Raw genomic sequence first — 57325 nt, 5'->3', positions numbered from 1 at the left:
CCACACCGTGCCGTCGGCGAGCACGACTTCGAGGCCGAGCACGTTTTCGCGGGTGTTGCCGTAGCGCAGCACGCTCGTGCCGCCCGCATTGGTCGAGAGCGTGCCGCCGATTTGGCACGACCCTTCCGCGCCGAGACTCACCGGATACAGACGGCCTACATCGGCCGCCGTGTCTTGCACGGTTTTCAGAATGCACCCGGCTTCGACGACCATCGAGCCATTGGCGGCATCCACTTGGCGGATGTGACGCATGCGCGCCAGATTGACGATGACCGGCGCGCGGCCATCGTTCGACGGCACAGAGCCGCCGCACAGGCTGGTGTTGCCGCCCTGCGGCAGGATGGGCACGCCAGCGGCCGCGCACAACTTCACGACGGCGCTGACCTGCTCCGTCGACGAGGGCAACACGACGCACAGCGCTTCGCCGTGATAACGGCCGCGCCAGTCTTCGGTATAGCCGTCGGTGTCGGCCGCGCCGGTGAGCACTGCCGTCGTGCCCAGCGTGGCCTGCAACTGCTCAATCAGCGATTCATGCGTTACAGCGTCGTTCATTGCCCACCTGCTCCTGAATGACGGAGATAGCCCGTCTGGCGATCCGATGTAATCAAGGATAGGCGAGAAAAAATTGCAATAAAATCTCTTTAATTGCATTGCAATCGATTTAGGTGTTTATGCGGATGTGACTCATACGACGGTCAACGCTCTCGTGAGTTAAGTGATAATGGTCGACGTCATCCGAAATCATCCGATCGTCCAACCCGACGCGAGGTGCGCTCGACATGCCTGAAGCTACACACTTCATCGGCAACCAATGGGTCGCGCCGGCTAAAAGCCCGGCGATTCCCGTTGTTGATCCGTCCGATGGTCAGCCGTTCACCCATATCGCCCGAGGCGATGCCGAAGATATCGACCGCGCGGTGAAAGCCGCCCGCGCGGCGTTCGATGGCGAATGGGGACACTTCTCCGCCGCCGAGCGGGGCCGCGTGCTCTACGCGGTAGCCAACACCCTCGCCAAACACCACGAAGCCCTCGCGCAGCTCGAAGCGCGCGATACCGGCAAGCCGCTCAAGCAAGCGCGTGCCGACGCTGCCGCGATCGTGCGCTACTTCGAGTTCTATGCGGGAGCCGCCGACAAGCTGCACGGCGAAACCATTCCGTATCAGCAAGGCTTCACCGTGTTCACCGTGCGCGAGCCGCATGGCGTGACCGGCCACATCATTCCTTGGAACTACCCGCTACAGATTTTCGGACGCAGCGTTGCTGCCGCGCTGGCGACGGGAAACGCGTGCGTGGTCAAGCCCGCTGAAGATGCCTGCCTGTCGCTGCTGCGCGTGGCCGAACTGGCCGCCGATGCGGGGCTGCCGCCCGGCGCGCTCAATCTAGTCACCGGTTATGGCGCCGAAGCGGGCGCGGCACTCGCCAAACATCCTGGCATCGATCACATCTCGTTCACCGGATCACCCGCCACCGGCACGCTGATCTCGCAGATGGCCGCCGAGAATCACACCCCGGTCACGCTGGAGCTAGGCGGCAAGTCGCCGCAGATCGTGTTTGCCGATGCCGACATGGACGCCGTTCTGCCGGTGGTCGTGAACGCCATCGTGCAGAACGCCGGGCAAACGTGTTCCGCTGGCAGTCGCCTGCTTGTCGAGCGCGACGCCTATGAGCCGGTGCTGGCGCATCTGGCCGAAGCGTTTGCGAAGCTGCGCGTGGGCCGTGCCAGTGACGATCTCGATCTCGGGCCGCTCATCAACGCGCGCCAACAACAGCGCGTTTGGGACTTTCTGTCGGAAGCGCAGCACGATGGCATTGCCTTGATGTCGCAAGGCGAAGTCGTCGGCAGCGCGCCGGAAAGCGGCTTCTATCAAGCGCCGGCGTTGCTGCGCGATGTGCCCGCCGAACACCGGCTCGCACGTGAGGAAGTCTTCGGCCCAGTGCTGGCTGCGATGCCCTTCAACGATGAGGCGGACGCGGTTCGGCTGGCCAACGGCACTCTATACGGACTTGCCGCAGGCGTTTGGACACGCGACGGCGGACGGCAGATGCGCCTTGCCCGTTCGATTCGCGCGGGCCAAGTGTTCATCAACAATTACGGCGCAGGCGGTGGCGTGGAGCTGCCCTTCGGCGGCATGAAGCACTCCGGCCACGGACGCGAGAAAGGTTTCGAAGCGCTATACGGTTTCACCACGCTCAAGACCGTTGCCATCAGGCACGGCTAAATCACACGAATTCACGTCGAACGGCAAGCACTCACGGGGGAGACAACCCATGCGTTTGCAAGACAAAGTGGCCATCGTCACAGGGGCCGGTTCGGGCTTCGGTGAAGGCATCGCCAAGACATTCGCACGCGAAGGCGCGGCGGTCATCGTCAACGATCTGAACCGCGAGGCCGGTGAGCGGGTGGCGAACGAAATCGCCGAAACAGGCGGACGCGCGGCGTTCGTCTATGGGGACGTGTCGCGCGAAGGCGATCACGTCACCCTGCTCGACGAAGCCGTTACGCGCTTTGGCAAACTCGACATCGTGGTGAACAACGCGGGCACCACGCATCGCAACAAGCCGCTGCTGGAAGTGACGGAAGCCGAGTTCGATCGCGTGTATGCAGTCAACGTGAAAAGCATCTTTTGGAGCGCGCGGGCGATGGTGCCCTACTTCCTGCAACGCGGCGGCGGCGTGATGATCAACATCGCGTCCACCGCAGGCGTGCGTCCACGCCCGGGGCTGGTTTGGTACAACGGCAGCAAAGGCGCTGTCATCACCGCCAGCAAGGCCATGGCCGCCGAGTTCGGGCCGAACAACATTCGCGTGAACTGCGTGAATCCGGTCATCGGCGACACGGGACTCACCGCCGACTTCATGGGCGTGCCCAACACGCCCGAGAATCGCGCCAAATTCCTCGCGGGTATTCCGCTCGGGCGCTTCTCCACCCCACAAGACATTGCCAACGCCTGCCTCTATCTGGCCAGCGACGACGCCGCGTTCATCACCGGCGTTTGCCTCGAAGTGGATGGCGGACGCTGCATCTGACATCCGGCATCCGGCATCTGGAATTCGGCACCATTTCTGCTTTTGTTTTTGCAGTTGCAGTGGGTTGCACCGTAGCACCGTAGTTGTCACACATCAAAACGACAGACAACAAACGTCATGCAGGAGGAGATCCGTATGAACAGTATTCCGACGCCCCCCACGCCGATGGCCGACACGCTACCGGCAGGCTTCGAAGAAGCGACCTACCGCAAGGTGGGCTGGCGGCTGATTCCGTTTTTGCTGCTGTGCTACGTGGTCGCGTACCTCGACCGCGTGAATGTGGGCTTCGCCAAGTTGCAGATGGTCGGCGACCTGCAATTCTCCGAGACGGTGTTCGGCCTTGGCGCTGGCATCTTCTTCATCGGTTACTTCATTTTTGAAGTGCCGAGCAACGTGATTCTGCATCGCGTGGGCGCACGCGTGTGGATCGCCCGCATCATGATTTCGTGGGGCATCATCTCGGGCGCGACGATGTTCGTCACCACGCCGTCGATGTTCTACGTCATGCGCTTCTTGCTGGGGGTGGCCGAGGCAGGCTTCTTCCCCGGCATCATTCTGTACATCACCTACTGGTATCCGGCCTCGCGGCGCGGACGCATGACGGCGTGGTTCATGACGGCCGTCGCGCTCTCAGGGCTGATCGGCGGACCGATCTCGGGCTGGATTCTCAAGGACATGACCGGTGTCTCCGGCCTTGCGGGCTGGCAGTGGATGTTCCTGCTCGAAGCGATTCCGTCGGTCATCATCGGCATCGTCGTGCTGTTCGTGCTCGACGACCGCATTCGCGATGCCAAGTGGTTGAGTGAAGCAGAGAAGTCGATGCTCGAGCGCAATATCGCGAGCGATGTGCTGACCAAGGAGGACCTGCCGCTGCGTCAGGTGTTCTCCAGCCCGCGCGTATGGATGATGAGCCTGATCTACTTCTCGTTCGTGATCGGTCTGTACGGCGTGGGCTTCTGGCTGCCGACGATCATCAAGGGCACGGGCGTGACCGATCCGCTGCAAATCGGGTTGCTCACCGCCATTCCGTACTTCTTTGCGGTGATCGCGATGGTGCTGGTGGGGCGCCGCTCCGACGTGCGCGGCGAGCGGCGTTGGCACATCGCCATCCCGGCGTTCATCGGTGCGATCGGGCTGTTCCTGTCGACGACGTGGAGCCACAACACGCAAATGGCGATGGTGGCGCTCACGTTCGGCACGATGGGCATCATGATCGTGCTGCCGTTGTTCTGGAGCCTGCCGACCGCGTTCCTTGGTGGCACGGCAGCCGCAGCGGGCATCGCAATGATCAACTCGCTGGGTAATCTCGCGGGCTTCGTCGGGCCGTATCTGATCGGCTTCCTCAAAGACACCACGCAAAGCACCAACAGCGGCATGTTTCTGCTCACCGCCTTCATGATTCTCGGCGGGCTGCTCACGCTTGCCGTCCCCGCGCGACTGGTCAACAAGTAAAACGGCGAGCGGTTGTAGTCGAGTCACCGCCTTGGGAGTAACATGCATCAGGCCATCCGCTCCGGGATGGCCTGTTTTTTTCCCCGAAACCGCATGCCCGCCAACGACTCACAGACGATGCCGGCCGGCGTCTCGCTCACCCCCGCCGAGGTCAAATCGATCCTCTCCGGCCTGCTGCTCATCATGTTTCTCGGCTCGCTCGACCAGACCATCGTCGCGCCCGCGCTGCCGACGATCGCGCGCGATCTGGGCAGCTTCGACGCCGTGTCGTGGGTGGTCACCGCCTACTTGCTCTCCTCGACCGCGATTACCCCCATCGTCGGCAAACTCTCCGATCTATTCGGGCGTCGCGGCATCATCGCGCTGAGCGTGGCCGTGTTTCTGGTCGGCTCGATCCTTTGCGCACTTGCCCCGACGATGCTCACGCTCATCATTGCGCGCGGCGTGCAAGGGCTGGGCGGTGGCGGGTTGATTGCGCTATCCAATACCGTCATTGCCGACATCGTTTCGCCACGCGAGCGCGGGCGTTATCAGGGCTACATCTCGGGGATGTTTGCGGTCTCGGGCGTGGCCGGGCCAGTGACGGGCGGCGTATTCGCGCAGTACCTCAACTGGACGCTTATCTTCTGGATCAACATCCCGCTCGGTCTGCTCGCCATTTATCTGAGCGACCGCGCATTGCGCCGCCTGCCGCGCCGCGTGGGTAAGCCGAGCATCGATTATCTGGGCTCGCTGCTGTTGATCGTGGCCACCGTCGCGTTGCTGCTCGCGCTCACGTGGGGCGGTCATCGCTATGCGTGGGTGTCGAAGGAGATCGTCGGACTGGTCGTCGTCACGGTCGTGGTCGGCGCCGCGTTTTTGCGCCATCAACGCAGGACGGTGGAGCCGCTGCTACCGCTCACTTTGCTGGCCAATCCGGTGTTCCGCGTCACGTCGACGATGGCGGTGCTGGTGATGATGGTGAACATCAGCATCGGCATCTACGTGCCGCTTTATCTGCAATTGCAGCGCGGTCAGTCGGCGAGTAGCTCGGGCTTGATGTTGATTCTGCCGTTGCTCGGCATTGTGGTCGGTGCGTTGTCGTCGGGGCATTACATGCGCACGACGGGGCATTACAAGCGCCCGCCGCAGATCGGATTGCCTGCGGCGTTGCTTGGGTTAGCCGTGATTGCGCTTGGCGTGGAATCGCTGCCGCTCGTCGCCATCGGTGCCTGTCTGGGGCTGGTGGGCATCGGCTTCGGCTCGGCCATGCCGGTAATGACAGTCGCCACGCAGAACGCCGTGGCGCCCCGCGACATCGGTATCGCGACCGCCGCACATGCGTTCTTCCGCGCACTGGGCGGCATGATCGGCGTGGCGCTGTTCGGGGCCATCATCGTGGGCCTGCTGGTGATGGGCGGAGACGGCACCGCACCGCACGAACTCACCGACTTCCTGCGCCCCGGTGGCGCACCGGCAGGCATGGAGGATCATTTGCGCCTCGCATTCGGCGCGTTCTTCGGTGGTAGTGCCTTCGTGGCAGCGCTCGCCATCGTGGCACTCAGCCGGTTGCCGGAAATTCCGTTGCGTCAGAGCTCCGCGAACGAGGCGGTGGCGGCGATCGATTGATGTCAGTGAGTTGGTGGCGTTTCGTGCAAGCGTTTCGAATGAGCACTGCCTGAAAGCGGTAAGACGAGGGCGACGCGCACGATAGCGCCATTGCCCTTCGTCATGGAGTCTGCCGTGCTCCCCATCAACGCCAATCGCGTCACGCCACCGCGCACTTCGGCGGATTCGACATCCGACGCGCAACCGTCGCCGGACGTCGAGAACGCGCCTGCCGATCACACCTCAGCCGACGACGCACTGGTCGATGACGTGACGATGGATTCGCGCGCTCCATCCCCCGCGCCGACTGGCGAGTGCGACGAAGCCATGCGGGCAGACGCGCAGACGTCACGCAATGTGGCATTGTCGAGAATCGTGCCAATCGCAAGCGTAGACACGATGCCGCACGCTCGCGTTGCGGACTTGGCGAGTCTTCCCGATGCCGTGCTCGATGCCACGCTCCAAGCCAGCCCCCACGACCCTGACAGCCTGCAATTTCAGGCGCTCCGAGAGAGTCTCAAGCACGCGCCGCTTGCCGACGCACAACGTCTCTTTGGTCGTCTCGCGGGACGATTAGCAGCGTCCCCTCTCTCACTCACGCACTGGGGGACGGCATTCGAACAACTGGCGTCGCTGCGCCCTGTACTGTGTGACCGTTTATCCGACGCCATCTTGGCGCTCCTCCCCAACCGCGAGGATGACCGGCATGGGCATGCATTTTGTTTGGCAACCGAATCGGTCGAGGCAGTGCTCGATGCCGCGTTCTTGCGTCGCGCCCATGCCATGGAGTCCAGCGCAGCGTTGCCGATTCCCCCCCGCTTATGGGACAGCACGCTCGCGAGCCTGCGGTGCACCGACAACTACTGCGAGCCCTGGCGGTTGACGCGGCTCGCGCGAGCCATCCCTTCGCTGCCGGAAGCGCACAGAACGGCCGCTGTGTTGAGCACACTTAAGGCCGCTCAGGAATACGAAGGCAATGATGGCGCTAGCGGGTGGGGAGACCTGACCAGGGTGCTCATCGACGTGACACCGGCGCGCGACCGCCTTTCGGTCGCACGCGATCTCCTTGCCTGCGCTGCCGCCTCGAATCCGAGTGAAACCATGGACGTGTTCAACGCCGTGGCAAGCGCGATCGCGCGCTTCCCGGAAGATCATGCGGGCCCCATGCTCGCTTCGCTAGCGAACTTCGCCACGATGCGGTTCGAATACGGACAGCTCGATATCTTCACGAACGAGCAATCGCTTGATGCCCTAAAAACCTTGCAGAACGCCACCGCGCTCGACCCAATACGACGTTATCCCCGCCCCGATTTCGATGCGCTGCTGGGCGACACGCTCGAAGCGCTCGCCGAGCGTGTCTACACGCAGTAAGCGGGTCGATGCCGTGGACACCTATCGCGGGATAGGTTGTCGGCGGTCGGAAAACAAAAATGCGCCGGTGCCTCGCATGGCAATTTGGCGCCCCCCTTTTCATTGAATGGAGATCGACTTGTTCCCTATCGGCACGCCCGGCCCCTCGACGCAACCGCAACTTCGTTTGCTTCTCACCGGTGAACCACCGGCAAAACGCCCTTGTATGGAGTCGAGCTTTGGCATCGATCTCGCCAGTGCATCGGCCACGAACCTGAGCTCGCGCCCTCCCTTTGCCTTCATCACCTCGACGCCCAAGCCGCCCCTACCCGCGTCGCTAACACCCGACCTCGAGGTCGATGTCCTCCTGCCTGAAGCCCTCAATACCAGCACGTTATCGAAGATCGGCAGCGACCCGAAAAGTCTCACCGCGCTGGCAACGCTTGCCCATATGGCGACGGCAACGATCCCGGAAGCGAAGCGACTTTATGAGCGTTTGCTCGATGCTTTGCGCGCGATGCCGCAGTTCGAAAACTGGGATCTGGCGTTCGCGAATCTACTGACGATGCGCGACACGCTGGAGCGTCGAACGGCGCAAGCGATGGTGGAACTGCTTGTCGATGCGCCCGGCGAGCAACGCACAGACGTCGTCAAGGCGTTGGTACACACCGCCAGCAACGCACGCTTCGACGGCGTTCTGCAAAGCCGCCTCGATGCCATCGCACAAATGCCGCCGGGAAAGCGACTGGCCGCGTGGCGTAGCACGTTCGCGAGTTGTCAGCGCAGCGACGGCTACTACGACACATCGAGAGCGAATCGGTTAGCCGCCGGTATCGCCCATTTACCCCAGGGCGAGCAACGCGCAGCGACATCGGCCCTCCTCGCGAATGCCGGAAATCCGATCCGCGGTACCGGTTGGGGCGAGTTGGTGGAAACCTGCGCAAAGCAGGCCTCAAGCAACGGCACGATCACTCGCTGGGAAGTGTTAAAAGAGGCACTGGACGCGTCGTCAAACGCGGGGGACGCCGCGGTCAAGGAAGCCATTGCCGAGGCGATGCGTCATCTTGAACGCTGCCCGCCAGACGGCGCGCAAGCGTTGCTGGCCATGGCCGTGCAAATGACGACGCTGGAGGGGGATTACGAGCATCTGGGCTTCAACGATTTCGACGCAATCTCGCTCTTGCGCGATCTGCGCGATACCAGCAGTAGCGATAAGCGCGCGTACCCACGTCCGGATTTCGCGACGCTAATTCGGCAGCAACTTGAGTACGCTGCGGACTAACGCGAAACGACAGGTCAACAGGAAATGGGTATTGGCAGTTGAAATGGCGCCAGCCGCATGAGGCTGGCGCCATTTTTTACGTCTTAGGCCGTGGCACACGCCCGGTAGTGACGGTTGGCCTGCTCCATCTGGCCAAGCCCTTCGAAGAGTTGCGCGAGCGCGAGATGCACGCGCTGTTGCAAGTGACGGTCGTCGGTGTGGCGCAGTGCACCTTCGAGGAAGGTCTGTGCCTTGCCCCACAGGCGCTGATGCTGACACAGCTTGCCCAGCGCGTAGAGCAGATCGGGATCGTTCGGGTGGCGTTGCTGCCACGCTTCCGCTTTCTGAATGAGCGGCAGCGCATCGCCGCCAGCGCAGTCGGCATAGCGACGCAGCAAACGGGCATCCCAGTGCTCGGCGAGCGCCGCTTCGACGATGTCGCGCGCTTCACGCGGACGGTCGAGCGCAATCAGCAACTCGGCGGCCACATCGGCAATGCGCGACGACGTGCGTACGTCGGCGGGCAACTCATGCCAGCACTTAAGCAGTGCATCGGCATCGTGACGGTGATCGCGCAAGATCCCTTCGCTCGCTGTTTGCTTGAGCTTGGCTGCCAGCGCCGGATGCAGCGCTTCGCGCTTCTCCAACACCTTGAGCAAATTCAGCACTTCAGGCCAATGCTTCAGATGCTGATGCGCACGCAGCGCCACCAGTTGCGCCTGCATGCGTCGCGCACCTTGCGCACGCATTTCAGTGAGCGCTTCGAGGGCGCCTTCGGCATCGCGCGTGTCGACACGCAACTCGGCCGTCTGCAACAGACGCGCTTCTTCGAGATTCGCGCCCTGTGCTTCGGCAAGCCACGTGTCGCGACGCGCAAACTCACGCATGCGATGCGCCGCCCGCGCGCCGATGATCGCGGCGACGCCACGGTTATCGTCTTGCTCGGCAGCTTCACGTGCAGCCTTCTCCGCACGGGTATAGCGCCCCGCGAAGAGATTGGCCACGGCGTCGCGCAACGCGATGTTGGCGCGGCGGCTGCGTTGGCGATTGCGGTAAGCAGCCACGCGCTCCGGCATCTTGTAGATGTTGCGCAGGATACGAATGATGACGTACAGCGCCACGAACAGTGCCAGCAGCGCCAGCACGAACAGGTTCAGCGACACGTCCACACGGTACGGCGGCACCAACATCACCACCTGCCCGTGATTGAACGTGGCCAGCACGGCAAAGCCGGCCGCCACCGCGAACAGGAGCGTCAACCAGATCAGTCCTCTCATCCAGGGCTCCTTACGGCTTGTCCTTGACGTCCTTGACCTGACCGATGGCGGTCAGGCTGGCGTCAAGCGTGGGCAGTTCGATGGTGCGGGCACCGGAGTCGACCTGATCGAGCAACGTCTTGACGGCCCCGATGCGGCGCGACTTGGCGTCGAAATATTTGTCGAGCGCCGCTTGCGCCACTTGTACGTCGGTGTGCACCGCCGCCGCATTGCGCGCGAGCAGTGCCAGACGCGCGTTGAGCAGGCGCAGTTTCAGATTGGCCCGCAGGAATGCGCCTTGTTCCGGTGCGACAAGCATCACGTCCGGGTCGTCCAGACGGCGCACCTGCACCAGTTGCTTCAGACTGCCGAGCATCTCGCCCGACAAACGGTGCAGCGTCGCTTGCCAGCCAGTGTCGCCGGCGCCGCTCGCACCGGCGGCATCGGCCTTCGGCGCAGCACGTTGCTCTTCGGCCTGCAACGGCAGTGTGTCGATCATGGCGATGGCCTGATCGAGCTTGCCGGTGAGTTGCGGCAAATCGGCGGCAGGCACGGCCTTCAAACGATCGATATCTTTCTTGAGTGCGTCGCGCACGCCAGCCAGTTGCGGGGCGCCAGTGCGGGCAAGGCGAGCATCGGCGCCTTCGAGGGCGATCAGTGCGCCACGAACGTTGCCCGTGAGCTGCAACTGTTGGTTCGCACTCGTGACGATCTGCTCGGTCTCGGCCAGCACCCATTCGTCGCGGTTATGCGCGAGTTCCTGATAGAGCTGTTCGAGCGCCGCCTGCTGGCTGCGCGAATCGGCCACGCGGCCTTCGAGCGCCGTGAGGCGGTTTTGCAAATCACGTTGATTGTCGAGCGCTTGTGCCGTGCGCACCTGCGCCTGCATGACCTGTGCGTCGCCGGCCTGCGCGCGGCGGGCCATCTCTTGCTGCACGCGGTCGAGCTTCTGGTTGAGTGACCAGCCGCCGATGCCGGCCCCGGCCGACACCAGCACGAAGAGCAGCCACGGCAGGGCAGCCCCGCCGCCACGACGCTTTTGCGGCGGCTCGGGTGGCGTCCACGCGGGCGGAACACCCGGTGAGCCATAGGGCGCAGTCGAAGGACTCGACGCTGCCGGGCCGGTCGAAGCCGGCGTGTTTTGGGAAGACTCAGGAACGCGATTATCTGTCGTCATGCTTGACTTGAATGGGATCCGCCCATGTTTTGAGTGCCGCCAGCAAGTTCTCGTCACCGGCCGCGCACTGCGTAATCCTATCAAACCCCGCGGCCCGCGCGGCATCGGCGATGCGCGCATGCGACGTAAAGCACGGCGCAGCAAGGATTTGCGCCAGGATATGCGGGGTGCCGGGCGTGTGGATGCCCTGTTGTGTTCCGTACCGGGCCGCCAGCAGCGTCGCCAGATGACGCACGGCTTCGGAGCTGGTGAGTACCCAAGCGCTGCGTGCGTTTGACGCCAGTCGTGCCTCCAGCGCCGCCCAGGCGGCAGCGTCCGGTGCGGGCGCCCGTCGAGTGTACGCGCTCACGATGTCGACGTGGGCACCGGCGGCACGCAACGTGTCGGCGAGCAGTTCTCGACCGCCGTCGCCGCGCACGAGCAGGACGCGCTTTCCGGCCAGTGCCGACACGTCGAGTTGCGCGAGCAAGGCTTCGGAATCGAAGCGCGCGTCGGGGCCTCCTGGCGGCACGATCACTTGATGTTGCGGCGGCGCGATGTCCGCTTCGGCCAGCGCTTGCGCGCTACCCGGGCCAACTACCGCTACCGGCAACGATGGCGGCCAGTAGACGCTGGCGTTCGCAACATCGCCGGATGCCGCGCCCCCGCCAGATTTCAAATGCACGAGCCGGGCCAACGCATGCGACACGGCATTCGGCGAGACGAACACCGCCAACGCGTAAGCCGAAATATCGGCCAGTGCGGCGTCGAGCGCCGCCAAGGCCTCAGCGTCGGCTTGCGCCGCAATATGCAGTAACGGGAATGCGAGCGAATCGATACCTTCGGCGTGCAGGGCGGCAGCGAGTGCCCCGCTCTGCCCGTCGGGACGCGTCAGGATGACACAGCAAGAGGCGGACGCCGGCGCGCGCGGGCCCAAACCCATCAATCCTTCGGCTCGGACGGCGGCACCAAGGCCAGCCCGCCCGCGTCGATGAGTTCCTGCGCCACGCGTTGGCCAAGTGCCTCGGCGCCGGCGACGTCACCGTCTGCCACGCTTGCGACACCGTCGGCGCGCAGCACCGTGGCACCGTCCGTCGACGCGATAAACGCGCGCAACGACAGCGCGCCCTGCGCATCGAATTCGGCAAACGCGCCGAGCGGCACCTGACACGAACCACCCAACGCGCGCGAGACGGCACGCTCTGCGCTCACGGCCAGCGTCGTGCGAGCGTCGTGCAGCGGGGAGAGCCATTGCAAGATTTCGGGACGTCCGGCACGCACTTCGATGCCCAATGCGCCCTGCCCGGCTGCCGGGAGACTCGCTTCGGGTGGCAAAATGGCACGAATGCGATTGCCCATCCCAAGACGCTTCAAACCGGCCGCGGCGAGGATGATCGCCGAGAAGTCGCCCCGGTCGAGCTTGCCCAGACGGGTATCGAGATTGCCGCGCAACGGCGCGACGCTCAGATGCGGATATTTCGTGCGAAGGCTCACCTCGCGTCGCAGGCTCGACGTGCCGACGACAGCGCCCGCCGGCAACGCGTCGAGACTGTCGTAATCGTTACTGACGAAGGCATCGCACGGATCTTCGCGTTCGAGCACGGCGGCGAGCGTGAAGCCCTCGGGCAGTTGCATCGGCACGTCTTTCAGCGAGTGCACGGCCAGATCGGCGCGTCCGTCGGCGAGCGCGAGTTCGAGCTCTTTGACGAACAAGCCCTTCCCGCCAACCTTGGCGAGCGAGCGATCGAGGATCTGGTCACCGCGAGTGGTCATGCCGAGGATACTCACCTGGCACTGCGGATATAATTTGTGCAGCGCGTCACGCACGTGTTCGGCTTGCCACATGGCGAGCCGGCTCTCGCGTGAAGCGATCACCAGGGTTTCAGGAGCAGCGAAGTTCATTCAGCAACCGCGTGAAGACCAAAAGAAAAAATGGTATCACGCTTGGCCGGCGGCTCTGACTGCCGGCTTCGAGAGGAGCGACATGAAGAGCAGCGCAACGGCAGACGCCCCGCAAGAGGGCCTCGCCTCGTCGGTCAGCAACAACTCACCCGCGCAAGCAGCAACCGCGGCCGCATCCACTACCGGTGAGGCCGCGAGCGGCGCGCCCCCGGGTAAGGACAAAGCCCGCCGCTCTCGCGAGGATAAAGACGCCCCGCTACGCGAGGACATCCGCTTCCTCGGCCGTCTGCTGGGCGACGTGCTGCGCGAACAGCAAGGCAGCGCCGCCTTCGATCTGGTCGAAACCATCCGCCAGAACGCCGTGCGCTTTCACCGTGAAGACGACCGCAGCGCCGCCCAGGCGCTCGACACGCTGCTCAATGGCCTGTCGAACGAGCAGGCGATTCAGGTCGTGCGCGCCTTCAGCTACTTCTCCCATCTCGCCAATATCGCCGAAGACCGGCACCACAACCGGCGCCGCCGCGTGCACGCGCTGGCGGGCAGCAACGCGCAGCCGGGCAGTCTCGCCGCCGCATTGCAAAGTCTGAAAGACGCCGGTCTGGCCGATCCCGCCACGCTGCAAGCGTTCTTCGCCAGTGCGCTGATCGTGCCGGTACTCACCGCGCACCCGACCGAAGTGCAGCGCAAGAGCATTCTGGACGCCGAGCGCGAAATCGCCCGCCTGCTCGCCCATCGTGACGATGCGCTGACCGAACGTGAATCGGCACGCAACACCGAAGCCATGCGCGCCTACGTGACGACGCTCTGGCAAACACGCATGCTGCGTAGTTCGCGTTTGACCGTGGCCGATGAAATCGACAACGCGCTGTCGTATTACCGCAGTACGTTCCTGACCGAAATTCCCGGGCTGTACGCCGACGTGAGCGCTGAGCTGAGCGAAGCCGCACCCGACGTGCGTCCGCAGGCACTGGGCCGTTTCCTGCAAATGGGGAGCTGGATCGGTGGCGACCGCGACGGCAATCCGAATGTGACGGCGCAGACGCTGCAATTGGCGATCACGCGTCAGGCCACGGAAATCTTCGCGCACTACCTGGAACAGGTGCACTTGCTGGGCGCTGAGCTATCGGTTTCGCAACTACTGGCTGGCGCGAGCGACGCCTTGCTGACGCTCGCACGCCGCTCGCCTGACGATTCCCCGCACCGGACCGACGAGCCGTACCGGCGCGCGCTCATCGGCGTGTATGCACGCCTCGCTGCGACGGCCCATGAGTGGGTCGGACACGTGCCGCATCGCGGTGCAGTGGGCGAAGCGAGCCCGTATCTCGATGCCGCCGAATTCGTCTCCGATCTGAACACGGTCGTCGCATCGCTGATGACGCATCACGGCAGCGCGCTGATTTCGCAGCGCCTCGGGCCGCTGGTACGCGCCGCAGAAGTGTTCGGCTTCCATCTGGCCAGCATCGACTTGCGCCAAAGTTCGGATATCCACGAAGCGGTGATTGCCGAATTGTTCGCCAAGGCAGGTGTCGAGCCGAACTACGCGCAATTGTCTGAAGACGACAAGCTGGCGCTGCTGCTGCGCGAACTGCGTGAGCCGCGCCCGCTCTTCTCGCCGTATCTCGACTATTCGCAGCGCACGCGCGACGAACTCGCCGTGTTTGAAGCGGCGCGCGATATCCGGGCGCGTTTCGGTGCGCGCGCCGTGCGCAACTACATCATTTCGCACACGGAAACGGTGAGCGATCTGGTCGAAGTCATGCTGCTGCAAAAGGAAACGGGCCTGTTCCAAGGCGCGCTTGGCGGCACCGGTGCGCGGGACATCATCGGCGAAGATGGCGAGCCCGCACCGGCGATCAAGGTCGGTGCCATGGTCATCCCGCTGTTCGAGACCATCGCCGACTTGCGCAACGCGCCGGTCATCATGCGTGCGCTGTTCGACATCCCCGGCATGGCCGACGTGGTGACGCAGCAAGGCGGCGAGCAAGAAGTGATGCTGGGCTACTCGGACAGCAACAAGGACGGCGGTTTCCTCACGTCGAACTGGGAGCTGTACAAGGCCGAGCTGGCGTTGGTGCACCTGTTCGAGGAGAAAGGCATTCGTCTGCGGCTCTTCCACGGCCGAGGCGGCACCGTCGGACGTGGCGGCGGCCCGACCTATCAGGCCATCCTGTCGCAGCCGCCGGGCACGGTGAAGGGGCAGATTCGCCTCACCGAGCAGGGCGAAATCATTGCGAGCAAGTTTGCCAATCCCGAAATCGGGCGACGTAACCTCGAAACGATTGTTGCCGCCACGCTCGAAGCCACGCTGCTGCCCAGCCGCAACCAGCCGCCGCGCCTGACGGAGTACGAAGCCGTCATGCAGGCGCTCTCGGACACGGCGTTCGCCGCGTACCGCGATCTGGTCTACGAGACACCGGGCTTTACCGATTACTTCTTCTCGGCCACGCCCATTGCGGAAATTGCCGAGCTCAACATCGGCTCGCGTCCGGCATCGCGTAAGTTCTCCGATCCGAAGCAACGTCGCATCGAAGATCTGCGCGCCATTCCTTGGGGCTTCTCGTGGGGCCAATGCCGCCTGCTGATCACCGGCTGGTACGGCTTCGGCAGCGCAGTGGCCGCGTATCTCGATGCGGCGCAGGACGCTGCGGCACGCGACGAGCGGCTCGATACCCTGCGTCAGATGGTCAAGCGCTGGCCGTTCTTCGCGAACCTGCTCTCGAACATGGACATGGTGCTCGCCAAGACCGATCTGGGTGTGGCATCGCGCTACGCCGAGTTGGTGCCCGACGCCGATCTGCGCACCCGCGTGTTCGGTCGCATCAAGGCGGAATGGGAGAGCACGTCGCAGGCGCTCGCCCTGATTACCGGGCACGAAGAACGGCTGGCCGACAACCCGATGCTCGCCCGTTCGATCAAGAACCGCTTCCCGTACCTCGATCCGCTCAATCACTTGCAGGTCGAACTGCTACGCAGACACCGTGCGGGGGAATCGGACGAACGTGCGCGACGCGGCATCCATCTGTCGATCAACGGCATCGCCGCCGGCCTGCGCAATACGGGCTGATGACGGGCTGATCATGGGCTGATGACGTGTTGATTTAGGCGTCAAGGGCCTGCCGGGCATGGCGTCGATGCGGCTTTCACAGCGTCGACGCCACCCGGTTCCTTGGGATTCTCCCCAACGACAAGCGGGTCGATAGAGCGGTATATTGCGACGCATTCGATTCGATTGTTGCCGGGGGGCCAATCCATCATGCATGCCAATCTGTTTTTGCGACGTGCCAGACCGTGTGCGAGACCTATTGCAGCCGGTCTCGCCTCGTTCTGCCTGCTAAGCGTCTCCGCCATTGCCGGTGCATTACCGGACAGCGATGCAAGCGCCACACCGACCACTCCCGCCGCCGTTTCCTCTGCTCGCGTTGAGCAAGACGCCGGTGTCTTTACCGCCGCACCGCACGGCCTGCGCGGGTTCGCCGCGCGGCTGGTGTCCCAGACGCTCGCGGGATCTCCCACCCAGACCAAACAACCGCCGCCCGTACTCGACCCCGTTCTCGACCCGCTCATGCGCGGCATTCTGGAGCGGCTGGCCATCAGCGAAGCGGTCGCACGCACGAAATTCGCCTCTGGCAAACCCGTGCAGGACACGCCGCGCGAGCAGGCGCTGCTCGACAGTGTGGGCGAGCGCGCCAGCCAGTACGGCCTGACGGCGCCGCAAGCGCGCACGTTCTTCCGCCTGCAAATCGAAGCGGGCAAGCTGGTGCAGACCGCCCTGCTCGCCCGCTGGGCGCGTGAAGGGCGTGCCCCGGGGCAGCCCGTCGACCTCGCAACGCGCCTGCGCCCGGCACTCGACCGGCTGGGCGTCTCGCTCATGCACGACCTCGGCCGTCTGTGCGCGCTGCCCGATGACCCGACGCGGCTGGCCCGCATCCATCAGGCACGCGAGCGCATCGCCAAGGCGGCCAAACTCGAAGCGCTGCAACGCGCGGCGTTCGACGAGGCGACTTCCGGCCTGTGTTTGTCCGCCCCGCCGCGCATCTGGACGCTGTCGATGGCGCAATGATGGCCGCGCCCCTCTGCGAAGCGCGGGAATGCCCCCGGATTGCACGGCTGACCTGAGCGGGCGCGGGCGTTGGTATAATCGCGGTTTGCTGTGTTTTCATCACGGTCCGCTTCAATCTGCCTCGATTGGCCTCGATTAGCCACGCTACGACAATGACCTCCCAACTCCACAAGAAGGGCGAAGCCTGGTCGGCTCGCTTTTCCGAACCCGTTTCCGAACTCGTCAAGCGCTATACCGCGTCGGTGTTCTTCGACAAGCGCATGGCCCTGTTCGATATCGAAGGGTCGCTCGCCCACGCCGACATGCTGGCCGCTCAGGGCATCATCAGCGCCCAGGATCTGGCCGACATTCAGCGCGGCATGACGCAGATTCGCGGTGAGATCGAGCGTGGCGAATTCGAATGGCAACTGGACCTCGAAGACGTTCACCTGAATATCGAAGCCCGCCTGACCGCACTGATCGGCGATGCCGGTAAGCGCCTGCACACGGGCCGCTCGCGTAACGATCAGGTCGCGACCGACATCCGCCTGTGGCTGCGCAGCGAAATCGACCGTATCGGCACGCACCTCGGCGATCTGCGCAGCGCCCTGCTCGATCTGGCCGAGCAGCACAGCGCCACGATTCTCCCGGGCTTCACCCATCTGCAAGTCGCTCAGCCGGTGACCTTCGGTCATCACCTGATGGCGTATTTCGAGATGTTCAGCCGTGACGCCGAGCGCATGCTCGACGTGCGCCGCCGCGTGAACCGTCTGCCGCTGGGCGCTGCCGCACTGGCTGGCACGAGCTACCCGATCGACCGTGAGCGCGTGGCTGCCACGCTGGGCTTCGAAGAAGTCTGCACGAACTCGCTCGACGCCGTGTCCGATCGCGACTTCGCCATCGAATTCACTGCCGCTGCGGCGCTCGTGATGACTCACGTGTCGCGCTTCTCGGAAGAACTGGTGCTGTGGATGAGCCCGCGCGTGGGCTTTATCGATCTGGCCGACCGTTTCTGCACGGGCAGCTCGATCATGCCGCAGAAGAAGAACCCCGACGTGCCCGAACTGGCGCGCGGCAAGACCGGCCGCGTGAACGGCCACCTGATCGCGTTGCTTACGCTGATGAAGGGCCAGCCGCTCGCGTACAACAAGGACAATCAGGAAGACAAAGAGCCGCTGTTCGACACGGTCGACACCGTGATCGACACGCTGCGCATCTTTGCCGACATGGTGCCGGGTATCAAGGTGCGTGAAGACAACATGCGCAATGCCGCGCTGCAAGGCTTCTCGACGGCGACCGATCTGGCCGATTACCTCGTCAAGAAGGGCCTGCCGTTCCGCGATGCGCACGAAATCGTCGCGCATGCCGTGAAGATCTGCTCGGATCGCGACATCGATCTGGCCGACCTGACGCTGGCCGAACTTCAGAAGTTCTCGCCGCTCGTGGGCGAAGACGTGTTCGGCTATCTGACGCTCGAAGGCTCGGTCGCCAGCCGTAATCACATCGGCGGCACGGCACCGGAGCAAGTGAAGCGCGCCATTGCGGCCGCACGCGCGAAGCTGGCGAAGTAAGTTTTTCGCTTGCGGCGCTCTGCTGCTAATGGATGTGAAAAAGCCACTCATTCGAGTGGCTTTTTCTTTGGTGCGCTGTGAAGCGCTCGATTAGGGGACTTGCCCGGCCATCGTCAGAAGATCGGCAGCGACAGGAAGCCCTTGATGATGATGGCGTTCACGATATCGATGAAGAACGCCCCCACCATCGGCACGATCAGGAACGCAATGTGCGACGGCCCGAAGCGCTCGGTGACCGCCTGCATATTCGCAATGGCCGTCGGCGTGGCACCTAGCCCGAAGCCGCAATGGCCTGCGGCAAGCACCGCCGCGTCGTAGTTGCGGCCCATCACGCGGAAGGTCACGAAGATGGCGTAGGCAGCCATCGCCACCACCTGAACGGCAAGAATGATGATCATCGGCACGGCTAGCGTCGACAGATCCCACAGTCGCAGCGCCATCAATGCCATGGCCAGGAAGAGCGACAGGCTCACGTTGCCCAGCACCGACAACGACCGGTCGAACACTTCGTAGCCGACCAGCGACAGCGCGTTGCGCACGATCACACCGGTGAACAGCACGCAGACGAACGTGGGCAACTCGAAGGCCGTGCCCGACAGCCACGACGCGAAGATCTCGCCACCCAGCAGACAGATCGCGATCATCGCCACGGTTTCGATCAGCGCTTGTGCCGTGATCAGGCGTACCGTGTGCGGCTGCTCGAAGCCCTCCGGTGCCGGGGCACTCGTCGAGGTATCGGCACCGGGCACCTTGCCACCCAATCGCCCCACGAGATACCGTGCCACCGGACCGCCAAGCAGACCGCCCAGTACCAGCCCAAACGTCGCGCACGCCATGGCGATCTCGGCAGCGGACTGCACGCCGTATCGGTCCGCCATCACGTGCCCCCACGCCGCGCCGGTGCCGTGGCCGCCCGCCAGCGTGATCGATCCGCCGAGCAACCCCACACCCGGCGGCAAGCCGAGCAGCATCGCCAACCCGACACCGATGGTGTTCTGCATGACCAGCATGCCCACGACTACCGCGAGGAACAGGGCCAGCGTGCGTCCGCCCGCGCGCAGGCTCGCCAGATTGGCCGAGAGCCCGATGGTCGCGAAGAACGCCAGCATGAGAGGGGTTTGCAGCGAGGTGTCGAACTTGAGTTCGAAGTGACCGAACTGGCGTAGCGCCAGCGTGGCAAACGCCACGAGCAAACCCGCCGCCACGGGCTCGGGAATGCTGTAGGTGCGCAGCGGCGCGATCCATTCGACCAGCTTGCGCCCGAGCAGCAAGACCAGCGAAGCGCAAACCAACGTCCCGTAGTTGCTGAAGACCAGTTGTCCCGTGACGCCCATGATCCGCCCCTCCCGCAGTCGAAAAGCGACGAGTGTAACAATCGGATTCGCCCCAATCCTTGGGTAATTTCCCAAAAATCGGACACCCAAGCATAACTTCAAATCGGGCGATTTACCTCGGGATCGGAGAGTTTGCCACCGTGTTCACGAGATTCCACCGGGTATTCAAGGCATTTGGGAACATTCGACGCGTCGATGACAAGGCCGCTTGGGCAATATCCGCAAGTTGTCACGCGGGAAACAAGCGTATGGCGCGTGACGGTTCGGCTCGGATTGCTCCTGGAGATAACGCGAATGCCCGCCCAGGTGGATGTGCCACGAAGTTCACCATGCCCCGTCGCGCACGCCGTAAACGACAACACCCTGCGAAGCGCGTTGCTTGCAGGGTGTTGTCGGATCGTACTGCGGACTCGTCAGCGGTGACCGAGTCCTTGTCTAAGCGTTACTGACGCACGCAGTCCACGAAGTACTCCGGACGGCCGTCGACTTCCTCGACCACCAGACCGTGAACATCGGTGTGGAAGCCCGGGAAACGCTCGTTGAAGTCACGTGCAAAGCGCAGATACTCAATAATCGCGGCGTTGAAGCGCTCGCCCGGAATCAGCAACGGAATGCCCGGCGGATACGGTGTGAGCAACACGCTCGTCACGCGGCCTTCCAGCTTGTCGATAGGCACCCGGTCGATCTGGCGGTGTGCCAGCTTCGAGAATGCGTCGGTCGGCTTCATCGCCGGCTGCATGTCCGAGAGGTACATCTCGGTGGTCACGCGCGCCACGTCGTTGGCCTTGTACACGCTGTGAATCTGGTCGCACAGATCGCGCAGACCGATGCGCTCGTAGCGCGGGAACTGCGCCACGAACTCCGGCAGCACGCGCCACAGCGGACGGTTGTGATCGTAATCGTCCTTGAACTGTTGCAGTTCGGTCACCATCGAGTTCCAACGGCCCTTGGTGATGCCGATCGTGAACATGATGAAGAACGAGTACAGACCGGTCTTCTCGACAATGATGCCGTGCTCGGCCAGATACTTGGTGACGATGGCCGCCGGAATGCCCGACTCGCCGAATTCGCCGTCCACGTCCAACCCCGGCGTGATGATCGTCGCCTTGATCGGATCGAGCATGTTGAAACCGTCGGCCACATCGCCGAAGCCGTGCCAGCGCTCGTTGGCGCGCAGCACCCAGTCGTCACGCTGAATCGTGCCTTCGTCGCCCAGATTGTCCGGGCCCCAGACCGAGAACCACCACGAGTCGCCATACTCGTTCGCCACCTTGCGCATGGCGCGGCGGAAATCGAGTGCCTCCATGATCGACTCTTCGACCAATGCCGTGCCGCCCGGCGGTTCCATCATGGCCGCGGCCACGTCGCACGAGGCGATGATGGCGTACTGCGGCGAGGTCGACGTGTGCATCAGATACGCCTCGTTGAAGCGGTACGTATCGAAATTGCGCGTCTCGGAGTCCTGCACCACGATCTGCGAGGCCTGCGAAATACCGGCGAGCAGCTTGTGCGTCGAGTGCGTGGCGTAGATGGTCGCTTCCGACGAGCGCGGACGGCCTTCGCCGATCGCGTGCATGTCGCGGTAGAAATCGTGGAACGTCGCGTGCGGCAGCCACGCCTCGTCGAAGTGCAGCGTATCGATCGTATTGCCCAGCACTTCCTTGATCATCTCGACGTTGTAGATCACACCGTCATACGTGCTTTGCGTGATCGTCAGGATGCGCGGCTTGGCGTCCGGGTTGTTGGCGAGCACTTCGCGCGCGAACGGGTTCGCTTCGATCTTCGCGCGGATGACTTCGGGCTCGAATTCCGACTTCGGAATCGGGCCGATGATGCCGAGGTGATTACGCGTGGGCGTCAGGAACACGGGCACGGCGCCCGTCATCGTGATCGCATGCAGGATCGACTTGTGGCAGTTACGGTCGACCACGACGATATCGCCCGGCGCCACGGTGGCGTGCCAGACGATCTTGTTCGAGGTCGATGTGCCGTTGGTCACGAAGAACAAGTGATCGGCGCTGAAGATGCGCGCAGCGTTGCGCTCCGACGCGCCCACCGGGCCGTTGTGATCCAGCAACTGACCGAGTTCTTCCACGGCGTTGCAAACGTCCGCACGAAGCATGTTCTCGCCGAAGAACTGGTGGAACATCTGCCCGACCGGGCTCTTCAGGAACGCCACGCCGCCCGAGTGCCCCGGGCAGTGCCACGAGTACGAACCGTCGGCTGCGTAGTGCGTGAGCGAGCGGAAGAACGGCGGCGGCAGCGAGTCGAGGTACGACTTGGCTTCACGGATGATGTGACGCGCCACGAACTCGGGCGTGTCTTCGAACATGTGAATGAAGCCGTGCAGCTCGCGCAGGATGTCGTTCGGAATGTGACGCGAGGTGCGCGTCTCGCCGTACAGGAAAATCGGAATATCCGGATTGCGGCGGCGCACTTCCTGCACGAACGCACGCAGGTTGATGATGGCCAGCGCCAGTTCGCCCTCGCCTTCACCGCCCGCTTCGCTCGAGAAGGTGCCGAATTCGTCGTCGTCGATCGACAGGATGAAGCTCGACGCGCGGCTCGCCTGTTGTGCGAACGACGTCAGATCGCCGTAGCTCGTCAGGCCATTGACCTCCATGCCCTCGGCTTCGATGGCCTCCGCCAAAGAGCGAATCCCGGATCCGGAGATGTTTTCGGAGCGGAAGTCCTCGTCAATGATGACGATCGGAAAACGGAATTTCATTGGCGTTCCTTCGACAAAAGAACGAGCCACGGTCCGACATGGCCGTGGCTCTTGGGCAGTGCAATAGAGAGGGGGCTCACCGGCGGCGAGTGTCTAGCCTAATGGGCTAGGTTTTCGGCAGCGTGACACCACGCTGTCCTTGGTACTTCCCGCCGCGGTCCTTGTACGAAGTCTCGCAGACCTCGTCGGACTCGAAGAACAGCACCTGAGCCACGCCTTCGTTGGCGTAGATCTTGGCCGGCAGCGGCGTCGTGTTCGAGAATTCCAGGGTCACGTAGCCCTCCCATTCGGGTTCGAACGGCGTCACGTTCACGATGATGCCGCAGCGGGCATACGTGGATTTGCCCAGACACACGGTGAGCACGCTGCGCGGAATGCGGAAGTACTCGACGGTGCGGGCCAGCGCGAACGAGTTCGGCGGAATAATGCAGACATCGCTCTCGACGTCGACAAAGGACTTCTCGTCGAAGTTCTTCGGGTCGACGATCGTCGAATTGATGTTCGTGAAGACCTTGAATTCAGGCGCACAGCGAATGTCGTAGCCGTAGCTCGACGTGCCGTAGCTGACGATCTTCTGCCCGTCCTGGGAATACCGGATCTGCGACGGCTCGAAGGGCTCGATCATGCCGTGCTCTTCGGCCATACGCCGGATCCATTTATCGGACTTGATGCTCATGTGTGGGCCTGAACTGGGGTAGTACGTAAAAAGTGGGCGTATTTTACGCGATTGTTGCGGTGCGGTGATTTTTTCACACGCACCGCTTTGCGCGCCCCGTTTTTACGTGTTCTGCACGACGATCGACGGGAATTTGCTGGTCATGTCCTTCTGCTTGGACGCGATTTTCACCGCGACCTTGCGGGCGATAGCCTTGTACAGCTCGGCCACTCGGCCGTCCGGGTCACCGACCACGCTCGGCATGCCGGCGTCCGCATGCACGCGGATGCTCATTTCCAGCGGCAGCTTGCCCAGCAGGTCGACGTCGAAGTCGTGGCTCATGCGCTCGCCGCCGCCCACGCCGAAAATCGGCTCTTCGTGACCGCAGTTCGAGCAGATATGCAGGCTCATGTTCTCGATAAGTCCCAAAATCGGGACGCCAACTTTCTCGAACATCTTAAGACCCTTGCGCGCATCAAGCAGGGCAAGGTCTTGCGGGGTGGTCACGATGACCGCGCCCGTGACTGGCACCTTCTGCGCGAGCGTGAGCTGGATGTCGCCCGTGCCCGGTGGCATGTCGACGATTAGGTAGTCGAGATCCTTCCAGTTGGTCTGATTGAGCAACTGTTCGAGCGCTTGCGTGACCATCGGGCCGCGCCAGACCATGGGGTTGTCCGGCTCGATCAGGAAACCGATCGAGCTGGCCTGCAAGCCGTGACCGACCATCGGCTCGAGCGTCTTGCCGTCTTTCGACTCGGGCTTGCCGTGAATACCCAGCAGCGTGGGCAGTGACGGGCCGTAAATGTCCGCATCGAGAATCCCGACATTGGCGCCTTCGGCGGCCAACGCGAGCGCCAGGTTGACGGCCGTTGTGCTCTTGCCCACGCCACCCTTGCCCGAGGCCACCGCCACAATGTTTTTCACATTAGGAAGAAGCTTGACGCCACGTTGAACGGCGTGCGCCACAATCTTCTGGCCGATTTCGACAGCAACTCGCTCTACCCCGGGCAGTTTGCCGACGGCATCGGTGATGCGTGCGCGCATGGCGTCGAACTGACTTTTTGCCGGATAGCCGAACTCGATTTCGATGCCGACATGGCCGTGTTCGGCGTCGACTCGTTTCACGTACTTGCCGGCGATCAGATCCAGCCCCGTGTCGGGGTCGACGATGCCTCGCAGAACGTCGTTGATTTGCGCTACTTCCATGTCGGTCTCTCGCTCTGTAGCGGCACGCAGGACGGGGCCCACGCGTCGCTAACAACTTGTAACATCCGTGGCGCGCGCTCTCGATTAGCATGCGAGGCGCACGTGTTTTGGGGAACCAGTCACCGCGGCAATCTGTCCTTGCCAGCGGTTGACACTCGGCACTATTGTAAAAGACGTCGCGCCGGCAGCGTCAAAACCCATGCCAGGCGCGCGTGCTTCCGCGAAGTGCTCACGCGTGTCTCATCACAGCAAGCTAATCGAGAAGGAGCCTTATATGAATAAGAACACTCTGCGCGCTTCGGCGCTCGTCCTGGTCGCTGCCGCCCTGCTGGCCGGTTGCCAGACGCCGCAGGGCACCAACACGGCGGTCGGCACCGGTGTCGGCGCGGCAGTCGGGGCGGGTTTGGGTAACCTCATCGGTGGCAATACCACGGGTACGCTGATCGGCGCTGCGGTAGGTGCCGCGGCCGGTGGTGCAGCCGGGTACAACTGGCAGTCCATCAAGAACACGCTGGGCGGCCACACGGCCGGTACCGGCACGCAAATTACCGAACGCCCGGACGGACAGCTTCAGGTCAACGTGCCGAGTGACGTGACGTTCGATACCAATCAGTACGCGATCAAGCCTAACTTCGCTGCCGTGCTGACCGACCTGGCCAATTCGCTCAATCAAAACCCGGGCATCACCGCCCGCGTGATCGGCCACACCGACAGCACCGGTGGCGACCGCATCAACATTCCGCTCTCGCAGAACCGTGCCAACGCCGTTATCCAGTTCCTGACGAGCCGCGGTGTCGCCGCGAACCGCTTGCAGGGCGTGGGCGTGGCGTCGAGCCAGCCGGTCGCGTCGGATGCCACGGCAGAAGGCCGCGCGCAGAACCGCCGAGTGGAGATTCTCTTGCAGGCCCCGCAACAGCAAGCGCCGCGCGGTTAATGTGTTGACGGTGTCGTGAATGGTGCGCCGCAGCATCGAAAGTCGGTGCTGCGGTTGAACTAAAGCTAGGCGACGTCGCTCTGACCCTTCGGAAGTGCCTACCGTGGGCGCTTCCATCTCCTCTTTGTTATTGACGTTACGTGTGCCTAGTTATGCCGGAACCTGGTTCCGGCTTTTTTTTGGCCGAACGCTTTTCAATGGCAAAGCCCCGCGCCTGCTAGAATCGTCCTTTCCTCCCACCCTAAAACCCACAGTCAATCTCCATGTCCCGCCGCATTCTTGTCACCTCCGCCCTGCCGTACGCCAATGGCCAGATTCACATCGGTCACTTGGTCGAATATATCCAGACCGATATCTGGGTGCGGTTCATGCGGATGCAGGGCCATGAGGTGTACTACGTGGGTGCGGACGACACGCACGGCACGCCCATCATGCTGCGCGCCGAAAAGGAAGGCCTCACGCCCAAGCAGCTCATCGAGCGCGTGTGGAAAGAACACAAGCGCGATTTCGACAGCTTCGGCATCTCGTTCGATAACTACTACTCGACGGATTCCGAAGAAAACCGCGAATTGTCCGAAAGCGTCTATCTGGCGCTCAAGGAGCAAGGGCTGATCGAATCGCGCGATATCGAACAGGCGTATGACCCGGTCAAGGAAATGTTCCTGCCGGACCGCTTCATCAAGGGCGAGTGCCCGAAATGCGGCGCCAAGGACCAGTACGGCGACTCCTGCGAGGTTTGCGGTTCGACCTACGCGCCGACCGACCTGCTCAACCCGTATTCCGTCGTCTCGGGCGCCACGCCCGTGCGTAAGACCTCGACGCATTACTTCTTCAAGCTCTCGGACCCGCGTTGCGAGCAGTTCCTGCGCAAGTGGGTGGCGGGCCTTGCTCAGCCCGAAGCGGCCAACAAGATGAAGGAATGGCTGGGCGAAGACGGTGAGTCGACGCTGGCCGACTGGGATATCTCGCGCGACGCGCCGTATTTCGGTTTCGAAATCCCCGGCGCGCCCGGCAAGTACTTCTATGTCTGGCTCGACGCGCCGGTGGGCTACTACGCGAGCTTCAAGAACCTGTGTGCAAAGCGCGGTCTGAACTTCGACGAATGGGTCAAGCCGGGTTCGACAACCGAGCAGTACCACTTCATCGGCAAGGACATCCTGTACTTCCACACGCTGTTCTGGCCCGCCATGCTCGAATTCTCGGGCCATCGCACGCCGACCAACGTGTTTGCGCACGGCTTCCTGACCGTCGACGGCCAGAAAATGTCGAAGTCGCGCGGCACGTTCATCACCGCACAGAGTTTCATCGATACGGGTCTGAACCCGGAATGGCTGCGCTATTACATCGGCGCCAAGCTCAGCAACACGATGGAAGACATCGACCTGAACCTCGATGACTTCATCGCGCGCGTGAACAGCGATCTGGTTGGCAAGTACGTAAACATCGCCAGCCGCGCCGCAGGCTTCCTGATCAAGCGTTTCGAAGGCCGCGTGTCCGCCGACGCCATGCAAGCGCCGCTGCTCGCGCAATTGCGCGCTGTCGCGCCGCAGATCGCCGCGCACTACGAAGCACGCGAGTTCGGCAAGGCACTGCGTCTGGTGATGGAACAAGCCGACGCCGTGAATGGTTACGTCGATACGGTCAAGCCGTGGGATCTGGCGAAAGACCCGGCACAAGCCGCTGCGCTGCACGAAGCGTGCTCGGTGTGTCTGGAAGCTTTCCGTCTGCTCACGCTGTACCTCAAGCCGGTGCTGCCGACGACAGCCGAAGCGGTCGAGCGCTTCCTGAACATCGCGCCGCAAACGTGGCAAGACGTCGCTGCGCCGCTCACCTCGGCCAGTGCCATCTCGGCGTATAAGCACCTGATGACGCGCGTCGAAGGCAAGCAGGTCGAGGCCCTGGTCGCCGCCAATCGCGATTCGCTGCAAGCGACGGCCGCACCGGTGGCGGACGCCAACGCGAAGGCAAAGGGTAAGGACAAGGCCGCAGCGGCTGCTCCGGCGGCGGCCGACGAAGGTTTCATCACCATCGACGATTTCGCCAAGATCGACCTGCGCATTGCGCGCATCGTCGCGTGTCAGGCGGTGGAAGGCTCGGACAAGCTGCTGCAACTCACGCTCGACGTGGGCGAAGCACAAACGCGTAACGTCTTCTCGGGCATCAAGTCGGCGTATCCGCAGCCCGAAGCGCTGGTCGGCAAGCTCACGGTGATGGTGGCCAACCTTGCACCGCGCAAGATGAAGTTCGGGCTGTCCGAAGGGATGGTGCTCGCCGCCTCGGCCGCGAATGAAAAGGCCGAGCCGGGCATCTACATTCTCGAGCCGCACGACGGCGCGAAGCCGGGCATGCGCGTGAAGTAATCGCGTGCGGCGGGAGGACGCTACGCCTGCGCTGAGATCATCAGCATCATCGGGCGCTCGCGTTCTTCCGCCAACGCCGGCATCTGCCGGATCTGTTCCGGTGTCGGCGCAAACTCCTCCACACGTTTCAGCCGGAAACCCGCACCCATCAACGCGTTCAGCGTTGTCGCCAGCGTGCGGTGGTACTTCAACACACCTTTGGCAAACCAGTCGGTGCGCCGCTCCCCCTCATCGCTATAGCCGTTCACCGGCCACGTCTTGCGCCCATCCTCGTCGGCGATCCAGTGCGGATGCGCCGCGGCCATGAAAATCGGATGTTCGATCGTGAACACGAAATGGCCACCGGACGCGAGCGACTTGTGGATACGTTGCACGAGCCGATCGAAATCGCGCACGTAGTGAAAGGTCAGCGCGCTATAGGCGAGATCGAACGCAGCATCGGGCAAGTCGAGCGCATCGAGGTCGGCAATGCGGTACTCAATCGCGGGGTCGGAGGTATCGGCCGTCGCCCGCGCGATCATGTTTTGCGACAGATCCAGTCCGAGCACTGACGCCGCACCTTGGGCGCGCATCCAGCGCGACGCCCAGCCAAATCCACAGCCCAGATCGACCACGCGCTTGCCTTGCAGGTCCGGCAGCATTGCCCGGATCGCGGGCCATTCGGGGGCGCCGTCCAGCCCGAGCACTTGCCGGGGAAGCTGGCTGTAGCCCGCGAAGAAGTCCGGATTGTCGTAGATGTTCTGGGCCATGTCGGTTTGTCCTTGATGCGGCCAGCGCCAGTTGGGGCAATCGGGCGTTAGCGCAGGTGATCCACCGGCAATGCCGTGGTGAACTTCACCGTCTCCATCGAGAAACTGGCGCTGATGTCTTGCAGATCGGCCACGCGAATCAGCTTTTTGTAGAAGCGATCGTACGCGGCGATATCGGGCAGATAGACCTTGAGCAGATAGTCGATATCGCCTGCCATGCGGTGAATTTCGACGATTTCCGGCAGTTCGCGCGCGCCGGAGACGAAGCGCACCATCCACTCTTCGCTGTGTGTCGCCGCCTTGATAAACACGAATGCCGTCACGCGCAGATCAAGTTGCTGCGGGTCGCACAGCGTGACTTGTCCGGTAATGACCCCGTTCTCGCGCAAACGCTGCACACGACGCCAGCAAGGCGTGGGCGACAGGTGCACCGCTTCGGCCAGTTCGCCTAGCGAATGTGAGGCATCGGCTTGCAGGTTTTCCAGAATTGCTAGATCAGTCTTATCCATGATCGCCACACAAAGGGAAAAATTTTCTCAATCCTACTCGATTTGAGCCAAACTTTAAAAACCTTTACCTGTGGCTGCCCGGTAGACTGGCCGGACACTTCAAAAAACGGGTGCAGCCATGAACCTCTTTACCGAACATCCCGCTTCCGTCGGCGAAAACTACACCCAGCATCTGGGTTCGGCCCTCTCGTTTGCGTTGCCGCTGCTGGGCGCAGCCCTCGCCTGTTTCGTGCACGGCCTGCTGCCGTTCGCGTTCAAGAAGACCGGCAGCAACGTGATCGTGCGCCTGCACGAGCGGATGGTGACGCATCGTCACCGCGATCCGGCGCAGCATGCGGCGGACCGCACCGCCTAATGCGATAACCGAGGCGATAACCGAGGCGATACCTAAGGCGATAACCCAGATAACGCAGACGGCCTTGCCTTAATCCCTCAAGGCCGTTCTGAGGCCGGGTCCGGCGAGCGTGAGGTCACCGTCACGCGGCCGTCGGGGCCGAAGTGGGCATTGAACATGCCCGCCGTATTCACCCCGTCTTCCAGCCAGCGCCAGCTCCACACCACTTCCTTCTTCAACTTGTATTCCGCGACGGTCGTCGGTTTGCCCAGCAAGCGCCGCACGTCGTCTTGCGTCATTCCCGGCTGCACTTGCTCGAAGTTCTCGGCCGTGAGCGCTTGCGTCACCGCGCGCAGCTTGCCGTCCGGGGCGATATCCACCATGTAGGTGCGCAGCCCGCCCGGCGCGCGCGGATACTCCAGTCGACGCGAACCGTCGCTGTTCTCCCAGACGATTTCAGGTTTGCCCATCTGTTCGCGCGCTTGCGCCTCCGTGGTCACGCCGGGCTTGAGATCGCGCAGCAGCATGTCGTCCGGTTTGACGGCATTGAACGTATCGCGCGCTTTCTCGCGCACCTTGTCGATCTGCTGCTGATCGCAGCCGAACAGTCCCAACAGACTCGCAAACAATCCCATGGCGACTCCCCAACGAACGCTGCGGCGCAAGCCCTGCGCCGGGTGAACCGAATTACGCGACGTCATCATCGATGGCACCTCCCTCTCTACGTTTGTCCTTGCTGCCCGTCACGTGTCGCAACACGTGACGCGGCATCAATCGAAACGGCGGTTGAACAACACGTCGAAGCCCGACAACGACCCGGTGCGCACCGCCAACTGCCAGCGGCGCGACACCTGCCATGTGATCTTGACGATACTGGCCGAGCTCGTCAGCCCCTGCTCGAAGCCGAGCGCGAAGTTGTCCGACATCGCCTTGCCTACCTTCACCACCTGCTCGTCGTCCGACAGGCCCGACTCGCTGGTGCCGATGCTGAACTCGTCGATGCCCAGATCCTTGATGATGCGCTTGCCGCCCGTGGCGCCCAGCAGCGCCGTCGCGGCGCCCGCCATGGCCTGACGCTGGCCAAGACCGGCGCCGTCCGGGCCGTGGCCGAACATCAACCACGAAAGCTTTTCCTCGTCCGACACATTCGGCTCCGACACCAGCGCCACGCGCGGCTGACGCACCGTGCCCGTCACGAGCACGCCCGCCGCCACTTCCTGATTGCGGCGCATGGCCTGAATATAGAGGTCCGGGTTGTCGAGCGGGCCGACGAAATTGATCTGACCGCGCTCGATCGCCAGCTTGCGATCGAAAGCTTCGTAGGTCCCTTCGGCCACCGTGATCGTGCCCGTGGCACGCATCGGCGCGAGCGGCTCGCTCTGCACGTGCATGCTACCGCGCAGCAGCAGATCGGCCCCGGCCCCGACGAAGCGGAAGTCACGCCCCAAATTCACCTCGACATCGATGCGCGGCGAGAAGCGTCCCGCCGGTTTCGCGCTGATGCGCGCGGCCTCTTCCTTCGGATCGAGCGGCTTGCTGCGCGACTGCGTGCCGCCGCGCACCACCAACACGTCGTCGCCAAGCTTCGGCGCGCTGGTCGGCGGGAGCGCGAAGCGCGCACGGTCGACGGTGAATTTCCCGTTCACCGACATTGCATCGCCGCTGCCCATCGCCTTCGCGTCGCCCGAGAGCGAGAGCTGTCGATCGGGCGCGGCGAACAGTTGCAGCTTTTCGGCGGTGAGCGTGATGCCTAACGTCGGCTCGGGGGTGTCGATGCGAATGCCCCCCGTCGCGCGGGCCGTACCGCCGCCACCGCCCGTGAAGACCACATCGCGCAGTGCGATTTCCGTCGGCGTGAGGGCAATACGCACATGGCCGTCCTTCACACTCACGCCCGTATCGAACATCTGCACAGAGAGATCGTCGGCAGTGAGCTCACCCGTGGGGCGAGGCTTCGCGACCGTGCCCGCGAGCGTCATGTTCAAGTTCGCGCGGCCCTTGAACGCAAACTGTGCGCCCGCAAGATTCTCGAACTTCGAGAGATTGGGAATGACCATGGCCACGCGCCCGGTCAGCGGCGCGTCGTCGGGCAGACTCGGGATACCGTCGGCAACACGAAGGCCCGTTTGCACATCGGCGTCGAGCGTGCCCACCAAGGCCGAAGCAGCTTTCACCGTCGCGTGTGCCGATTGTCCCGAGAGATCGATACGCGTGCGCAGCTCCGAGATGCCCAGCGGCACTCGCGCGCCCACGCCGCCCTTCTCTGCGGAAAGCCCCGGAATGCCGGTCACAGTGACCTTCACATCTTCGTTCACACCGCCACGACGCAGCGTCACATCGCCGCTGCGGCGTACGATTTCGACGAACCCGTCGGCGCGTTGCGCCATGCTGATATTCCACTTGCCATCGAGCACGAGATCGCTCGCCACCGCAGGCTGCTCACCGGTGTACGTCGCGAGTACGCGCAGCACCTGACCGATATCGAGCGTATCGATGGTGCCAACCGTCTTCAACTGGCCTGCGCCGTAGTCGAAGTTTGTCAGCGACAACGCGCCCACACCGGTCACAAGTTTCGCCGCGCCCAGATGCACGCGCTCAGCGCTGGCTTCCACTTGCCAAGGTGCAGCGAGCGTCAGCTTGGGCATGCCGTGGTTCTCCAAAGCCTGAATCGTGCCGCGCCAACCCGGCTTGCCGCGCGTGTCGGTCACGGCACCCGCGGCGTCGACATTCAGGTCGAGCGGCGCTTCGCGCAACTTGCCTGCGGCCTTCAAATGCAGTGTGTGCGCGCCGCGTGTGCCTGCGAGCGCCACTGATAACCGATCGAGACGCGCAATATCGCTGGTGAAGCCGTTGCCGTCGAGCGCCACATTCAGACGGTCGCCCGCTGCGCCCGGCAAGCCGCCGCTCACGTCGACCTTGCCTGCCAGATGCTCCAGCTTTTGTGCACCGAAAACGAGTTTGTCGGCAGCGAGCGTTGCCACCACGGCGGGACGCTCGATCGTGCCCGAGACTTGCCCGTCGAGTTGCAGACGACCGGCGAGCCCGAAGCCGAGCTTGTCGAGCGAGGGCGCGTCGATGTTCACCGCCATCTTGTCGCCTGCGGCACCGAAGCTGCCGCGCAGCGCGACCTTGTTGCCCGCGACGAGCAGGTTCGCATCGCTCGGCAGCAAGCGCTTGCCTGCCACCTTCACGGTGCCCGCGCCGCTCATCGGCAAGTCGGCATAGACGCTGTCTTGCAGCGCGAATTTGAGCGTCACGCCCAATTCGGGACGTAGCGCACCTTGGGCATCCAACTGGCCGGTGACGCTGGCCGCAGGCGGCTTCGCAGCGCCCTTCTTTGCATGCGCTGCGTCGTAGAGGTCGTACCAAGCGGCTGGATCGAAGCGCGTGAGTTTGACTTGCGCCTGATAAGCGCCGGTGTCGCCGTTTTCCAGCACACCGGTTGCGGCGACCTTGCCTTGTCCGGCTTCGAGCGCGAGCGCATGGATCGTCGTGCCCTTCGCGTCGAGACCGACGTCGGCCAGCACGCGTCGCGCGGCGTCGCGCCAGTCGAGCACGATACGCTGCCCGGCGGCGTCGAGCTTAATGTTGAGCGGGCCTGAGAGCTTGGTCGCGGGCAGCTTGCCGTACAGCGCGTGAAGATCGAGGTCGCGCATGGTGAGCGCGAAGCCGCCGACGGTGGCTTCGGTCGGTGCGTCGGCATTGGTGTCTGCGGCGGGGTTGGCATTGGCGGTGGCAACGACCGTACTTGCCGCACTCGCCATACTCGCTGGTGCCGGTGCAGATGCGGTTGCCGGTGCGGATGCGGATGTGACATCGATCTTCTCGCGGCGCACATCTCCGCTGCCCGAGAGCAACGCACGGCCAGCGAGCTTCAGTTCAATGCCAGTCAGTGCCTGACGTGTCGCATCGAGTAACACTTCCGCGCGCAGACTTTCGACCGGAAGCAACTCCGCGTCGATCGCGCCGGGTTTCGCGTTTGTCACGGACACCGGGCCGAGTACACGGAATTCCTTCGCCCCGGGTGCGGGTCGCAAGTCGGCCTGCACTGCAAGGTCAGCTTGCGGCGCACCGGCCGAGAAGTCGCGTGGATTAAGGTGGTCGAGCGCAATCTGCGCGCGCGAGAGCGGTACGGCACCGAACGGTGATGCCGCGATGTGCGCCGTGCCGTTGAGCTTCTCGCCGGTCGCTGTCAAATCGACGATCAGTGCATCGAGCGAGCCTGATAGGTCGGCCTTCAGCGCCACCGGAATATCGCCCGCCTTGGCTTGCAGACCGACGTTACCGTCCAGCGCGAACGGGCGCTGCCCATTCAGTTGCAGATTCGCCTGCGCCTCGCCGTAGGGTGAGCCAAGGTGTTCGATCTGGATCTTGTGCTGTGTGCCGTCGCTACGCGCGGCGACGCGGATATCGTCGAGCACGAGTGCCGGGGAATCGAGCGTGAGCTTCGCCACGCGCACATCGTTAAGCGTCAGGCCCAGCGGCAGGCGCAAGCTCGCGGGCATCACCGTCGGTTTGTTCGACGGCGGCGACGGCGCGAAGGCCAACGCCACATCGCCCGCATGCAGCTTGTCGACCGTGAAATGCAGCGGGCGCAGCGACAGCGACCAGCGGCTCTCAAGACGGCTCACCGTAATGCGTGTCGCGCCATCGATGTAGCGAACGTCGTTGACCGTGAAGCCATGAGCAAGACTACCGCTGCGCCATTCGCCCGCGAGCTTGCCGCCTAGCGTGGTGACTGCGGTCTGCCACAACCAGCGGCTGCCGCGCTCGGACGACATCGCCCACAACAGCGCGCCGATGGCCAGCACGACGATCAGCAACAGCGTGAGCAGCGCACCAGCGAGCCAACGGCCCCAGCGTTTGCGTGGCGGAGGCGGCGGCGGTGAGTTCACCGGCGGAGGTGATCCGCCAGAGCCGTCGACACCGGCAGGCGCGGGCGGCGCGAGCGTTGGCTCGCGGGGGTCCTGCTGTTGAGTCGACAACATGGAATTGAGTGGCAACGTCGTCATCAGAACGCCACCCCCAGCGAGATCGACGGTCGGAACTGGCGATCGTGCACGCCGTAGCCGAGGTCAACGTTGACGGGGCCGACGGGGCTACGCCAGCGCACGCCCAGACCGACGCCGTGATAGAGCGGCGTCGGGTGCCGATAATCGTCCGTAGCCGTGCCCACATCCCAGAACGCCGCTGCGCCCCAATCGCGCGTGAACCAGCGCTGATATTCGAGGCTGCCGGTGCCGAGGTATTTCGTCGGATACGTCGTGCCGTTCGATTGCCGTCCAATGCTTTGGTACGTGTAGCCGCGAATCGACGACGTGCCGCCAGCGAAGAAGAGCAGCGACGACGGAATACGATTGCTGTTGCCGTTGGTAATCACCGCGCCGAGTTCCAGCCGCGCGATCACGATATCGCGATCCCCCACGGGGAAATACTGGCGAATGCGTCCGTAGACGCGGCCAAACGTTTGATCCGTGAGCACGGGTTTGGCAGCAAAGCCAATCTGGGTGTTGATGATGTTGCCGGTGCGCGGAAAGATCAGGTCGTCCACATCGCGACGGGTCCATGCAAAAGCGGGCACGAGGGCTTTGTTCACGAACCGCGTGCCGCCATCGGGGCGCTCGTCGGTGTGATAGAAGTCCAGCGAATAGGCCCAGTCGTAACGCTCGCGCGAGCGCGCGCGCTTGATGCCGACTTGCAGCGCGCGCTGATCCAGACCGTTCAGGTCCGTGCGGTCGTAAGAACCGCGCAGGCTATTCGTGTACGCACTGGAATCGGGCGGCATCGCCAATTCGGCATAACCGCCCTGCCGGAATTGTTCGAGGCGTGCTTGCGTGTCGAACGTCCATGCGCTGCCGAACACGTTGTAGTACGAGTAGCGGCCAGTCACACTGCCGCCGGTGTCCGTCGTGTAACCCACACCGCTTTGCACGCGTTGCGTCGGAAACTCGTTCACCTTCACTTCCACCGGGGCGTTCTCGGCCTTCGACGGGTCTTCCGTCACCGAGATGATCACGTTCGAGAAGTACGGCGTCGCCTGAATCTGACGTTGCAATTCCTGAAGCCGCCCGGCGTCGAACGCTTCGCCTTCCGAGAGCGGGTTCACATTGCGGATGATCTGTTCCGGATAGCGGCGGGTGCCCGTGATGATCAACGGGCCGAGCGTGAACGGCGGGCCGCTGTCGTACGTGGCGGCCAGCGACGCGGCGTCTTTATCCGCATCGACCACGGCGCGCGAGAACGTCATTTTCGCGGCGTGGTAGCGCTTCTGGCCGAGATTGAAGAGCGTGTCGCTCTTCGCCTTGTCCCAGTCGGCCTGACGGAATGGCGCGTCGGCGGGCAGTTCCCAGCCGTTGCGCAGTTGCGCCACGCGCTGCGGATCTTGCTCCGCAATGGGACCAGTGAACTTCAGGTCCACGTCTTTGATGTGCGTGCGCGCACCCGAGTCGACGGTGACATGTACGTCGCGCTTGCCGTTGATCGTGGCGACATCCACATGGGTGACGGGCGAAAAATAGCCTTCCGTCGACGTGAGTTCCTGAATCTGTTCGCCGACCGTGGCGACCAGGTGTTCGAATTGGGCTTCGCCGATATCGTCGCGATCGGCGTAGCGTACGAGGTCGAGATTGGCGTTGAGCAGCTTGGCGAGGCCATTGGGGGCGTCTACGCGAACGCGATAGTCGGCCCGGGCGAGCGTGGGCAGTGCGAGAGCGCAAGCGAGCGCAACGAATACGGCGTAGCCGGGTTTGATCTGTGCGACGGTCAAAACCTTCCTTATTGTCATGGCATCCGACGCCGATGGGGCGGCGTGCGGCGTGTCGACCGGTGCGGCCTGTTCGGATGATGCAGATGTTCAGCGTTCGTGAGGCGTATTTGACCATATCCCTGTTGTCACTTCATCCGGGAATCCCAAACCGGCCCGAAGCGACGCTATGGGACCGGTTTGCGGTAGAATCAGCGTCGTTCCGCACAGCTTGCGCCGTGCTGCTTTGCCTATTTCGCATTGCCCATTTTTTAAGCAGACCGATCATGTACGAGTCCGATATCACCCAATTCATCAAGCAACTCAAGAGCGAGAAGCCGACGCTCGAAGCCGAGCAGCGTCAGGGCCGCTCCCTGTTGTGGGACAAGCAGCCCATCGACATGGAAGAGCGCCGCCGCGCCCAGCAGTCGCGCGTGGCTCAACAGCCGTACGTCTACCAGAGCGAGTAAGCCGTGCCGGCGGGCCTGATAGGCGGCAGTTGCCGCCAAGGCCCGTCACACCACGCTTCGTCCCGCCAACCGCCGCCTGTCCCCTATCGCGTTGAATCCCACCACGCCTGACGATCCGTCGCAAACTCCCGAGCCCGTTTTGGAGCCAGCCTCCGAGGCCGCGCCGGTGCCTGCGCACGTCGATTCGCCTGGCCGGGAAGCCAAGGCGGCGGAGCTGCCTGCCCCGCCTGACGGGCAGGACACCACGCCCGACATCGTCGACGGTGTAGCGCGGGCGCGCTTGTATGGCGAGCCGTTGTTTGCGCTGCCGAACGATCTCTATATTCCGCCTGACGCGCTCGAGATCTTCCTCGAAGCCTTTGAAGGTCCGCTCGACTTGCTGTTGTATTTGATTCGCAAGCAGAACTTCAACGTGCTCGACATCCCGATGGCGCAGGTCACGAAGCAGTACCTGCTGTACGTCGAGCAGATCCGGACCACCAATTTGGAGTTGGCGTCGGAGTATCTGCTCATGGCGGCGATGCTTATCGAGATCAAGTCGCGCATGCTGTTGCCGGTCAAGAAGGCCGACACTGGCGAAGAAGCGGAAGATCCGCGTGCCGAACTGGTGCGCCGCCTGCTCGAATACGAGCAGATGAAGCTAGCGGCACAGAAGCTCGATACCTTACCCGTGCTGGGCCGCGACTTCCTGCGCTCGCAGGTGTATATCGAGCAGAGCTCACAACTGCGCTTCCCCGACGTGGATGCCGACGACTTGCGGGCGGCGTGGGCCGAAGTGTTACGCCGGGCCAAGCTGGTGCAGCATCACAAGATTTCGCGCGAAGAGTTGTCTGTGCGCGAGCATATGAGCCAGATGCTGCGGCGCTTGCAGGGTGCGCGGTTCATGGAGTTCACCGAGTTGTTCGACGTTGGGCGCGGGGTGCCCGTCGTGGTGGTCAACTTCATCGCCATGTTGGAACTGGCGCGCGAGTCGCTGCTTGAGATTACGCAGGCAGAGCCGTTCGCGCCGATCTATGTGCGCCTGACGTACTCCCCCAACTGAAAAACGGGACGTGCGACGTGGCGGCGCGGCGATGCCGCAGAGTCCGCGCGGCGCTTGCGGTTTTGCGCACGCCCGTTGAGATTTCCTCTACAATCCCCCGGACGTTTTGGCGGCTGCGCCCCAATATCGGGCATTGCGCACGCCAAAGCTGGACGTAACCCACACGTACGCCACGCACGGAACCTCAATGAAAGTCATCCCCTCGATTCACGAACTGCGCGACCAACTGCGCGGACAGAATCGCGTTGCCTTCGTGCCCACGATGGGCAATCTCCATGAAGGGCATTTGTCGCTGATGCGACTGGCGCGCCAGCACGGCGACCCGGTCGTGGCCAGTATCTTCGTCAATCGCCTGCAATTCGGGCCGAACGAAGACTTCGACAAATACCCGCGCACCATGATGGACGACATCGAGAAGCTCACGCGCGAGAACGTCTACGTGTTGTTTTCGCCGGACGAGAAGGAGATGTATCCCGAGCCGCAGGAATATCGCGTCGAGCCGCCGCACGATCTGGGCGACATTCTCGAAGGCGAGTTCCGCCCGGGCTTCTTCAAGGGCGTGTGTACCGTCGTCACCAAATTGTTCTCGTGCGTGCAGCCGCGCGTGGCCGTGTTCGGCAAGAAGGATTACCAGCAGTTGATGATTGTGCGCAGCATGTGCCGACAGTTCGCACTGCCGATCGAAATCATCGCGGCTGAAACCGTGCGTGCCGACGACGGCTTGGCGCTGTCTTCGCGCAATCGTTACCTGTCGGAAACCGAGCGTGCCGAAGCCCCGCAGTTGTATCGTTTGCTGGGCCAGATTCGCGACGATGTGAATGCGGGCAAGACCGATTACGAAGCGCTCGAAGCCGCGGCGATGCAGACCTTGCGCGAGCGGGGTTGGGCGCCGGACTACGTGTCGATTCGTCAGCGTGCGAATTTGCGTGCACCGGCGCCGGGCGCAGCACCGGCCGAGAGCCTGGTCGTGTTGGCCGCCGCGAAGTTGGGTGCGACGCGTCTGATCGACAATTTGGAAATTTAAATCTGAGTGCTGGCGTCGCCGATATCCGACTGCGCAAAGACGCGCGATGGATAAGGGGCGGCGTTAGTGGATATTCGCGCGCGTGTTGGATGCGCGTGCTTAATTCGTCGCGCGGAGTGCGCGACATTGCAACACAAGAGGCAAGCCATGTACCGCACCATGCTCAAGTCGAAGATTCACCGCGCCACCGTGACGCATTGCGAATTGCATTACGAGGGTTCGTGTGCAATCGACGAGAACCTGCTCGAAGCATCGGGTTTGGTTGAGAACGAGCAGATCGACATTTTCAACGTCAATAACGGCGAGCGTTTCACGACGTATGCGATTCGTGGTGAGCGTGGGAGCGGCATGATTTCGTTGAATGGTGCGGCGGCGCGTCGTGCGCAGTTGGGTGACATCGTGATCATCGTGTCGTATGCGCAGGTCGACAACAAGGACGTGTTGGCGGGCTTCAAGCCGCAGCTCGTGTTTGTGGACGAAAAGAATGTGCAGAAGGGTGAGCGCGATCACGTGCCGCTGCAAGCATGGGAAGAAACCCGCGCCTTCGACGCAGCAAAGTAAGAAGCAAAACAAGCAATACGAAAAACCGGCCAGATGGCCGGTTTTTCGTTTCAGGGACAGAAAAGAGGAAGCACGCCCAGCGCGAGTGGTTGCGGGGGGGAGAGAAAAAATGGTTGCAACGGATAGTGTGCGTTGAAACGAGTCGGCGGCGCGCCCAACCGTTTGCTGATGCGGAGTGACGCAAACGGTTGGGCGTGTCGTCGACCGACCGCGGAGGTGGAAGGAGGGGCGGAGGGGGGGCTGCTGGGAGGGGCCGGAGGGGTGGGTTGCGACGAATTGAGGGAGGAGGACGAGCCGTCGGTGCGCTGCCCGTTTTCCAAAGCGAATTTCGTGGAGCGACGAAAACGGGTAGCGTGCCGGCGGCCGACCGCAGGCGTGGGTGTAGGTGAGGCGGTTGAACGCCTAATCGGCGACAAATTTCACAATACCGTCCCACTGGGGTAAGTCACGCTCGACGCGACTGGGTGCGACATCCCAGAGTGTGAGTCCGTGGGCGGCGAGTTGCACGTAGTTTTGGGTATCGCGGAGCATGCCGAGCACGGGCAACTCGGCCTCATCGCAATAGCGGGCGAGTTGGTCGGCGGCTCGGGTGCGGGCATCGACGCGCATCCCGACGACACCGACGCGGACATCGCCCTGGCGTACGGCCTTTTCTTCGCGGAGCTTTTGCAGAAAGTCGCGTGTGGCGAGGATGTCGAAGATGGACGGTTGCAGCGGCACGAGCACGTAATTGGCGAGCTTGAGGATCGTGTCTAGCCGTTTGCCGTGCAGGCCAGCGGGGGTATCCAGCACGGCGTGCGTGGTGCCTTTGGGCGGACGGGCTACCTCACTGTGATCGACGTCCCACGTCGCGATGGGCCGCAGCGCGGGCGGGCGCAGCCCTAGCCAAGCCCGGGAGGACTGCTGGCGGTCTGTGTCGCCGAGCATGACCGCATGGCCTTGCGCGGCCAGATATCCGGCCAGATTCGTCGCCAGCGTGCTTTTGCCCACGCCACCTTTCGGATTCGCCACCACGATCACCGGCATTACGCACTCCCCGAGGTCGATTTTCCGCACATCTTACAACGGCTTCGTGACGGCTCACCCGCGTCGCCGAGTGATTGCGGGCCGTGCCTGCCGCTTTCACCGCAAACAGCCCCACACCCGTGCCAAATCCATGTGCTCGGCGAACGAGTCCGCGAGCCGGTCCAGCGACGCCTCACGCAATGCGTTGTAGTCCTGCGCATCAATGTCGCGCGCGCCTGCCCATGTCAGCAGCGCGTGCAGCGCCTCCGGCGTATCGAACAGCCCATGCAGATACGTGCCCATGACCTGATCGTCCGCAGAGCGGGCGCCGTCCGGCACTCCACCGCTGAAGCCGCCGCCTCCGCTCTCGCCATCCAACATCGCAGCAGGACGCGCCAGCGCCGCCCCCTGCGTCACCCCCATGTGAATCTCGTAGCCCCGCACCGGCGCGTCGCCCGCGCACAAGCGACCGCTCACCACACGAAGTTGCTTCTGGGGCGCCATCGTCGTCTCGATTTCTAGCCAGCCAAGGCCCGCCGTCGTCCCCGCATCGCCTTCCAGACCTTGCGGATCGTGAATCGCCGCGCCCAGCATCTGCAAGCCGCCGCAAATACCAAGCACCTTGCCGCCGTAGCGCAGATGGCGGGCAATCGCCGGTTCCCAGCCTTGCGCCCGTAGCCATGCCAAATCGGCCCGGACGTGCTTACTGCCCGGCAAGATCACAAGATCCGACGCAGGCCATGCCTCCCCGGCGCCCACGTAGCGGAAGTCCACTTGCGGATGCGCGCGCAACGCGTCGAAATCCGTGTGATTGCTGATACGCGGTAACGCAGGCACCGCAACCCGTAAGCGTGTCTCGCCGCTGGCCGCCGTGTGCCGCTCGCCGGGCAGCATGTCCTCGCCATCCAGATGCAGACCGTGCAGATACGGCAACACCCCGAGTACCGGAATCCCCGTGCGTGCCTCCACCCATTCCAGTCCGCTCGTGAGCAACGACGGATCGCCCCGGAAGCGATTGATCACGAACCCCTTGATCCGCGCGCGCTCGCTGTCCGACAAACACGCGAGCGTGCCGACCAACTGCGCGAACACCCCGCCCCGGTCGATATCCGCCACCAGCAACACCGGCGCATCGACCGCTTCGGCGAAGCCCATATTCGCGATATCGCGCGCTCGCAGATTCACTTCGGCTGGGCTGCCCGCCCCTTCGACGATCACCGCGTCATACCCCGCGCGCAGACGCTCGTAAGCGGCAAGCACCGCCGACATCGCACGCGGCTTGTATTCCTGATAGGCACGCGCATCGAGATCGGCCACCACCTTGCCGCCGATGATGACCTGCGCGCCACGGTCGCTGCTCGGCTTGAGCAACACCGGATTGAAGTCCGTGTGCGGTGCGATTCCCGCCGCCTGCGCCTGCAACGCTTGCGCACGGCCGATCTCGCCGCCGTCTGCCGTCACCGCGCTGTTGAGTGCCATGTTCTGCGGTTTGAACGGCGCAACACGCACGCCCTCGCGATAGAGCAAACGACACAACCCGGCCACCACCGTACTCTTGCCCGCATCGGACGACGTGCCCTGAATCATCAGTGTGCCGCGTCGCGATGACGCAATAGCGGCGCCACCCGCGGCACCCGCCGCGGCGCTCGCCGACATAGCGTCGAACGCCGACGATGACCGTGATGCGGATCGGGATGAAGTCTCGGACACCGCGCTGGAATTGACAGGGATTTCACTCATGGAGCGGATTATCGCATCGGGCACTCGTACAATATCGCCCATGAGTGCCCACGACCTGACTTTCGTGCTGGGTGGCGCGCGCTCCGGCAAGAGTGCGTTCGCCGAACGCCTCGCCACGGAGAGCGGCCTGCCAGTCAGCTACCTCGCCACCGCTGCGGTGAGCGACGAACCCGAGATGCGCGCTCGCATCGCCCATCATCGCGCCAGCCGTCCGGCCCATTGGCCCACTGTGGAAGTCGGTCGCGATCTCGCCGGGGCACTGCGCGAGTCCGCCCGCGAAGGTCACTGCGTGCTCGTCGATTGTCTGCCGTTGTGGCTGGCGAGCTGGCTCTGCCCGCCTGACGATGGTCCCGATGCGCCCGCCGACGACACCCAATGGCGCGACGTCGTCGATGGTCTCGCGCTGACCCTGTCCACCGCCCCCGGCAAACTCATCGTCGTGAGCAACGAAATCGGCCTCGGTGTCATTCCGATGGGCTCGCTCACGCGGCGCTACGTCGATGAACTTGGCCGCCTCAACCAGCGCGTCGCTGCGCTGGCACCGCACGTGCGTTTTGTCGTCGCCGGCCTGCCCATGGCCGTCAAAGGATGATGGCGGATGCTCACCGGACTCTCCCCTGAATCGCTCTGGCTCGCCGGGCTCATCGGCGTGTTGCTCGACGCGTGGCTCGGCGAACCCAAACGCTGGCATCCGCTCGTCGGCTTCGGCTTCATCGCCGCGGGCGTCGAAGCCTGGCTCAACAGCGCCGACACACGCGACAAACCGTTCAGCGCCATGGTGCGTGGCACCTGGGCATGGACCCTCATGCTGCTCGTGCCCGTGCTCATCGCCTGGGCACTCACCTTTCTGCCCGGCTGGGGCGGCATCGTCTGGCAAGCGCTCGCGCTCTATGCCGCACTCGGCGCGCGCAGCTTGCGCGAACACGTCATGCCGATCGCCCGCGCGCTGCGCGATGGCGACCTGCCGCAAGCGCGTGAACTGACCTCACGCATCGTCTCGCGCGACACCGAAGACGCCAGCGCGTCCGACATCGCGCGCGCCGCCGTCGAGTCGACGCTAGAAAACGGCAACGACGCCATTTTCGGTGCGCTCTTCTGGTTTGCCATCGCCGGTGCGCCCGGCGTGGTGCTGTTCCGGCTGGCCAACACGCTCGACGCCATGTGGGGCTACCGCACCGAACAGTTTCTGTATTTCGGCCGCCCGGCCGCACGCATCGACGACCTGCTGAACTGGATTCCGGCACGGCTCACCGCCGCGAGCTACGCCATCTTTGGCGACGTCGCCCGCGCCATCGACTGCTGGCGCACGCAAGCGAGCGCATGGTCGAGCCCCAACGCAGGCCCGGTCATGGCGGCCGGTGCGGGCAGCCTCGGCGTGCAACTCGGTGGCCCTGCCCGCTATCACGGCGAATGGGAAACGCGCCCGCCGTTGGGTTGCGGCATGGAACCGTCCGCGCAACATATCAAGGCCGCATGGCGACTCATTTCCCGCTCGATGTGGATGTGGCTCGTCGTCACTGGCGCCCTCGCCTTATTCGCCGCGTCGCAGGCGGACGCAATGCCCGTGGGAGTGGTATGAGCGATATGACAACACCCGTAGCCCCCGTGCCAACGCCGCCCGCCCCCCGCCATGGCGGCAATCTGAGCGAAGCCATTGCGCGCTTCAAGCGACCGCGCGAAGACTGGCTCGATCTGTCGACCGGCATCAATCCGCACGGCTACCCAGTGCCGACGCCACCGCCCGAGGTGTGGCGCGACCTGCCGGATGACTTCGACGATTTGGTTGAAGTCGCGGCCCAGTACTACGGCGCGCCGGCGAACAGCGTCGTGCCCTGTGCCGGATCGCAAGCCGTGATCCGCACGCTCCCCACGCTGCTGCGCCCGGGGCGTGTGACCATCGCTTCGCTCACGTACAGCGAATACGTCCCGGCGTTCCTGCGCGCCGGACATACGCTGGTGCCGTGGCCCGGCCCGGAGGCCGGACTCCTCGACGACGTCGACTATCTCGTTTGGGTAAATCCCGATAATCCGACAACCCGCCACGTGTCGCGCGAAACCTTGTCGTCATGGCAAGGTTCGCTGGCCGCGCGCGGTGGCTTGTTGATCGTCGACGAAGCCTTTGCCGATGCGTCGCCGGACGCCTCGATGGCGTCGCGCGCTGGGCAGGACGGCTTGGTCGTGCTGCGCTCCGTGGGCAAGTTCTTTGGGCTGGCCGGTGTGCGGGCGGGGTTCGCCCTGTGTCCGCCCGACCTTGGACAGCGTCTGTCGCTCGCCCTAGGCGCGTGGACCGTCAGTGGCCCAGCCCGCTTTGCCGCCCGCGCGGCGCTACGCGACACTGCATGGCAATCTGCCACGCGCGAGCGCTTACAGCGCGACGGAGAGCGGCTTCTGACGCTGTTGCACGCTCATGACTGGCCGGCGCTCGGCACGCCGCTCTTTGCGTGGACACCACATCCGGCAGCCTCCGCCTGGCACACGCAATTGGCCACCCTCGGCATTTGGACGCGTTTGTTCGGCGACCATCATGTGCCGATGGAAATGGGCGGCACTCGACTGCTACCGAGCCTGCGCCTGGGGCTTCCTGCGCACGAATCGGGCTGGCAACGCTTGCGCGACGCACTCGCCGAAATCTCTCACACCTGAAATTTGTGGGAACTGCCGTGCCCGGCAGGCATCCAAATTCCCCGTTATGCTTCCGATCGGGCGTGCCCTGTCCGTTCGCTAGACGGCGCACCGCCCGCGCGGCGCCTTACGCCGTATTAAATGACGTGCGTTTGCCGCCGTTTTCGTTACAAATTGAAGCATTTCTGCAACAAATGCACACAGCCTTCGCCTCAGGGCGCCGTTAGACTGAGGGTTCTTTCGCAAGGGCTTTCCCTATATAAAAGGACGACCAAATGAAAAAACTGCCGCTGTTGCTTGCTACGCTCCTGACCGCCACCGTCGTAATGGCGGGTTGCTCGAAGAAGGAAGATCAATCGGCCGCTCCGGCCGCCGATACGACGGCATCGGCGCCGGCCGCCGCCCCGGCGGATAGCACCGCCCCGGCAAGCGACGCTGGCGCTGCCATGGCACCGGCTTCGGACGCAGGCGCTGCCGCCCCGGCTCCGGCCTCCAACTAACGCCGCACGGCGCTGCCGCGGGCTTCGATCGGGCATTCGGTCGATTCTGCGCTGCGCCACAACGACTACGCCCCCTGAACTCATCTGAGTCAGGGGGCGTAGTCGTTTACTGCCGAGTTACCGCATACGGCGTGAGGGTTACTTGATGGTGGAGGTCACACCGGCGTCAATCACGCCATACATCTCCACTTTGCCCGTGCCGCCGCTGCGCGCCGACGCGCTCGAATCACCCGCGCCGCTGCCGGTGTTGGCGCACGCGCCGAGCATCAGCGCGACCATCAGCGCCCCCAGAATTCCGAAATTTCGCTTTACGTCGCTCACGTCAATTAGCTCCTTATCTCGCCCGGGCATCCGTGCCGAGCATGTTACGCATCGTTCGACCGCAACCGGGTGACATCGGTTCGCCATGGGCGCATCTTACCCTTGCGAGCGTCCCGTTGTGGGCGGCACAGGCGTTCGTGCGTCGCCGTCCTTGCGGCGTCGCGGCAACGCGTCGAAAATGGCGGGGCTTCGCCGTTCCGCATGGGGCCGCTTTGTGGGCCGCTTTCCGATCCATCGCGTCGATGGGTACCCTTTCAGCCCGTTTTCACGCCCGCCTTCCCAGGTCAATGCCGCAGACTTCCAAGACTTTCTCCCGCCGTAGCGCCCGTGCTGCCGCCGCGCTGTTTTTGACGCTTGTCTCGACGGTCGGCGTCGTCGCCAGCGTGCACGCCGCAATCTCCGTCAAAGACGACACCGGTGCGACGGTCACGCTGCCCGCCCCGGCGCAGCGCATCGTGAGTCTCGCGCCGCATGCGACCGAGTTGTTGTTTGCCGCAGGCGCAGGCGATCGCGTGGTCGGGGCTGTCGCCTACTCCGATTACCCGGAAGCCGCGCGCCGCATCCCGCGCGTGGGCGACAACAGCGCGCTCGATCTCGAACGCATTCTGGCGCTCAAGCCCGACCTGCTGGTCGTGTGGATGCATGGCAATTCACAGCGGCAAGTCGAAGCGCTTCGTCAGTTGAAGCTGCCGGTGTTCTACTCGGAACCCAAGCATTTGACCGACCTGCCCGATGCGATCGAACGTCTGGGCGCACTCACCGGCACCCCGGCGAAAGCACAGGCGGCAGCCAATGCGTTCCGCGCGCGCTATGAGGCGCTGCGCACGCAGTATTCGTCGCGTGCGCCAGTGTCGGTGTTCTATCAGGTGTGGACGCAACCGCTAATGACGCTCAACGGCACGCATATGGTGAGCGACGTGATCCGGCTGTGCGGTGGCGTCAATGTATTCGCCGACGAGCCTGCACTGGTGCCACGCGTGTCGATCGAAGCCGTGCTTGCGAAGCGCCCGGAAGCGATGTTCACGGCGACGCCAGGGGCCACGAAATCGGACAAGCCGCTTGCCACGCTCGATAGCTGGCGCCAGTGGACGCAGTTGCCCGCCGTCGCCCACAACAATTTGTTCGGCATCGACGGCGATCTGATCAACCGCCCGGGCCCCCGCATTCTCGATGGCGCCCGTGTGATGTGCGAAGACCTCGATATTGCACGCGAGCGGCGTGCCAAGGCGGCGGCGCAGTAATCCGTCAGCCGTTCCAGCGCATCAGACGGGCTTGCCCGTGGTCGCTGAAGCGTAAAGCGCAGAGCGCGCCGAAGTCGAGCGCCCACGACAGGCATGTGGTGGGCGGCAAACCCAGCGCCGCCGCTGTGTGAAGTCGAATGGGTCCGGCGTGAGAGACGGCGACGTGCACTTCACGCGTGGCGTCCGCCGACTTGGCGACCAACGCCGTCTTCGCCCACGCGGCCATGCGTCGAGCGACCTCGTGTGCCGACTCGCCGCCCGGCGGTGCAAAACCGGCGACGTCGTTTGCCCACGCATCGAGTTGGGCGCGGTCGATGGCATCCCATGGCTGCATCTCCCACTCGCCGAAGTGCATCTCCGACAAGCGATCGTCTTCCGTGACCGGCATGCCGAACGATTCGGCAATCGCCTGCGCGGCTTTTCGTGCACGCTGCAACGGGCTGCTATGGACGGCAACAGGGACGCGGCCACCGAGCAACGTCGCCAGCGTTTGCCGCATCGCCGCCGTCGTCGCATCGAAAGTAGAAGCATCGACGGGCAGATCGGTCTGGCCGTAGCAAACACCCGGCGCAACGTCTGGCGGCGGATGCCGCAGCAAAATCAGATCCATGCGCACACCGTCAGATACAGCGCAAGCTCGCCAATCTGTTGCGCGAAACCCAAGGTGTCGCCGGTGTAGCCGCCCAGTCGTCGACGCAGATAACGAATGAACGCGCCGCGCAGCGCGATCAACACCAACGCGCCCGTGAAGCCCGCGCGCCAATCCGGCCAGAAGGCCCAAGGCACACTGCACGCCACGCCAAATAGAAGGCCATTCAAGCTCAAGCGCTGTGCCACCGGTTTGGCTTTGCCTTCGGGGCGCACATAGTCCAGCGCACGCAGCAAACTGATCGCCATGCAACGGCTCGCGGCGTGGGCACCGATCATGACGATGGCGAAACCGCCCCAGCCGAATGCGGCCTGCACGTCGACCAGCGCCTGCCATTTGATCGCGAGCGCCAGCCATAGCGCGACCGCGCCGTAAGTGCCGATGCGCGAGTCGTGCATGATCTCCAGCACACGCTCGCGTGCGAATGCGCCACCGAATGCGTCGACAGAATCGGCGAGACCGTCTTCGTGAAACGCGCCAGTCAGCAGCACGCTTACGGCCAACCCCAACGCGATCGCCAGCCGCGGCGACCAGATCATCCCCATCGCCACCGTCAGCAACGCGACCAGCAGGCCGACAAACACGCCGACCATCGGGAAGAAACGCGTCGCCGCGTTCAACTGTGCTGGCGAATAGCCCACCCACGCGGGAATCGGCACCCGGGTGAAGTAGCCGAGTGCGGTCAGGAAAAGCCGTAGTTGCTGCTTGCCCCAATCGTCCGGCGTCTGCGCGGCCGGTGCCGTCGGCACCAGTTCATGTGACGACGGCGCTTCGCCTGTCAGCGGCGCAGACGTCTCGTCGGAAGGATCGGGGGCCGAGGTCGTCATGCCGCGGGGGCGTCTCGATCGCTCACGCCAGCCCCTTCGAAGGTGGCCATTTCGCGCAAGAAAGCGGCGGCGGCCTGAATCAGCGGCATGGCCAATGCGGCACCGGTGCCCTCACCCAGTCGCAGCCCCAATTGCAGTAGCGGCGAAGCACCCAGTGCATCGAGCATGGCGCGATGGCCTGCCTCGTCGGACGCATGCGCAAAGACGCAGTAATCGAGCACCGCTGGCGCGAGCCGCACTGCCACGAGCAATGCCGACGTGCTGATAAATCCATCGACCACGATCACGAGACCCAGCTTGGCGGCTGCCAGATAGGCGCCGGTCATCATCGCGATCTCGAAGCCACCGAAGGTCGCCAGTACGTCTAGAGGATCCGCCACGCCCGTCGAGGGATGCGCATCGAGCGCTTGGGCGAGCACCGCCGTCTTGCGCGCGAGTCCCGCATCGTCCACACCGGTGCCGCGCCCCACGCACGCTGCAAGCGGCAACCCCGTCAGGCGCTGCATCACACAGGCGGCTGCCGACGTGTTGCCGATACCCATCTCGCCGAAACCGATCATGCGTGTGCCACGCTGCGCATGCGCAACCACGCGCGCAGCGCCTGCGGCCAACGCCGTCTCGAGTTGCTCGCGCGACATGGCCGGGCCCTCGAGAAAATTCTGCGTGCATCGCGCTACCGGAATATCCACGAGCGAGGCATGCGACGGGAAGTCTGCCGCCACGCCCGCATTGATGACTTCCATCTCGACTTGATTCGCGCGGCAGAACACATTGATCGCCGCACCGCCGCGCAGAAAGTTAAGCACCATCTGCGCGGTGACCGCCTGCGGATAGGGGCTCACACCCGACGCCACAATGCCGTGATCGCCTGCGAACACCAACATCGCGGGGCGCGCGAGGTCGGGCGTCAGGCTTTGCTGAATGCGCCCGATTTGCAGCGCAACGCGCTCCAGCGCCCCCAGACTGCCGGGCGGCTTGGTCTTGATATCGATGGCGTGTTGCAGCGCGGCGTCCATGGCGGGCGACGGCGCGGCGACGTTGAACAACTCGGCCAGCAGCGGGCTATATGCGGTGTTTGCGGTCATGCGTGAGACTTCCTGAAACGAATACTTGAGACTGACGAGCGCGGATGGCGGCGCTTACATTTCCACGCCGGGTTGCGCGCGAATGCCCTGTGCGAAGGCGTGTTTGACCGGCGTCATGTCGGTCACCGTATCAGCCGCATCGACGAGCGCCTGCGGTGCGCCACGCCCCGTGATGACCACGTGCTGCATCTCCGGGCGCGCTTCCAGATCGGCAATCACCATGTTCACGTCGAGATAGCCGAGCTTGAGCGCGATGTTCAGCTCATCGAACAGCAGCAGACCGAACGAGGCGTCGTTCAACATGCGGCGCGCCTGCTCCCATGCGACTTCGGCTTTGGCGATGTCGCGTGCACGGTCTTGGGTGTCCCATGTGTAGCCTTCGCCCATCACATGGAACTCGCACGCTTCGGGGAAACGGCGCAGGAATTTCTCTTCGCCGGTCGGAATCGCACCTTTGATGAACTGCACGACGCCGGTCTTCATGCCGTGCCCCATCGCGCGCACGACCATGCCGAAGCCCGAGCTGGACTTGCCCTTGCCGTTGCCCGTGGTGATGACGAGCACGCCGCAATCGTGCTGCGCCTGTGCGATCTTGCCGTCGATGAGCGCCTTCTTGCGCACCATGCGGGCACGATGGCGTTCATTGCGGGCGGCTTCAGCGGCGTCAGCGTTGTCGGCAGCGGGCGTGGTGTTGGGGTCGGATTGCGGCGTTTCTTGCGTCATGAACAGCACCTGTGAAAGCGAGCGCGCGGCGCGATGCTACGCGCAGGATGTTGGGAAAGCGAATACGCGTTATCCACGGCGCGCAGGCACCAAGGCCTCGTCGGCGCCATCGCGGATGAGGCGCAGCGGGTAGCCGAACGCATCGCTGCAATACTCGGCGGTGAGGACTTCGCGCACGGGGCCGGCGCGCCATGCGCCGCGTCCGTCGAGCAACAACGCATGCGTGGCGAAGCGCCGCGCCAGATTCAAATCGTGACAAGAAAAAACGACGGCGGCATCGTCGCGCGTCGCATGTTCGGCCAAGCGTTCGAGCGCATCCATCTGATGATGCAGATCGAGATGCGAAATCGGCTCGTCGAGCAGCAGCAGCGGCGTCGCCTGCGCGAGGACTGCCGCGAGCGACACGCGTTGACGCTCGCCACCGGAGAGCGTCGTCACGTCGCGTTGCGCAAACGCTTCGAGGCCGACCTGCGCCAATGCCGTCATCGCCGCAGCGATGTCGTCCTCCGATTCCCAGGCGCCCCAGCGGCCTTGTGCGAGATACGGGTGCCGACCAGCGAGTACAACTTCGAGCGCTGTCGCGCCGAATGCATCCCGAGTTTGCTGCGGCATCAGGGCGCGCACTTTGGCGAGCGCGCCGACGCGCCACTGGCTTAGCGGCTTGCCCGCGATATCGATGCGTCCCGATGCGGCAATGGCGTCGTCGCGATGCGGTGTCGCATCGATGCTGCGCAAGCCCGCGAGTGTGCTGAGTAGCGTGGTTTTGCCCGCGCCGTTCGGGCCAGCGAGACACCAGCATTCGCCGGGTGCGACGGCAAAATCGAGCCAGTCCACTAGCGTTCGTTCGCCCGCGCGCAATGTCAGCGCGTGCGTGTGCAACAGTGGCGTCGGCGAATTCGGCTGCGCCGCGGGCGTGGGCACACTCATCGCATCACCCGTCGCGAAAGCAGCCAGAGGAACAGCGGTACGCCGATGATCGCGGTGATCACGCCCACCGGCAGTTGTGTCGGAGCGACGATCGTGCGGGCGATCAAGTCGGCCACCATTAGCAGCACGCCGCCTGCGAGCGCGGCGGCGGGCAGCAACATACGCTGATCGTTACCGAAACGCAGCCGCAGAATATGCGGCACGACCAGTCCCACGAAGCCGATACTGCCCGCGGTGGTCACAGCCACGGCGGTCGCGAGCGAGGCAGCCAGATAAATGCGTGCGCGCAACGGCCCGACCGACACGCCGACGGCCTGCGCCACGGCTTCGCCGCGCAGCATCACATTCAGTCGATGCGCAACGGGGCACACGATGAGCAAGGTCGCCGCGAGCGCCAGTAACGGCAACGCTGCGCGGTCGACACCATTCAAATCGCCGGTCAGCCAGAACAACATGCCACGCAGGCTGGCATCGGGCGCCAGCGTGAGGATGAGCATGGCGAGCGCGCCGAAACCGGCAGCCATCATCACGCCGGTGAGCAGCAGGCGTGCGCTGCTGTCTTGTTCGCCGGGACGGAAAAAGCTGCGGTGCGAGAGGGCCATCACGAGCGCGATGGCGGCCAATGCCCCAAGAAACGCGCTGGTCTGTACCCAGAAGAAAGGCAACATCAGCGCAAGCGATGCGAGGGCGGCCACTGCCGCACCGCCAGAAATGCCGAGTACGTAGGGGTCGGCGAGCGGATTACGCAGCAGCGTCTGCATCAGCGTGCCGGAGACGGCCAGCAAGCCGCCACAGGCAAACGCCGCCAACGCACGCGGCAAACGCAAACGCCACACCACGTCACCGGCAAGACCGACATCGTGACCGAGCATCAGACCGCCGATCTCGCGTAGCGAGACCGGCACGCTGCCCAGCATGAGCGACGCGACGAGCACTGCCAGCGCAAGGCTGGCAAGGGCCGTCCAGATGGCGAGTGCGCGACGCAGCGTCATGCCGCTAGGCCTCGCGATGCCAATGCGTCAGAACTGCTTCCAGCCGAGCGTGACGTAAATCGCGCGCCCGATCGTGTTGTAGGCATATACCGTCTGGTAGTTTTTGTTGAAGACGTTGTCCAGGTGCGCCGAGACGTACCAGGATTTGTCGATATCGTAACGCGCTTGCAGATTCACGAGCGTGTACGCGCCCAGATGCTGGCCGCTGGTGTCGTAACGTTCGCCACTGTAGAACACGTCGCCGCCGAAGGTGAACTTGTCGAACGTCTTCGACAGGCCAATCGAGCCGAACTGCTTGGCACGGCGGGCGAGTTGCTTGTCGGCATCCAGATCGGTCGGGTTCTGACGCGTGAACGAGGCGCGCACATCGACGCCGAACAGCGGACGGCCCGTGTAGGTCAGTTCAAGCCCTTCGACGCGCGCCTTCGCCACGTTCGAGGCCGTGTACGGGAACACGGTCAGGCTCTGAATCAGGTTCGTGTACTTGGTCTGGAAGCCGGTCAGCTTGACCAGGCCGAGACGCTCGCCGCCGTTGAATTGCACGCCGAGTTCCTTCGAGATGGAACGCTCGGGTTGCAGGTTCGGATTGCCGTAGCCCGGGTAGAACAGGTCGTTGAAGGTCGGTGCGCGGAAGCCGTCCGACGCGTTGGCCATGAACTTCCACATCGGCGTGAGGTTGTAGCCGTAGCCCACCCAGTAGCTGTTGGCACCGCCAAAGTCGGAGTACACGTCGCGGCGCACGTTCGCTTGCACCTGATGCTTGCCGAACGCGCCTTCGTAACCGATGTAGCCCGAATCGACGTGTCGGTTGTTGCGACCATAGTTGGTGCTGCTCTCGACGGTCTGCTCAAGACGTGTGTAGCCCGCGATCAGCTTCTGGTCGGGCATGAAGGCGTACTCGTTACCCCAGTCGATTTGATTGCTCGACGTGTGGAAGTTGCCGTTGCCTTTGTCGTTCAAATAACTGTAGCTGTAGTCGTCGCCCTGCGTGACCGAGAAGCGCGTGCTCCACTTGTCGGTGACGTTGCCCTTTGCGTAGCCCGAAATCTGACGCACGCGAGCGTCGGTGTTGTTCAGGTCGGTCGGCTTGCCGTAGGCATTGTCGAAGCTGCTGCTGCCATCGCTCTGGAACAGGCGCGCGCCCACTTCCCACGTGTCGCCGAGCTTGCGCGAGATCGACGCGCTCACGCTCGTGTTGTCGTCGCCATTGCGGTTCGGATTCACGTTCTTCGGATAGAAGCGCGGGTCGATGGCCGAAATGCCGTTCGTGTGAAAGCGCGACACGTCGAGCGAGAAGTTGGTCTTACCGTCGTCGAACGACCCGGCGATACCGGCGTTGGCCTGCGTAGTGTTATTGGTGCCATAGCCGATTTCCGCATAGGCGCGCGGCGGGCCACCATCGCCCTTGCGGGTGAAGATCTGGATCACGCCGCCCACGGCTTGCGAACCGTAGAGCGCCGACACGTTGCCGCGCACGATTTCGATGTGGTCAATTTGCGACACCGGAATTTGCGCGATGTTGGTCGTGCCCGTGGTGGCCGAGTTGACCGGCACACCGTCGATGAGCACGAGCGATGCGTTCGACGCCGCGCCGCGCATGAAAATGCTGGCCGACGTGCCGAAGCCGCCGTTCTGCACGATTTCCACGCCCGCCTGACCGCGCAGCAGCGTCGGGAGGTCTTGCGCCTGGCTTTGTTCGATGTCCTCACGCGTGATGACGGAAGTGGCAGCGAGCGTATCGGCGAGCTTTTGCTCGGTACGCGAGGCCGTCACGACGGTCGTCTTGAGCTGGGCAGCGGTGGTGTTGTCGTTGGTTGCGGTATTGGCAGCAACGGACACCGGCGCGGCAGTGGTGTCGGCCGAAGGTGCCGATGCGGCCGACTGGGCATGCACGGCAAAGCTGAACGTGGCGGCGAGCGAGGCGCAAGCGAGCGCGACGGCGCGTGGGGCAGGAACAAAAGCGGGCGCGAGCTGCGCCATAGCGCGGACGTGGGAGCGCATGATCTGGTGTGACTTCCGTGGTTTTCTTTTTTTGCCTTGACCCGTTCCCCCGCGGGTCGTCGGCGCACGAGGAGCGCCGGTGACAGGTCACGGATGCGGATCGCATGGCATTACATGGAATCGCATCGGCACATGAAAACGACGGCAAGCCACCAGCGGCAGCGCCGGGCGGCAAGGCTTTTCCCCACTCGCTCGGCCGGTATCCGGGCTGGTCATCGTCGCGCCTGACCGGCCTTCCCACAAGCGGATAACTTGCAGTGGCGATTGAGGCGAGGTGCGTTTTCGGAAACCTTTAGGGCCGAAATGATGACTTACCGTTGCGGGGGCAGCACAGGTTGGCCAGCCCGTGTGGGGGCGCGGCTCCCTGTTTCCCGTTTAACTGCGCATGCCGGGGGGCGTGCGCGAGCACCGAAGCGCCGCAAGTGTAGGGGTCAATCGGATGAGCGTCAATGCTCGTTCGTCGGGCATTGGCCGCCGATTCCGTTAGAATGTAGGGCAATTATGAGGACGCAGCCCGATGCTCACCGATCTCGACAATCTCACCGACAAAATTGAACAGTTGGTTGTGATAAGCCAACGTTTTCATCAACACAATCAGGCACTGCTAAGTGAGCTTGATCGCACGCGCGCCGAATGCGACGACACCCGCGCCGCTATTGAACAATTACGTGTCGAGCGCGACGCCCTGCGTTTGCAGCGCGACCAGCTCGCCGCCAAGATCGACGAGGCTCAGGTTCGCCTGAACGCCATTCTGGAAAAGCTTCCGACGCAAAACCCCGCTGAGGGTCAGATGGATCTGCTCGGTACCCCCGGTGGAGAACACGCATGACGATCAAGCAGCTCGAAGTTCATATCCTGGAACAGTCGTACCGGCTCGCCTGCCCGCCGGAACACGAAGCCGACCTGCTCTCCGCCGTCTCGCGTGTGGACGCCGAAATGAGCAAGGTGCGTGCGCAAAGCAGCGTGCGCGGCACCGACCGCATTGCCGTCATGGCAGCGTTGAGCCTGGCATCCGAATTGCTTGCGTTGGAAAAAAGTATTGCTGCTGGACAAGCATTCCCCGCTGAAGAAATTCAGAGTAGAATGCAACGCATGAACGATCGATTGAGTGCTGTGATCGACCAGTATCAAAGCTGAGTCAACGTTGTAAAACACACGATGTCGTTCGATTCAAAAAGTTAGTTTTCCCTGCCTGGTTCGCGAAAGTCATAGATTCCTTGAACCAATGCTTTGCAGCAGGTTGCGGAAGTTTGTAGCGCTGGCGTGAGCGTCACTCTGTCTGATGAACCCAAAGCGTTACTAACCGCGACCACCTTGAACCTCCCGGTTCAGGATGCCGGCTTAGCGGCTGTGGCGGGGACCCAATACACGGCACTGCGTTCGCGCAGTGCCGTTTTTTTTCGTGCGATCTTTATCGCTCGATCAATGTAACGCGCGATGGAAAATAAAAAGGCGGCCCGTGGGCCGCCTTTTTTACTGCTGTCGATCGCTTGCTTAGAACTGCGCTTCGCTCAACGACAGCGTCGAATCTGCGCCCTCGGTAATCGACTGCGCGAGGCCCGGTGCCTGCGTGAGAATGTGATCGGCAAAGAAACGCGCCGTGCCGATCTTCGCATCGTAGAACGCCGGATCTTCATCGCGGCGCGCCTGCGCCGCCAGCAACGCACGGCCCATCTGCCAGCCGCCCAACACAATCCCCGCCAGCTTCAGATACGGCACGCTGCCAGCAAACACAGCGTTCGCGTTGTCCTGCGTGTTCGCGATGACGTAGTCGACCACGATCGACAATGCCTCACGGCCCTTCGCCAGACGTTCCGCAACGCTTTGACCCACACCGCCTGCGGCGCGCAAATCGTTTTCCGTCGCAGCGATTTGCTCGAACAGCGCGCGAGCCACGGCGCCGCCGTCACGCAGCGTCTTGCGGCCGATCAGATCGTTCGCCTGAATCGCCGTCGTGCCTTCGTAGATCGGCAGAATGCGCGCATCGCGGTAGTACTGCGCCGCACCGGTCTCTTCGATGAAGCCCATGCCGCCGTGCACTTGCACGCCAAGGCTGGTGACGTCGAGCGACATCTCCGTGCTCCAACCCTTGACGATCGGCACGAGGAACTCGTAGACGGCCTGTGCGCGCTTACGCTCGCCTGCATCGGCAGCGTTGTGCCCAATGTCGGCTTGTGCCGCTGCCACATAGGCCAATGCACGCGCGCCTTCGGTCAACGCACGCATCGTCATGAGCATGCGTTTGACGTCCGGGTGATGAATGATCGCCACCGCATCGCGCGACGAGCCATCGACCGGACGGCTCTGCAAGCGCTCGCGTGCATACGCCACCGCGTGCTGATACGCGCGCTCGGCCACGGCCACGCCTTGCATACCCACGGCAAAGCGAGCGGCGTTCATCATGATGAACATGTACTCGAGGCCGCGATTCTCTTCGCCGATCAGATAGCCCGTGGCGCCGCCGTTGTCGCCGAATTGCAGCACAGCCGTCGGGCTCGCCTTGATGCCGAGCTTGTGTTCGATCGACACGCAATGCACATCGTTGCGCGCGCCCAATTTGCCTTCGGCGTCGACGTTGAACTTCGGCACGATGAACAGCGAGATGCCCTTCACGCCCGGGGGCGCGTCCGGCGTGCGCGCGAGCACGAGGTGCACGATGTTCTCCGCCATGTCATGTTCGCCGAACGTGATGAAGATCTTCGTGCCGAAAATTTTGTACGTGCCGTCACCGACGCGATCGGCGCGCGTGCGCACCAGCGCGAGATCGGAGCCCGCCTGCGGCTCGGTGAGGTTCATCGTGCCCGTCCATTCGCCGGAGAGCAGCTTAGGCACGTACAGCGCGCGTTGCGCATCGCTACCGGCCGTCAGCAGGGCTTCGACGGCACCATCGGTCAGCAACGGGCACAGGGCGAACGACAAGTTCGCCGCGTTGAGCATTTCGGTGCAGGGCGTCGCCACCAGCTTCGGCAGGCCTTGGCCGCCGAATTCCTGCGGATGCAACACCCCCTGCCAACCGGCTTCGGAGAACTGCTTGAACGCTTCCTTGAAGCCCGGCGTCGTGGTGACGACACCGTCTTTCCACGTGCTCGGCTGCTGATCGCCGATGACGTTCAGCGGGGCGAGCACTTCCTGGTTAAAACGTGCGGCTTCTTCGAGCACGGCCTGCGCGAGTTCGGGCGAGGCATCCTCGTAACCCGGCAACGCCGCAATGCTCGACAAGTCCGCCAGCTCGTTCATCACGAACTGCATGTCCTTGATCGGGGCCTGATAACTCATGTCGTTCCTCCAAGGGAATCCGTTTGCCTGCGGATGGTGGCGAATGCCGGGATTCTTGTTCTTATGTCGTCTTATCTTTGACCGATTCGGATGAGGACGCAGCGCACTGCCCGCCTCCTCATGCGAATCGGCTGCGAGGCCAGTCTTGCGACTCACCCCGCAGCACG

The 57325-nt window shown here is 63.5% G+C and carries 48 protein-coding genes, 1 other RNA gene and 1 riboswitch (1 of these 50 cut by a window edge); of the genes, 24 read left to right on the top strand and 25 right to left on the bottom strand.

What is annotated here, in order from left to right:
• Positions 1-552, bottom strand: the beginning of a protein-coding gene (locus tag ACPWR9_RS24500) for an FAD-binding oxidoreductase (protein WP_426301507.1). Its footprint begins 885 nt before the window's first position; 552 of the gene's 1437 nt are visible here — the first part of the coding sequence; it begins with the start codon at positions 550-552; the stop codon falls past the left edge of the window.
• Between the two features lie 227 nt (positions 553-779).
• On the opposite strand from ACPWR9_RS24500, the gene ACPWR9_RS24495 reads away from it, so the two are divergent.
• The 6 genes from ACPWR9_RS24495 to ACPWR9_RS24470 all read left to right on the top strand — a co-directional run bounded on the left by ACPWR9_RS24495 (position 780) and on the right by ACPWR9_RS24470 (position 8698).
• Entirely contained in the window at positions 780-2219 is a 1440-nt protein-coding gene (locus tag ACPWR9_RS24495) for an aldehyde dehydrogenase family protein (protein ID WP_426301505.1), read from the top strand.
• A 49-nt stretch (positions 2220-2268) separates the two neighbouring features.
• A complete protein-coding gene (locus ACPWR9_RS24490; protein WP_426301503.1) occupies positions 2269-3027 on the top strand; it encodes an SDR family oxidoreductase in 759 nt (252 codons plus the stop codon).
• Between the two features lie 135 nt (positions 3028-3162).
• On the top strand, positions 3163-4479 hold the full coding sequence (locus tag ACPWR9_RS24485) for an MFS transporter (RefSeq protein WP_426301501.1): 1317 nt from the start codon (positions 3163-3165) through the stop codon (positions 4477-4479).
• A 93-nt stretch (positions 4480-4572) separates the two neighbouring features.
• The gene (locus ACPWR9_RS24480; RefSeq protein ID WP_426301499.1) at positions 4573-6087 is read left to right on the top strand and encodes an MDR family MFS transporter; all 1515 of its coding nucleotides are present in this window, start codon (positions 4573-4575) and stop codon (positions 6085-6087) included.
• A gap of 114 nt (positions 6088-6201) precedes the next feature.
• Positions 6202-7437, top strand: a complete 1236-nt coding sequence (locus ACPWR9_RS24475; RefSeq protein WP_426301497.1) for a hypothetical protein — start codon at positions 6202-6204, stop codon at positions 7435-7437.
• A 205-nt stretch (positions 7438-7642) separates the two neighbouring features.
• The gene (locus ACPWR9_RS24470; RefSeq protein ID WP_426301495.1) at positions 7643-8698 is read left to right on the top strand and encodes a hypothetical protein; all 1056 of its coding nucleotides are present in this window, start codon (positions 7643-7645) and stop codon (positions 8696-8698) included.
• Positions 8699-8781: 83 nt separating this feature from the next.
• Here ACPWR9_RS24470 and ACPWR9_RS24465 read toward each other — a convergent pair whose 3' ends face one another.
• The 4 genes from ACPWR9_RS24465 to hemC are packed head-to-tail and all read right to left on the bottom strand — an operon-like array spanning position 8782 to position 12991.
• Entirely contained in the window at positions 8782-9954 is a 1173-nt protein-coding gene (locus ACPWR9_RS24465) for a heme biosynthesis protein HemY (protein ID WP_426301493.1), read from the bottom strand.
• 10 nt (positions 9955-9964) lie between these two features.
• Positions 9965-11110 carry a uroporphyrinogen-III C-methyltransferase gene (locus ACPWR9_RS24460; protein WP_426301491.1) on the bottom strand — a complete coding sequence of 382 codons (1146 nt, stop codon included), beginning with the start codon at positions 11108-11110 and terminating at the stop codon, positions 9965-9967.
• Positions 11097-12032 carry a uroporphyrinogen-III synthase gene (locus ACPWR9_RS24455; protein ID WP_426301489.1) on the bottom strand — a complete coding sequence of 312 codons (936 nt, stop codon included), beginning with the start codon at positions 12030-12032 and terminating at the stop codon, positions 11097-11099. Before ACPWR9_RS24455 ends, ACPWR9_RS24460 begins: the two co-directional genes overlap by 14 nt.
• A complete protein-coding gene (hemC, locus tag ACPWR9_RS24450; RefSeq protein ID WP_426301487.1) occupies positions 12032-12991 on the bottom strand; it encodes a hydroxymethylbilane synthase in 960 nt (319 codons plus the stop codon). The genes ACPWR9_RS24455 and hemC overlap by 1 nt, the downstream gene beginning before the upstream one ends.
• An 82-nt stretch (positions 12992-13073) precedes the next feature.
• Here hemC and ppc point away from each other — a divergent pair, with 82 nt between their 5' ends.
• From ppc to argH, 3 genes are all read left to right on the top strand, one after another.
• Positions 13074-16055: a phosphoenolpyruvate carboxylase gene (ppc, locus tag ACPWR9_RS24445; RefSeq protein WP_426301485.1), complete on the top strand. Its 2982-nt coding sequence runs from the start codon at positions 13074-13076 to the stop codon at positions 16053-16055.
• 189 nt (positions 16056-16244) lie between these two features.
• Positions 16245-17051 (top strand): gamma subclass chorismate mutase AroQ, encoded by an 807-nt coding sequence (gene aroQ, locus ACPWR9_RS24440; protein WP_426301483.1) that lies wholly within the window; start codon positions 16245-16247, stop codon positions 17049-17051.
• Between the two features lie 152 nt (positions 17052-17203).
• On the top strand, positions 17204-18601 hold the full coding sequence (gene argH / locus ACPWR9_RS24435) for an argininosuccinate lyase (RefSeq protein ID WP_426301480.1): 1398 nt from the start codon (positions 17204-17206) through the stop codon (positions 18599-18601).
• A gap of 113 nt (positions 18602-18714) precedes the next feature.
• Here argH and gltS read toward each other — a convergent pair whose 3' ends face one another.
• The 4 genes from gltS to apbC all read right to left on the bottom strand — a co-directional run bounded on the left by gltS (position 18715) and on the right by apbC (position 24554).
• A complete protein-coding gene (gene gltS, locus ACPWR9_RS24430) occupies positions 18715-19935 on the bottom strand; it encodes a sodium/glutamate symporter (RefSeq protein ID WP_426301478.1) in 1221 nt (406 codons plus the stop codon).
• A gap of 442 nt (positions 19936-20377) precedes the next feature.
• Complete coding sequence (locus tag ACPWR9_RS24425; RefSeq protein ID WP_426301476.1) at positions 20378-22663, bottom strand: Orn/Lys/Arg decarboxylase N-terminal domain-containing protein; 2286 nt, start codon at positions 22661-22663, stop codon at positions 20378-20380.
• Positions 22664-22769: 106 nt separating this feature from the next.
• A complete protein-coding gene (gene dcd, locus ACPWR9_RS24420) occupies positions 22770-23339 on the bottom strand; it encodes a dCTP deaminase (protein WP_039373928.1) in 570 nt (189 codons plus the stop codon).
• 102 nt (positions 23340-23441) lie between these two features.
• Positions 23442-24554, bottom strand: a complete 1113-nt coding sequence (gene apbC / locus ACPWR9_RS24415; RefSeq protein WP_426301831.1) for an iron-sulfur cluster carrier protein ApbC — start codon at positions 24552-24554, stop codon at positions 23442-23444.
• Positions 24555-24798: 244 nt separating this feature from the next.
• Between apbC and ACPWR9_RS24410 the strand changes: the two genes are divergently transcribed.
• Both ACPWR9_RS24410 and metG read left to right on the top strand, forming a co-directional pair.
• The gene (locus ACPWR9_RS24410) at positions 24799-25458 is read left to right on the top strand and encodes an OmpA family protein (protein ID WP_426301474.1); all 660 of its coding nucleotides are present in this window, start codon (positions 24799-24801) and stop codon (positions 25456-25458) included.
• Between the two features lie 263 nt (positions 25459-25721).
• Positions 25722-27818 carry a methionine--tRNA ligase gene (gene metG / locus ACPWR9_RS24405; RefSeq protein WP_426301472.1) on the top strand — a complete coding sequence of 699 codons (2097 nt, stop codon included), beginning with the start codon at positions 25722-25724 and terminating at the stop codon, positions 27816-27818.
• A 20-nt stretch (positions 27819-27838) separates the two neighbouring features.
• Here the strand turns inward: metG and ACPWR9_RS24400 are convergent, their stop codons facing one another.
• Together ACPWR9_RS24400 and ACPWR9_RS24395 are read right to left on the bottom strand one after the other, a co-directional pair.
• Entirely contained in the window at positions 27839-28567 is a 729-nt protein-coding gene (locus tag ACPWR9_RS24400) for a class I SAM-dependent methyltransferase (RefSeq protein WP_426301470.1), read from the bottom strand.
• Between the two features lie 47 nt (positions 28568-28614).
• The gene (locus ACPWR9_RS24395) at positions 28615-29076 is read right to left on the bottom strand and encodes an Lrp/AsnC family transcriptional regulator (RefSeq protein ID WP_426301468.1); all 462 of its coding nucleotides are present in this window, start codon (positions 29074-29076) and stop codon (positions 28615-28617) included.
• A 118-nt stretch (positions 29077-29194) separates the two neighbouring features.
• On the opposite strand from ACPWR9_RS24395, the gene ACPWR9_RS24390 reads away from it, so the two are divergent.
• On the top strand, positions 29195-29431 hold the full coding sequence (locus ACPWR9_RS24390) for a DUF6356 family protein (RefSeq protein ID WP_426301466.1): 237 nt from the start codon (positions 29195-29197) through the stop codon (positions 29429-29431).
• 77 nt (positions 29432-29508) lie between these two features.
• Here ACPWR9_RS24390 and bamE read toward each other — a convergent pair whose 3' ends face one another.
• From bamE to ACPWR9_RS24375, 3 genes are all read right to left on the bottom strand, one after another.
• A complete protein-coding gene (bamE, locus tag ACPWR9_RS24385) occupies positions 29509-30045 on the bottom strand; it encodes an outer membrane protein assembly factor BamE domain-containing protein (RefSeq protein ID WP_426301829.1) in 537 nt (178 codons plus the stop codon).
• Between the two features lie 135 nt (positions 30046-30180).
• On the bottom strand, positions 30181-34422 hold the full coding sequence (locus ACPWR9_RS24380; protein ID WP_426301464.1) for a translocation/assembly module TamB domain-containing protein: 4242 nt from the start codon (positions 34420-34422) through the stop codon (positions 30181-30183).
• Positions 34422-36194, bottom strand: a complete 1773-nt coding sequence (locus ACPWR9_RS24375; protein WP_426301462.1) for an autotransporter assembly complex protein TamA — start codon at positions 36192-36194, stop codon at positions 34422-34424. The genes ACPWR9_RS24380 and ACPWR9_RS24375 overlap by 1 nt, the downstream gene beginning before the upstream one ends.
• Positions 36195-36439: 245 nt before the next feature.
• Between ACPWR9_RS24375 and ACPWR9_RS24370 the strand changes: the two genes are divergently transcribed.
• The 4 genes from ACPWR9_RS24370 (at position 36440) to panD (ending at position 39249) form a co-directional block, all read left to right on the top strand.
• Positions 36440-36622, top strand: a complete 183-nt coding sequence (locus ACPWR9_RS24370) for a DUF3460 family protein (protein ID WP_426301460.1) — start codon at positions 36440-36442, stop codon at positions 36620-36622.
• A 166-nt stretch (positions 36623-36788) separates the two neighbouring features.
• Positions 36789-37664 carry a segregation and condensation protein A gene (locus ACPWR9_RS24365; RefSeq protein WP_426301827.1) on the top strand — a complete coding sequence of 292 codons (876 nt, stop codon included), beginning with the start codon at positions 36789-36791 and terminating at the stop codon, positions 37662-37664.
• 187 nt (positions 37665-37851) lie between these two features.
• Positions 37852-38688 (top strand): pantoate--beta-alanine ligase, encoded by an 837-nt coding sequence (panC, locus tag ACPWR9_RS24360; protein WP_426301458.1) that lies wholly within the window; start codon positions 37852-37854, stop codon positions 38686-38688.
• A gap of 147 nt (positions 38689-38835) precedes the next feature.
• On the top strand, positions 38836-39249 hold the full coding sequence (panD, locus tag ACPWR9_RS24355; RefSeq protein WP_058375448.1) for an aspartate 1-decarboxylase: 414 nt from the start codon (positions 38836-38838) through the stop codon (positions 39247-39249).
• A gap of 402 nt (positions 39250-39651) precedes the next feature.
• Here the strand turns inward: panD and ACPWR9_RS24350 are convergent, their stop codons facing one another.
• Positions 39652-40275, bottom strand: coding sequence for an AAA family ATPase (locus ACPWR9_RS24350; protein ID WP_426301456.1), 624 nt, complete (start codon positions 40273-40275; stop codon positions 39652-39654).
• Positions 40276-40371: 96 nt separating this feature from the next.
• A complete protein-coding gene (locus ACPWR9_RS24345) occupies positions 40372-41910 on the bottom strand; it encodes a cobyric acid synthase (protein WP_426301454.1) in 1539 nt (512 codons plus the stop codon).
• A 124-nt stretch (positions 41911-42034) separates the two neighbouring features.
• On the opposite strand from ACPWR9_RS24345, the gene cobU reads away from it, so the two are divergent.
• The 4 genes from cobU to ACPWR9_RS24325 all read left to right on the top strand — a co-directional run bounded on the left by cobU (position 42035) and on the right by ACPWR9_RS24325 (position 45116).
• The gene (cobU, locus tag ACPWR9_RS24340) at positions 42035-42586 is read left to right on the top strand and encodes a bifunctional adenosylcobinamide kinase/adenosylcobinamide-phosphate guanylyltransferase (protein ID WP_426301452.1); all 552 of its coding nucleotides are present in this window, start codon (positions 42035-42037) and stop codon (positions 42584-42586) included.
• Positions 42587-42592: 6 nt separating this feature from the next.
• Positions 42593-43573, top strand: a complete 981-nt coding sequence (cbiB, locus tag ACPWR9_RS24335; protein ID WP_426301450.1) for an adenosylcobinamide-phosphate synthase CbiB — start codon at positions 42593-42595, stop codon at positions 43571-43573.
• Positions 43570-44637 carry a threonine-phosphate decarboxylase CobD gene (gene cobD / locus ACPWR9_RS24330; protein WP_426301448.1) on the top strand — a complete coding sequence of 356 codons (1068 nt, stop codon included), beginning with the start codon at positions 43570-43572 and terminating at the stop codon, positions 44635-44637. Before cbiB ends, cobD begins: the two co-directional genes overlap by 4 nt.
• 254 nt (positions 44638-44891) lie before the next feature.
• On the top strand, positions 44892-45116 hold the full coding sequence (locus tag ACPWR9_RS24325; protein WP_426301446.1) for a hypothetical protein: 225 nt from the start codon (positions 44892-44894) through the stop codon (positions 45114-45116).
• Positions 45117-45254: 138 nt separating this feature from the next.
• Here the strand turns inward: ACPWR9_RS24325 and ACPWR9_RS24320 are convergent, their stop codons facing one another.
• The gene (locus tag ACPWR9_RS24320; RefSeq protein WP_426301444.1) at positions 45255-45437 is read right to left on the bottom strand and encodes a hypothetical protein; all 183 of its coding nucleotides are present in this window, start codon (positions 45435-45437) and stop codon (positions 45255-45257) included.
• 287 nt (positions 45438-45724) lie between these two features.
• On the opposite strand from ACPWR9_RS24320, the gene ACPWR9_RS24315 reads away from it, so the two are divergent.
• A complete protein-coding gene (locus ACPWR9_RS24315) occupies positions 45725-46678 on the top strand; it encodes a cobalamin-binding protein (RefSeq protein ID WP_426301442.1) in 954 nt (317 codons plus the stop codon).
• Positions 46679-46682: 4 nt separating this feature from the next.
• Here ACPWR9_RS24315 and cobC read toward each other — a convergent pair whose 3' ends face one another.
• The 7 genes from cobC to ACPWR9_RS24280 form a co-directional block, all read right to left on the bottom strand.
• Positions 46683-47288, bottom strand: a complete 606-nt coding sequence (gene cobC / locus ACPWR9_RS24310; RefSeq protein ID WP_426301440.1) for an alpha-ribazole phosphatase family protein — start codon at positions 47286-47288, stop codon at positions 46683-46685.
• Positions 47279-48154 (bottom strand): adenosylcobinamide-GDP ribazoletransferase, encoded by an 876-nt coding sequence (locus ACPWR9_RS24305; RefSeq protein WP_426301438.1) that lies wholly within the window; start codon positions 48152-48154, stop codon positions 47279-47281. Before ACPWR9_RS24305 ends, cobC begins: the two co-directional genes overlap by 10 nt.
• Complete coding sequence (cobT, locus tag ACPWR9_RS24300) at positions 48151-49239, bottom strand: nicotinate-nucleotide--dimethylbenzimidazole phosphoribosyltransferase (protein WP_426301436.1); 1089 nt, start codon at positions 49237-49239, stop codon at positions 48151-48153. Before cobT ends, ACPWR9_RS24305 begins: the two co-directional genes overlap by 4 nt.
• Positions 49240-49293: 54 nt before the next feature.
• Positions 49294-49962 carry a cob(I)yrinic acid a,c-diamide adenosyltransferase gene (gene cobO / locus ACPWR9_RS24295; protein WP_426301434.1) on the bottom strand — a complete coding sequence of 223 codons (669 nt, stop codon included), beginning with the start codon at positions 49960-49962 and terminating at the stop codon, positions 49294-49296.
• 69 nt (positions 49963-50031) lie between these two features.
• Positions 50032-50889 (bottom strand): ABC transporter ATP-binding protein, encoded by an 858-nt coding sequence (locus ACPWR9_RS24290; RefSeq protein WP_426301432.1) that lies wholly within the window; start codon positions 50887-50889, stop codon positions 50032-50034.
• Positions 50886-51881 (bottom strand): FecCD family ABC transporter permease, encoded by a 996-nt coding sequence (locus tag ACPWR9_RS24285; RefSeq protein WP_426301430.1) that lies wholly within the window; start codon positions 51879-51881, stop codon positions 50886-50888. The genes ACPWR9_RS24290 and ACPWR9_RS24285 overlap by 4 nt, the downstream gene beginning before the upstream one ends.
• A 27-nt stretch (positions 51882-51908) precedes the next feature.
• On the bottom strand, positions 51909-53882 hold the full coding sequence (locus ACPWR9_RS24280) for a TonB-dependent receptor plug domain-containing protein (protein ID WP_426301428.1): 1974 nt from the start codon (positions 53880-53882) through the stop codon (positions 51909-51911).
• 177 nt (positions 53883-54059) lie between these two features.
• Positions 54060-54309, bottom strand: a riboswitch (cobalamin riboswitch).
• A 90-nt stretch (positions 54310-54399) separates the two neighbouring features.
• On the opposite strand from ACPWR9_RS24280, the gene ACPWR9_RS24275 reads away from it, so the two are divergent.
• The 3 genes from ACPWR9_RS24275 to ssrS all read left to right on the top strand — a co-directional run bounded on the left by ACPWR9_RS24275 (position 54400) and on the right by ssrS (position 55246).
• Positions 54400-54711, top strand: coding sequence for an ATPase (locus tag ACPWR9_RS24275; RefSeq protein ID WP_426301426.1), 312 nt, complete (start codon positions 54400-54402; stop codon positions 54709-54711).
• Entirely contained in the window at positions 54708-55019 is a 312-nt protein-coding gene (locus ACPWR9_RS24270; protein WP_150681992.1) for a cell division protein ZapA, read from the top strand. The genes ACPWR9_RS24275 and ACPWR9_RS24270 overlap by 4 nt, the downstream gene beginning before the upstream one ends.
• 45 nt (positions 55020-55064) lie before the next feature.
• Positions 55065-55246: non-coding RNA, 6S RNA (ssrS, locus tag ACPWR9_RS24265), on the top strand.
• A gap of 130 nt (positions 55247-55376) precedes the next feature.
• On the opposite strand, the gene ACPWR9_RS24260 is transcribed toward ssrS, so the two are convergent.
• Positions 55377-57158 carry an acyl-CoA dehydrogenase gene (locus tag ACPWR9_RS24260; RefSeq protein ID WP_426301424.1) on the bottom strand — a complete coding sequence of 594 codons (1782 nt, stop codon included), beginning with the start codon at positions 57156-57158 and terminating at the stop codon, positions 55377-55379.
• Positions 57159-57325 lie beyond the last annotated feature (167 nt).

Origin of the sequence: Pandoraea pneumonica (assembly GCF_049918595.1) — a bacterium.
Classification (GTDB): domain Bacteria; phylum Pseudomonadota; class Gammaproteobacteria; order Burkholderiales; family Burkholderiaceae; genus Pandoraea; species Pandoraea pneumonica_A.
Note: the sequence above shows the minus strand (reverse complement) of the source record. Positions and strands in the feature narration are given on the sequence as shown.

Coding starts and splice junctions, on each gene's coding strand:
- ACPWR9_RS24305 (WP_426301438.1), bottom strand. CDS start 48,154: ATGACGACCTCGGCCCCCGATCCTTCCGACGAGACGTCTGCGCCGCTG.
- ACPWR9_RS24425 (WP_426301476.1), bottom strand. CDS start 22,663: ATGAAATTCCGTTTTCCGATCGTCATCATTGACGAGGACTTCCGCTCC.
- ACPWR9_RS24280 (WP_426301428.1), bottom strand. CDS start 53,882: ATGCGCTCCCACGTCCGCGCTATGGCGCAGCTCGCGCCCGCTTTTGTT.
- ACPWR9_RS24350 (WP_426301456.1), bottom strand. CDS start 40,275: ATGCCGGTGATCGTGGTGGCGAATCCGAAAGGTGGCGTGGGCAAAAGC.
- ACPWR9_RS24260 (WP_426301424.1), bottom strand. CDS start 57,158: ATGAGTTATCAGGCCCCGATCAAGGACATGCAGTTCGTGATGAACGAG.
- cobD (WP_426301448.1), top strand. CDS start 43,570: ATGAGCGATATGACAACACCCGTAGCCCCCGTGCCAACGCCGCCCGCC.
- ACPWR9_RS24485 (WP_426301501.1), top strand. CDS start 3,163: ATGAACAGTATTCCGACGCCCCCCACGCCGATGGCCGACACGCTACCG.
- panC (WP_426301458.1), top strand. CDS start 37,852: ATGAAAGTCATCCCCTCGATTCACGAACTGCGCGACCAACTGCGCGGA.
- ACPWR9_RS24375 (WP_426301462.1), bottom strand. CDS start 36,194: ATGACAATAAGGAAGGTTTTGACCGTCGCACAGATCAAACCCGGCTAC.
- ACPWR9_RS24410 (WP_426301474.1), top strand. CDS start 24,799: ATGAATAAGAACACTCTGCGCGCTTCGGCGCTCGTCCTGGTCGCTGCC.
- ACPWR9_RS24325 (WP_426301446.1), top strand. CDS start 44,892: ATGAAAAAACTGCCGCTGTTGCTTGCTACGCTCCTGACCGCCACCGTC.
- ACPWR9_RS24400 (WP_426301470.1), bottom strand. CDS start 28,567: ATGGCCCAGAACATCTACGACAATCCGGACTTCTTCGCGGGCTACAGC.
- ACPWR9_RS24495 (WP_426301505.1), top strand. CDS start 780: ATGCCTGAAGCTACACACTTCATCGGCAACCAATGGGTCGCGCCGGCT.
- ACPWR9_RS24370 (WP_426301460.1), top strand. CDS start 36,440: ATGTACGAGTCCGATATCACCCAATTCATCAAGCAACTCAAGAGCGAG.
- ACPWR9_RS24470 (WP_426301495.1), top strand. CDS start 7,643: ATGGAGTCGAGCTTTGGCATCGATCTCGCCAGTGCATCGGCCACGAAC.
- cobU (WP_426301452.1), top strand. CDS start 42,035: ATGAGTGCCCACGACCTGACTTTCGTGCTGGGTGGCGCGCGCTCCGGC.
- bamE (WP_426301829.1), bottom strand. CDS start 30,045: ATGGGATTGTTTGCGAGTCTGTTGGGACTGTTCGGCTGCGATCAGCAG.
- argH (WP_426301480.1), top strand. CDS start 17,204: ATGACCTCCCAACTCCACAAGAAGGGCGAAGCCTGGTCGGCTCGCTTT.
- cbiB (WP_426301450.1), top strand. CDS start 42,593: ATGCTCACCGGACTCTCCCCTGAATCGCTCTGGCTCGCCGGGCTCATC.
- ACPWR9_RS24390 (WP_426301466.1), top strand. CDS start 29,195: ATGAACCTCTTTACCGAACATCCCGCTTCCGTCGGCGAAAACTACACC.
- metG (WP_426301472.1), top strand. CDS start 25,722: ATGTCCCGCCGCATTCTTGTCACCTCCGCCCTGCCGTACGCCAATGGC.
- ACPWR9_RS24465 (WP_426301493.1), bottom strand. CDS start 9,954: ATGAGAGGACTGATCTGGTTGACGCTCCTGTTCGCGGTGGCGGCCGGC.
- ACPWR9_RS24460 (WP_426301491.1), bottom strand. CDS start 11,110: ATGACGACAGATAATCGCGTTCCTGAGTCTTCCCAAAACACGCCGGCT.
- cobC (WP_426301440.1), bottom strand. CDS start 47,288: ATGGATCTGATTTTGCTGCGGCATCCGCCGCCAGACGTTGCGCCGGGT.
- ppc (WP_426301485.1), top strand. CDS start 13,074: ATGAAGAGCAGCGCAACGGCAGACGCCCCGCAAGAGGGCCTCGCCTCG.
- panD (WP_058375448.1), top strand. CDS start 38,836: ATGTACCGCACCATGCTCAAGTCGAAGATTCACCGCGCCACCGTGACG.
- ACPWR9_RS24345 (WP_426301454.1), bottom strand. CDS start 41,910: ATGTCGGCGAGCGCCGCGGCGGGTGCCGCGGGTGGCGCCGCTATTGCG.
- ACPWR9_RS24455 (WP_426301489.1), bottom strand. CDS start 12,032: ATGGGTTTGGGCCCGCGCGCGCCGGCGTCCGCCTCTTGCTGTGTCATC.
- dcd (WP_039373928.1), bottom strand. CDS start 23,339: ATGAGCATCAAGTCCGATAAATGGATCCGGCGTATGGCCGAAGAGCAC.
- gltS (WP_426301478.1), bottom strand. CDS start 19,935: ATGGGCGTCACGGGACAACTGGTCTTCAGCAACTACGGGACGTTGGTT.
- ACPWR9_RS24315 (WP_426301442.1), top strand. CDS start 45,725: ATGCCGCAGACTTCCAAGACTTTCTCCCGCCGTAGCGCCCGTGCTGCC.
- ACPWR9_RS24380 (WP_426301464.1), bottom strand. CDS start 34,422: ATGACGACGTTGCCACTCAATTCCATGTTGTCGACTCAACAGCAGGAC.
- ACPWR9_RS24490 (WP_426301503.1), top strand. CDS start 2,269: ATGCGTTTGCAAGACAAAGTGGCCATCGTCACAGGGGCCGGTTCGGGC.
- cobT (WP_426301436.1), bottom strand. CDS start 49,239: ATGACCGCAAACACCGCATATAGCCCGCTGCTGGCCGAGTTGTTCAAC.
- hemC (WP_426301487.1), bottom strand. CDS start 12,991: ATGAACTTCGCTGCTCCTGAAACCCTGGTGATCGCTTCACGCGAGAGC.
- ACPWR9_RS24395 (WP_426301468.1), bottom strand. CDS start 29,076: ATGGATAAGACTGATCTAGCAATTCTGGAAAACCTGCAAGCCGATGCC.
- ACPWR9_RS24290 (WP_426301432.1), bottom strand. CDS start 50,889: ATGAGTGTGCCCACGCCCGCGGCGCAGCCGAATTCGCCGACGCCACTG.
- ACPWR9_RS24285 (WP_426301430.1), bottom strand. CDS start 51,881: ATGACGCTGCGTCGCGCACTCGCCATCTGGACGGCCCTTGCCAGCCTT.
- ACPWR9_RS24275 (WP_426301426.1), top strand. CDS start 54,400: ATGCTCACCGATCTCGACAATCTCACCGACAAAATTGAACAGTTGGTT.
- cobO (WP_426301434.1), bottom strand. CDS start 49,962: ATGACGCAAGAAACGCCGCAATCCGACCCCAACACCACGCCCGCTGCC.
- ACPWR9_RS24270 (WP_150681992.1), top strand. CDS start 54,708: ATGACGATCAAGCAGCTCGAAGTTCATATCCTGGAACAGTCGTACCGG.
- ACPWR9_RS24480 (WP_426301499.1), top strand. CDS start 4,573: ATGCCCGCCAACGACTCACAGACGATGCCGGCCGGCGTCTCGCTCACC.
- aroQ (WP_426301483.1), top strand. CDS start 16,245: ATGCATGCCAATCTGTTTTTGCGACGTGCCAGACCGTGTGCGAGACCT.